The organism is Nocardioides antri, from assembly GCF_008373765.1.
Taxonomy (GTDB): domain Bacteria; phylum Actinomycetota; class Actinomycetes; order Propionibacteriales; family Nocardioidaceae; genus Nocardioides; species Nocardioides antri.
In genome coordinates this window covers 112588-170258 of record NZ_VUJW01000011.1, presented here as the reverse complement: position 1 = coordinate 170258, position 57671 = coordinate 112588, and the positions used below count along the sequence as shown (strand labels likewise).

47 protein-coding genes (2 of these 47 only partly in view) are annotated in these 57671 nt (G+C 71.9%); 32 read left to right on the top strand and 15 right to left on the bottom strand.

All coding sequences use genetic code 11. The annotated features are described in order from the left end of the window. On the top strand, positions 1-399 hold the 3' end of the coding sequence (locus F0U47_RS18080) for a CpaE/TadZ family protein (RefSeq protein ID WP_149751879.1). Its footprint begins 801 nt before the window's first position; the window shows 399 of its 1200 coding nt (coding positions 802-1200); the start codon falls outside the window, past its left edge; its stop codon occupies positions 397-399. Here F0U47_RS18080 and F0U47_RS18075 read toward each other — a convergent pair. Together F0U47_RS18075 and F0U47_RS18070 are read right to left on the bottom strand one after the other, a co-directional pair. Further along, a complete protein-coding gene (locus tag F0U47_RS18075; protein WP_149751878.1) occupies positions 389-1741 on the bottom strand; it encodes a hypothetical protein in 1353 nt (450 codons plus the stop codon). The genes F0U47_RS18080 and F0U47_RS18075 overlap by 11 nt on opposite strands. Then, positions 1738-2106, bottom strand: coding sequence for a hypothetical protein (locus F0U47_RS18070; protein ID WP_149751877.1), 369 nt, complete (start codon positions 2104-2106; stop codon positions 1738-1740). Before F0U47_RS18070 ends, F0U47_RS18075 begins: the two co-directional genes overlap by 4 nt. 135 nt (positions 2107-2241) lie before the next feature. Here F0U47_RS18070 and F0U47_RS18065 point away from each other — a divergent pair, with 135 nt between their 5' ends. Genes F0U47_RS18065 through F0U47_RS21350 form a run of 3 tightly spaced genes read left to right on the top strand, consistent with a single transcriptional unit; the run spans position 2242 to position 5574 of the window. Continuing rightward, positions 2242-3708 carry a WS/DGAT/MGAT family O-acyltransferase gene (locus F0U47_RS18065; RefSeq protein ID WP_149751876.1) on the top strand — a complete coding sequence of 489 codons (1467 nt, stop codon included), beginning with the start codon at positions 2242-2244 and terminating at the stop codon, positions 3706-3708. 46 nt (positions 3709-3754) lie between these two features. Continuing rightward, on the top strand, positions 3755-5383 hold the full coding sequence (gene pruA, locus F0U47_RS18060; RefSeq protein WP_149751875.1) for an L-glutamate gamma-semialdehyde dehydrogenase: 1629 nt from the start codon (positions 3755-3757) through the stop codon (positions 5381-5383). 26 nt (positions 5384-5409) lie between these two features. Beyond that, a complete protein-coding gene (locus F0U47_RS21350; RefSeq protein WP_188111414.1) occupies positions 5410-5574 on the top strand; it encodes a hypothetical protein in 165 nt (54 codons plus the stop codon). Here the strand turns inward: F0U47_RS21350 and F0U47_RS18055 are convergent. Beyond that, on the bottom strand, positions 5571-6056 hold the full coding sequence (locus F0U47_RS18055) for a DUF2505 domain-containing protein (RefSeq protein ID WP_149751874.1): 486 nt from the start codon (positions 6054-6056) through the stop codon (positions 5571-5573). The two genes, F0U47_RS21350 and F0U47_RS18055, sit on opposite strands and share 4 nt — an antisense overlap. A 1-nt stretch (position 6057) precedes the next feature. Beyond that, entirely contained in the window at positions 6058-6549 is a 492-nt protein-coding gene (locus F0U47_RS18050; RefSeq protein ID WP_188111413.1) for a DUF2505 domain-containing protein, read from the bottom strand. Positions 6550-6615: 66 nt separating this feature from the next. Between F0U47_RS18050 and F0U47_RS18045 the strand changes: the two genes are divergently transcribed. From F0U47_RS18045 to F0U47_RS18030, 4 genes are all read left to right on the top strand, one after another. Beyond that, entirely contained in the window at positions 6616-11559 is a 4944-nt protein-coding gene (locus F0U47_RS18045) for an NAD-glutamate dehydrogenase (RefSeq protein WP_246159687.1), read from the top strand. 72 nt (positions 11560-11631) lie between these two features. After that, positions 11632-13449 carry an ABC transporter ATP-binding protein gene (locus F0U47_RS18040; RefSeq protein ID WP_149751871.1) on the top strand — a complete coding sequence of 606 codons (1818 nt, stop codon included), beginning with the start codon at positions 11632-11634 and terminating at the stop codon, positions 13447-13449. Next, positions 13446-15266: an ABC transporter ATP-binding protein gene (locus tag F0U47_RS18035; protein ID WP_149751870.1), complete on the top strand. Its 1821-nt coding sequence runs from the start codon at positions 13446-13448 to the stop codon at positions 15264-15266. The genes F0U47_RS18040 and F0U47_RS18035 overlap by 4 nt, the downstream gene beginning before the upstream one ends. Positions 15267-15373: 107 nt before the next feature. Next, positions 15374-17446, top strand: a complete 2073-nt coding sequence (locus F0U47_RS18030) for a cation:proton antiporter (protein ID WP_149751869.1) — start codon at positions 15374-15376, stop codon at positions 17444-17446. A gap of 13 nt (positions 17447-17459) precedes the next feature. Here F0U47_RS18030 and F0U47_RS18025 read toward each other — a convergent pair whose 3' ends face one another. From F0U47_RS18025 to F0U47_RS18015, 3 genes are read right to left on the bottom strand one after another with little or no spacing between them, the layout of a single operon-like run. Next, entirely contained in the window at positions 17460-18878 is a 1419-nt protein-coding gene (locus F0U47_RS18025; protein WP_149751868.1) for an FHA domain-containing protein, read from the bottom strand. Position 18879: 1 nt separating this feature from the next. After that, the gene (locus tag F0U47_RS18020) at positions 18880-19356 is read right to left on the bottom strand and encodes a hypothetical protein (RefSeq protein WP_149751867.1); all 477 of its coding nucleotides are present in this window, start codon (positions 19354-19356) and stop codon (positions 18880-18882) included. Positions 19357-19402: 46 nt separating this feature from the next. After that, entirely contained in the window at positions 19403-20998 is a 1596-nt protein-coding gene (locus F0U47_RS18015) for an FAD/NAD(P)-binding protein (protein ID WP_223162823.1), read from the bottom strand. 238 nt (positions 20999-21236) lie between these two features. Here F0U47_RS18015 and F0U47_RS18010 point away from each other — a divergent pair, with 238 nt between their 5' ends. Together F0U47_RS18010 and F0U47_RS22065 are read left to right on the top strand one after the other, a co-directional pair. Beyond that, the gene (locus tag F0U47_RS18010; RefSeq protein ID WP_149751866.1) at positions 21237-22049 is read left to right on the top strand and encodes a protein kinase domain-containing protein; all 813 of its coding nucleotides are present in this window, start codon (positions 21237-21239) and stop codon (positions 22047-22049) included. Between the two features lie 88 nt (positions 22050-22137). Next, positions 22138-23739 (top strand): hypothetical protein, encoded by a 1602-nt coding sequence (locus F0U47_RS22065; RefSeq protein WP_149751865.1) that lies wholly within the window; start codon positions 22138-22140, stop codon positions 23737-23739. Between the two features lie 89 nt (positions 23740-23828). On the opposite strand, the gene F0U47_RS18000 is transcribed toward F0U47_RS22065, so the two are convergent. Both F0U47_RS18000 and F0U47_RS17995 read right to left on the bottom strand, forming a co-directional pair. After that, positions 23829-24731: a PP2C family serine/threonine-protein phosphatase gene (locus tag F0U47_RS18000; protein WP_188111412.1), complete on the bottom strand. Its 903-nt coding sequence runs from the start codon at positions 24729-24731 to the stop codon at positions 23829-23831. After that, entirely contained in the window at positions 24728-25426 is a 699-nt protein-coding gene (locus tag F0U47_RS17995; protein WP_149751863.1) for a vWA domain-containing protein, read from the bottom strand. The genes F0U47_RS18000 and F0U47_RS17995 overlap by 4 nt, the downstream gene beginning before the upstream one ends. 113 nt (positions 25427-25539) lie before the next feature. Here F0U47_RS17995 and F0U47_RS17990 point away from each other — a divergent pair, with 113 nt between their 5' ends. From F0U47_RS17990 to F0U47_RS17965, 6 genes are all read left to right on the top strand, one after another. Beyond that, positions 25540-26868: a protein kinase domain-containing protein gene (locus F0U47_RS17990; protein ID WP_149751862.1), complete on the top strand. Its 1329-nt coding sequence runs from the start codon at positions 25540-25542 to the stop codon at positions 26866-26868. A gap of 10 nt (positions 26869-26878) precedes the next feature. Beyond that, a complete protein-coding gene (locus tag F0U47_RS17985; protein ID WP_149751861.1) occupies positions 26879-28741 on the top strand; it encodes an FHA domain-containing protein in 1863 nt (620 codons plus the stop codon). Positions 28742-28903: 162 nt separating this feature from the next. Beyond that, the gene (locus tag F0U47_RS17980) at positions 28904-30613 is read left to right on the top strand and encodes a S8 family peptidase (RefSeq protein ID WP_149751860.1); all 1710 of its coding nucleotides are present in this window, start codon (positions 28904-28906) and stop codon (positions 30611-30613) included. A gap of 60 nt (positions 30614-30673) precedes the next feature. Continuing rightward, the gene (locus F0U47_RS17975) at positions 30674-31219 is read left to right on the top strand and encodes a hypothetical protein (RefSeq protein WP_149751859.1); all 546 of its coding nucleotides are present in this window, start codon (positions 30674-30676) and stop codon (positions 31217-31219) included. Between the two features lie 73 nt (positions 31220-31292). Then, the gene (locus F0U47_RS17970; RefSeq protein ID WP_149751858.1) at positions 31293-31961 is read left to right on the top strand and encodes a YcnI family copper-binding membrane protein; all 669 of its coding nucleotides are present in this window, start codon (positions 31293-31295) and stop codon (positions 31959-31961) included. 3 nt (positions 31962-31964) lie between these two features. After that, positions 31965-33596, top strand: a complete 1632-nt coding sequence (locus F0U47_RS17965; protein ID WP_149751857.1) for a copper resistance CopC/CopD family protein — start codon at positions 31965-31967, stop codon at positions 33594-33596. On the opposite strand, the gene F0U47_RS17960 is transcribed toward F0U47_RS17965, so the two are convergent. After that, positions 33589-34461, bottom strand: coding sequence for a DUF8832 domain-containing protein (locus F0U47_RS17960; protein WP_149751856.1), 873 nt, complete (start codon positions 34459-34461; stop codon positions 33589-33591). The genes F0U47_RS17965 and F0U47_RS17960 overlap by 8 nt on opposite strands. A gap of 164 nt (positions 34462-34625) precedes the next feature. Here F0U47_RS17960 and F0U47_RS17955 point away from each other — a divergent pair, with 164 nt between their 5' ends. From F0U47_RS17955 to F0U47_RS17925, 7 genes are all read left to right on the top strand, one after another. Beyond that, positions 34626-36368 (top strand): S8 family serine peptidase, encoded by a 1743-nt coding sequence (locus F0U47_RS17955; protein WP_149751855.1) that lies wholly within the window; start codon positions 34626-34628, stop codon positions 36366-36368. 66 nt (positions 36369-36434) lie between these two features. Then, entirely contained in the window at positions 36435-37013 is a 579-nt protein-coding gene (locus tag F0U47_RS17950; protein ID WP_149751854.1) for a TIGR03086 family metal-binding protein, read from the top strand. 11 nt (positions 37014-37024) lie between these two features. Next, positions 37025-38971 (top strand): TIGR03960 family B12-binding radical SAM protein, encoded by a 1947-nt coding sequence (locus F0U47_RS17945; protein ID WP_149751853.1) that lies wholly within the window; start codon positions 37025-37027, stop codon positions 38969-38971. Between the two features lie 30 nt (positions 38972-39001). Then, positions 39002-39841 carry a hypothetical protein gene (locus F0U47_RS17940; RefSeq protein WP_149751852.1) on the top strand — a complete coding sequence of 280 codons (840 nt, stop codon included), beginning with the start codon at positions 39002-39004 and terminating at the stop codon, positions 39839-39841. Continuing rightward, positions 39838-40545, top strand: coding sequence for a hypothetical protein (locus F0U47_RS17935; RefSeq protein WP_149751851.1), 708 nt, complete (start codon positions 39838-39840; stop codon positions 40543-40545). Before F0U47_RS17940 ends, F0U47_RS17935 begins: the two co-directional genes overlap by 4 nt. 193 nt (positions 40546-40738) lie before the next feature. Beyond that, positions 40739-41755 carry a mechanosensitive ion channel family protein gene (locus F0U47_RS17930; protein WP_149751850.1) on the top strand — a complete coding sequence of 339 codons (1017 nt, stop codon included), beginning with the start codon at positions 40739-40741 and terminating at the stop codon, positions 41753-41755. A 62-nt stretch (positions 41756-41817) separates the two neighbouring features. Next, entirely contained in the window at positions 41818-42072 is a 255-nt protein-coding gene (locus F0U47_RS17925) for a hypothetical protein (RefSeq protein ID WP_149751849.1), read from the top strand. Positions 42073-42114: 42 nt separating this feature from the next. On the opposite strand, the gene F0U47_RS17920 is transcribed toward F0U47_RS17925, so the two are convergent. Then, positions 42115-42336 (bottom strand): hypothetical protein, encoded by a 222-nt coding sequence (locus F0U47_RS17920; protein WP_149751848.1) that lies wholly within the window; start codon positions 42334-42336, stop codon positions 42115-42117. 95 nt (positions 42337-42431) lie between these two features. Here F0U47_RS17920 and F0U47_RS17915 point away from each other — a divergent pair, with 95 nt between their 5' ends. Then, a complete protein-coding gene (locus F0U47_RS17915) occupies positions 42432-44078 on the top strand; it encodes an alkaline phosphatase D family protein (protein ID WP_149751847.1) in 1647 nt (548 codons plus the stop codon). Between the two features lie 9 nt (positions 44079-44087). Here the strand turns inward: F0U47_RS17915 and F0U47_RS17910 are convergent, their stop codons facing one another. The 3 genes from F0U47_RS17910 to F0U47_RS17900 are packed head-to-tail and all read right to left on the bottom strand — an operon-like array spanning position 44088 to position 46304. Then, positions 44088-44933 (bottom strand): DUF4190 domain-containing protein, encoded by an 846-nt coding sequence (locus tag F0U47_RS17910; protein ID WP_149751846.1) that lies wholly within the window; start codon positions 44931-44933, stop codon positions 44088-44090. A gap of 20 nt (positions 44934-44953) precedes the next feature. Continuing rightward, on the bottom strand, positions 44954-45631 hold the full coding sequence (locus tag F0U47_RS17905; RefSeq protein ID WP_149751845.1) for a DUF4190 domain-containing protein: 678 nt from the start codon (positions 45629-45631) through the stop codon (positions 44954-44956). A gap of 7 nt (positions 45632-45638) precedes the next feature. Further along, on the bottom strand, positions 45639-46304 hold the full coding sequence (locus F0U47_RS17900) for a DUF4190 domain-containing protein (RefSeq protein WP_188111411.1): 666 nt from the start codon (positions 46302-46304) through the stop codon (positions 45639-45641). A gap of 104 nt (positions 46305-46408) precedes the next feature. Here F0U47_RS17900 and F0U47_RS17895 point away from each other — a divergent pair, with 104 nt between their 5' ends. From F0U47_RS17895 to proB, 8 genes are all read left to right on the top strand, one after another. Further along, the gene (locus tag F0U47_RS17895) at positions 46409-47614 is read left to right on the top strand and encodes a winged helix DNA-binding domain-containing protein (RefSeq protein ID WP_149751843.1); all 1206 of its coding nucleotides are present in this window, start codon (positions 46409-46411) and stop codon (positions 47612-47614) included. A 16-nt stretch (positions 47615-47630) separates the two neighbouring features. Then, complete coding sequence (locus F0U47_RS17890) at positions 47631-48344, top strand: TIGR03936 family radical SAM-associated protein (RefSeq protein WP_149751842.1); 714 nt, start codon at positions 47631-47633, stop codon at positions 48342-48344. 396 nt (positions 48345-48740) lie between these two features. Further along, positions 48741-51797: an Rne/Rng family ribonuclease gene (locus F0U47_RS17885; RefSeq protein WP_188111410.1), complete on the top strand. Its 3057-nt coding sequence runs from the start codon at positions 48741-48743 to the stop codon at positions 51795-51797. Between the two features lie 60 nt (positions 51798-51857). Beyond that, positions 51858-53423 (top strand): hypothetical protein, encoded by a 1566-nt coding sequence (locus F0U47_RS17880; protein WP_149751841.1) that lies wholly within the window; start codon positions 51858-51860, stop codon positions 53421-53423. Between the two features lie 124 nt (positions 53424-53547). Next, on the top strand, positions 53548-53850 hold the full coding sequence (rplU, locus tag F0U47_RS17875) for a 50S ribosomal protein L21 (RefSeq protein WP_149751840.1): 303 nt from the start codon (positions 53548-53550) through the stop codon (positions 53848-53850). A 43-nt stretch (positions 53851-53893) separates the two neighbouring features. Further along, a complete protein-coding gene (gene rpmA, locus F0U47_RS17870) occupies positions 53894-54151 on the top strand; it encodes a 50S ribosomal protein L27 (protein WP_149751839.1) in 258 nt (85 codons plus the stop codon). 90 nt (positions 54152-54241) lie between these two features. Next, complete coding sequence (obgE, locus tag F0U47_RS17865; RefSeq protein WP_188111409.1) at positions 54242-55792, top strand: GTPase ObgE; 1551 nt, start codon at positions 54242-54244, stop codon at positions 55790-55792. Further along, entirely contained in the window at positions 55785-56900 is a 1116-nt protein-coding gene (proB, locus tag F0U47_RS17860) for a glutamate 5-kinase (RefSeq protein WP_149751838.1), read from the top strand. Before obgE ends, proB begins: the two co-directional genes overlap by 8 nt. 3 nt (positions 56901-56903) lie before the next feature. On the opposite strand, the gene F0U47_RS17855 is transcribed toward proB, so the two are convergent. Continuing rightward, positions 56904-57671: the 3' portion of an FAD-dependent monooxygenase gene (locus tag F0U47_RS17855; RefSeq protein WP_149751837.1), read on the bottom strand. The gene runs 360 nt beyond the window's last position; 768 of the gene's 1128 nt are visible here — the last part of the coding sequence; the start codon falls outside the window, past its right edge; it ends in the stop codon at positions 56904-56906.

The following is a 57671-nucleotide window of genomic DNA, read 5'->3' as shown; positions in this document are numbered from 1 at the left end:
GCCACCGACGTCGGAGCCCGCCCGGAGCGCAACGCGATGACCCTCGAGGCGCTCACGGCAGCCGACGAGGTCCTGCTGGTCGGCGCGGCCGACCCGGTCGGCCTGGCCCGGGTCGCCCGCGCGATCGCCGAGGTTCACGAGGTGCTTCCGGCGCCCGTGCTCCGGTTGGTCGTCAACCGGATGCGACCCTCGCTCGGGTGGCGCGAGGCCGACGTCACCTCGATGCTGGCTGGGTTCGGCGGCAACCTCGGCGTCCACTTCCTGCCTGACGACCAGCCGGCGGTCGACCGGGCGCTCGTCGCCGGGCGCACGCTGGTCGAGGCGGGCGAGTCGCCGCTGACCCGGGCCGTCGCGTCGTTGGTCGACGCGATGGCGGGACGCGTGGCTGCTAGGCGGTGAACAGGAGGTACAACCCGCCCGCGGTGAACGCGACCATGGCGGCGAGCAGCGGCAGCTGACCGGTGATCTGGTGCCGCCGGGGGAGCAGCGCGATCGCCCGGTCGTGGGCGAGGACCGCCGCCGCGACGTGCCCGATCACGACCGCCATCACCTTGATCGTGGCGAGCACGCTCGGGTGGTAGGAGAACCAGTACGTCGGCTCGACCGCCGCGGTGAAGAAGATGTTCCACCCCTTGCCGAGCGGGTCGCTGGCCAGGGCGAGGGTCTGCGTGCCCACGTCGATGAGCAGCGTCAGGTAGTGGGCGACGATGTAACCCGCGACGATCGGCACGATCGAGTGCGCCAGCCGGCGCGGCAGCTCGGTGCGTCGCACGCCGGGCCCGACCGAGGTCAGCACGGCGCCGGTCGCGAAGATCAGGCCGGCGCCGACGCAGAACGCGAGCAGCCCGAGGTTGTCGAGCGTGAAGCCGGTGACCGACGCCTGCTGGATCGTGCGGAGCCAGTACGACGACCCGCTGAACGAGTCGAACGCCGTGCTGCCGAACAGCACGGCCACCACGGCGACGAGACCGGGCCGGGACGGGATGGTGGCGGCACCGGCCAGCGGGCTCCGCAGGGCCACGCCGCCCTCCTCGTTGCGACCCCAGATCGACAGCGAGCCCACGAGCGTGGAGTACACCTCGAACGGGTCGGCGTTCTCGTAGAACCGCGACCCGAAGACGGCGCCGCCGATGAGCATGGCGGCGACGTAGAGCGCGCACCAGAGCCGGACCGTGCCGAGGTCGGTCGGCGTGCGGCTGACCAGCTCCATCCACACGAAGGAGTAGAGCGCGATCGCCGCCGGCCAGTAGCCGAGCCAGGACGGGTAGTCGACGACGCCGCGCTCCGGGTCGCTGCCGGCGACCCGGGCCAGGGCCGCGTTGATCGTGCGCATCGGGCTGATCGCCCGCCAGACCGGGCCGAACAGGAGCGAGGCGAAGACCATGCCGACCCACAGCCAGACGTAGATGATCCCGAAGAACGGGTTGGTCAGCAGGTCCTCGCCGAGGACGGCGGTGAGCGCGGTGAAGACGAACCCGACCAGGCCGAGGGTCCGCAGCACGACGATCCATGGCGACGGGCGCTCGCGCACCGGCTCCTCGGGGTCTTCGAGGTCCTCGGCGACCTCCGGGTCCGCCTCGTCGTCGAGCCCGGTCGCATAGCGCGGCGTGCGCCAGGCGACCACCAGGACGGTGAACGAGACGACGAGGGCCGCGACGGCGCCGGAGACGGCGAGACCGAGCGAGATCGGCAGGTCCTCGGCGCCTCCGATGCCGTGGGCCTCGACCAGCGCGCCGATCAACGGACCTCGAGCTGGACGATCACCTGGTCCAGCTCGTGCGACTCGACCTCGACGACGCCGGGGCGGTCGATCTGGATCTCGAACGTCTCCGTGCCCTCCTCGTAGGAGAACTCCTGCTCGGGCGTCGAGTGCAGGTGGATCGTGCCGGGCTCGTCGGCGGTCACCACGAGGTCGATCGGCTCGCCCGCCCCGACCTCGACCCGATCGCCGTTCGGGGTCACCTCGCCGCCCTCGAACGTGATCTCGACCACGACGGGGTCCCCGCCGCCGTTGCCGTCGTCCGAGCCCTCGTCGGTGCTGCACGCAGAAAGCGCAGCTCCGGCGAGGAGAGTGACCGCGATCGCCCGCGCCGCCGTACGTCCCACCCCTGATCCTTCCGCCGTCGTCCACCGCAGCACACGCGGACAAATGCCAGCGTGGCCCCGGCGCTCTGTCAGAATCTCACGCAGCAAGTCATGGGGACTTGACGGGGGCTGGTTCCAGAAGGCGGTGGAATACCCGTGGTCGATCGGTTGCGAACTCGCGACCTCGCGCTCCTGACCGCAGAGACTCCTCAGACCCCGGCCCACAACGCGACGATCGAGATCTTCGATCCGGGCGACTCGGGGTTCGACTACAACCGGCTGGTCGAGCTGATCCGCGACCGCATCGCGTTCGTGCCGCGCTACCGGCAGCGCGTCCAGGTGGTCCCCGGCCACCTGGCGCCGCCGCTGTGGGTCGACGACGAGAACTTCGACCTCGGCTTCCACGTACGACGCTCGGCCCTGCCCCGTCCGGGTACGTCGAGCCAGCTGCTCGAGCTCGCCTCCCGGATCGTGTCGCGCCCGCTCGACCGCACCCGCCCGCTGTGGGAGGTCTACTTCGTCGAGGGTCTCGAGGGCGGCCGGGTCGCCCTGCTCTCCAAGACCCACCAGGCGCTCGTCGACGGTGTCCACACCGTCGACCTCGGCCAGCTGCTGCTCGACACCCAGCCGACCCCGCGCGAGCTCGAGCCCGACGACTGGGCGCCGCGTCGTGCCCCGGCGCCGGGCGCGCTCGTCGCCGGCGCGGTCCGCGACGCGCTCGTCGACGGCCAGACCGTCGCCAACACGGTGCGCGGGACGTCCCGGGCCGTGGTCCGCACCCTCGACGAGCGCACCCGCCGGGTCCGCAGCGTCGCCGAGGCGCTCACGGGCCGCCGGCCCAAGTCCCGGGGGGTGATCGGCGGCGAGCTGTCGCAGCAGCGCCGGGTGGTCACCGTCGAGACCTGCCTGGCCGACTACCGCAAGGTCCGGCAGGCGCACGGCGGCACGGTCAACGACGTCATCCTCGCGACCGTCACCGGCGGCCTCCGCTCGTGGCTGATGACCCGGGCCGAGTCGATGGGCGGGATCCGGCAGGTGCGCGCGGTGGTACCGGTCTCCGTGATCGACGAGGAGCTCGAGGCGACCTCGCTCGGCAGCCAGATCGCGGCGCACTTCGTCGACCTGCCGGTGGGGGAGGCGAGCCCGGTCGTGCGGCTGCACCAGGTCTCCTACTCGTTCCAGGCGCACAAGGAGACCGGTCGCAGCGTGGCGGCGAACCGGCTCGCCGGTGTCGCCGGGTTCGCGCCGACCACCTTCCACGCGATCGGGTCGCGGGTGGCCGCCGCCGAGCTGCGCCGCGGCTACCAGCTCTCGGTCACGAACGTGCCCGGCCCGCAGACCCCGCTCTACGCCGCCGGCGCCGAGATGCTGGCGAGCTACCCGGTCGCGCCGCTGGTGCCCGGACACCCGCTGGTCATCAGCGTCACCTCCTACAACGGCGGCGTGTTCTACGGCATCACCGCCGACCGCGACGTGGTGCCGGACGCCGACCTGCTCGGCATCTGCCTGCGCGAGGCCCTCGACGAGCTGCTCGAGGTCTCGTCGGCCGGCCGGCAGCGCGCTCCGCGCGGACGTCGTACGACGTCCTCGGCGAAGCCGAAGGGAAAGGGCACCAGCCGCTGACGGCCCCGGTTGGGCGAGTGCCCGATTGTCTGACAACATCGGGAGCATGGACGCGATCACGTTCCCCCCGGCTCCCGTCAACGAGCCCAACCTGACCTATGCGCCCGGCTCGCCGGAGCGCGACGCGCTGGCTGCGGAGATCGCCCGGCAGGAGGCGACCGAGCACCGGATGGACGCCTACATCGGCGGCGAGTGGGTGGCCGGTGGCGGACCGGAGATCAAGGTGGTCCAGCCGCACGACCACGCCCACGTGCTGGGCGTCCTGAAGAACGCGACCCAGCCCGACGCCCAGCGAGCGGTCGAGGCGGCCACGACGGCGGCGCCCGAGTGGCGGGCGATGCCGTTCGACGAGCGGTGCGCGATCCTGCTCAGAGCGGCCGAGCTGCTGGCCGGCCCGTGGCGGCAGCGGCTCAACGCCGCGACCGTGCTGGGCCAGTCGAAGACGGCGTTCCAGGCCGAGATCGACGCGGCGTGCGAGCTCATCGACTTCTGGCGGTTCAACGTCCACTACGCCAAGCAGATCCTGGCCGAGCAGCCGATCGCCAACAGCCCCGGCGTGTGGAACCGCACCGACCACCGGCCGCTCGAGGGCTTCGTCTACGCGATCACGCCGTTCAACTTCACCGCGATCGCCGGCAACCTGCCCACCGCGCCGGCGCTGATGGGCAACACCGTGATCTGGAAGCCCAGCCCGACCCAGCAGCACGCGGCGTCGCTGACGATGCAGCTGCTGATCGAGGCGGGCATGCCGCCGGGCGTCATCAACATGCTGCCCGGCGACGGCCTGGCGGTCTCGGAGGTCGCCCTCGCACACCCCGACCTCGCGGGCATCCACTTCACCGGCTCGACCCCGACGTTCCAGCGGCTGTGGCAGACGGTCGGCTCGAACCTGCCGTCGTACCGCACCTACCCGCGGCTGGTCGGCGAGACCGGCGGCAAGGACTTCGTCATCGCCCACCCGTCCGCCGACCCCGACGTGGTCACGACGGCCCTGATCCGCGGTGCGTTCGAGTACGGCGGGCAGAAGTGCTCCGCCGCGTCGCGGGCCTATGTGCCGCGGTCGCTGTGGGAGCGGATCGGCGACGACCTCATCGCCAAGACCGACGCGCTCTCGATGGGCGACCCCACCGACTTCTCGCACTTCCTCGGCGCGGTCATCGACGACCGGGCCTTCAAGAAGCACACCGCGGCGATCGAGCGGGCGAAGGCGACCCCGGGCCTCCAGGTCGTCGCGGGCGGCAAGACCGACGACTCGGAGGGCTGGTTCGTCCGGCCCACGATCGTTGTCGGTGAGGACCCGGCGGACGAGGTGTTCACGACGGAGTACTTCGGGCCGATCCTGGCGGTCCACGTCTACGACGACGCCGACTTCGAGAAGGTCGTCGTCCAGGCGGAGTCCGCGGCGCCGTACGCCCTCACCGGGGCGATCATCGCGCAGGACCGCGCTGCGATCCGGTGGGCCCGCATGACGCTGCGGTTCGCCGCCGGCAACTTCTACATCAACGACAAGCCCACCGGCGCGGTCGTCGGCCAGCAGCCGTTCGGCGGCGGCCGGGCCTCCGGCACCAACGACAAGGCCGGTGCCGCCTCCAACCTGCTGCGCTGGACCTCACCGCGGTCGATCAAGGAGACGCTCTCGCCGCCGAAGGACCACACCTACCCGCACATGGGCTGAGACCTGCTGGTGGGACACTGGGTCCCGTGACTCCCTGGCACGTCGGCTCCGACCACCCGGCGGAGCTGGCGCTGACGCTGATCCTGGCGTTCGGCCCGTTCCTCCTGCTGGGAGCGGTGATCGTCGTCCAGCGCCGCCGCGACGCCGCGGAGGAGGCGGAGGCCGACCGGCAGCCGGGTGACCCGGGCTAGCGCGACAGCCAGGCCACGCCGGTGCGCTGCTCGGCACGCATCGCGGAGCCGAAGATCTTGCCGATCAGCCCCTCGATCTTGCCGGAGACGAGCGGGATCTTGACGGTGATGTCGAGCGTGACGGTCTCGGTGGTGACGCCGTCCTTCTCGGTGAGGACCGCGGTGCCGACCAGCTCGCCGGGCTTGCCGGGGATGGTGACGTGGATGTCGCCGCGGTCCGGGCTGGTCCAGGTCTCCGACTGCACGATGTCGACCTCGCTGCCGACGAACTTCTTCGCGAAGCCGGGCACCCGGTCGGTCGGCTGGGAGTACTCCACGCGCACCTTCATCGGGTCGCCCTGCACGCCGTCGATCGACACCGAGTGCTTCGTGGCCCGCTGGTTGACGCAGACCTCGTCGCGGAACGCAGGATCGGCCAGCATCGCGGCGACGTCGGCCAGCGGTGCCTCGTAGGTCAGCTCGTGCACGATCCGGGTGGACACGTCAGTGGTTCCCTTCCAGCCAGGCGACTCCGACGGCCTGCTCGACCTCGAGTCCCTTGCCGATGTCGTCGGCCATCAGCTGCTCGAGCCTGCCGCCGATGAGGGGCACCTTGACGGTGAGCTCCAGATCGGTGACGTGACGGGTCGATGCCCCGTCCGAGACGAGGGACACCGTGCCGGTCGCCTTGGTCGGCTTGCCCGGCACGAGGATCTCGATCGTGCCCGCGGTGGGGGAGGTCCAGACCTCGGTGACGACGGCCCGTGTCGTGTCGCCGGTGATCTTCTTCGCGATCGCCGGCAGGCCCGCGGTGTCCTGCACCTGGTCGATCACGATCCGGTAGCCCGAGCTTTCAGGGCCCTCCGGGGTGACGGTCACGTCGGACGACACCACGCCCCGCGCCTCGGCGACCTTCTCGCGCCAGCGGGCGTCGGTGAGCATCGCGAAGACCGCATCCACCGGGGCGTCGTACGACGACGTGTGCTGGAACCTCACGTCGCACATCCTTGCGCATGGAGCCACCGCTGCACACGTGCACCGCCCGGGTCTAGTGTGAGATTCGTGTCAACGACGACGCATACCGACCGGGACCAGATCTTCGACCAGGCCGCTGAGGTGGCCCGCCACGGGAAGGGGACCTCGGCTCCACCGGACGACCAGCTCGTGCCCGTGCTCGCGGCCTACTACCGCCACGTCGGCACCGACGAGCTCGCGGACCGATCCGAGGTCGACGTCTACGGCGCCTACGCCTCCCACCACCACCTCGCCGCCGAGCGGCAGCCCGGCACGACGAAGGTGCGGGTCTACACGCCGACGGTGGCCGAGCACGGCTGGTCGGCAGGCGGGCACTCCGTGGTCGAGGTGGTCACCGACGACATGTCGTTCCTCGTCGACTCGCTGACGATGGAGCTGGCGCGCCAGCACCGCGACGCCCACCTCGTGCTGCACCCGACCCTCGACGTCGAGCGTGACGAGTCCGGCCAGCTGCTGGACCTGCACCCGGTCGCGGCGGGGTCGGCCACGCCGCGCGACGGCGCGATCCGCGAGTCGTGGATGCACGTCGAGATCGACCGGCTGGCGGAGGACTCCGGCGAGGCGGAGCGGCTGGCCGACGACGTACGACGCGTGCTCGGCGACGTGCGGGCGTCGGTCGAGGACTGGTCGGCCATGCAGGAGCGCGTGCGCGCGATCGTCGCGGAGCTCGACGAGTCGCCGCCGCCGCTGCCGGAGCACGAGGTGCAGGAGGGTCGCGAGCTGCTGGCGTGGCTGGCCGACGAGCACTTCACGTTCCTCGGCTACCGGGAGTACGAGCTCGAGCAGGTCCCTGACAGCACCGACGACGGCGGAAAGGTCGGCGGAGCCGACATCCTGCGGCCGGTGCCGGACAGCGGCCTCGGCATCCTGCGGGACGGGTCGAGGGCCGGCCACAAGTCGTCCTCGTTCAGCCGCCTCTCGGGCGCGGTGAAGGCGAAGGCACGGGAGAAGACGCTGCTGGTCCTCGCGAAGGCGAACTCGCGGGCGACGGTGCACCGGCCCGCCTACCTCGACTACGTCGGGGTCAAGGTCTACGGCGACAACGGCGAGGTCGTCGGCGAGCGCCGGTTCCTCGGCCTCCTCTCGAGCGCCGCCTACACGGAGTCGGTGCTGCGGGTGCCGCTGCTGCGGGACAAGGTGGACGCGGTGCTGGAGCTCACCGGCCTCGACCCGCGCAGCCACGACGGCAACGCGCTGCTCGACACCCTCGAGACCTACCCTCGCGACGAGCTGTTCCACACGCCCGTCAAGGAGCTGGCCGCGATCGCGGAGGGTGCGATGCAGGCGCGCGAGCGCCGCGCCGTACGCCTGTTCATCCGGAAGGACACCTACGACCGGTACCTCTCGGTCCTGATCTACCTGCCCCGCGACCGCTACAACACCAGCGTCCGGCAGAAGTTCGTGCGGATCCTGGCGCACGTCATCGGGGAGGGCCGGATCGACCCCGACTCGATCGAGTTCAACGTCAGCATCAGCCAGTCCACGACGGCGCGGGTCCACTTCGTCGTGCGGATGCCCGCCGGGGAGACGATCCCCGACGTCGACACGGGCGACCTCGAGCGTCGCCTGATCGACGCGTCCCGGTCGTGGCACGACGACTTCCTGCACGCCGTCTCCGCGGAGTACGGCGAGGAGGTCGGTGCGATCCTCGGCCGCCGCTACGTCGACGCGTTCCCGGAGGCCTACAAGGAGGACTTCCCTGCGCGGACCGCCGCGGTCGACCTCGGGCGCCTCGAGGCGATCCACGGCGACGCCGGCATCGACCAGGCGCTCTACTCCGAGCTCGACGCGCCGGAGGGCGAGGCGCGGCTCAAGCTGTTCCGCGTCGGCTCCCCCCTGTCGCTCTCCGAGGTGCTCCCGATGCTCTCGTCGATGGGCGTCGAGGTGGTCGACGAGCGGCCCTACGGGCTGATCGGGCTGGAGCGCGTGTCGCACATCTACGACTTCGGCCTGAGGTACGGCGCCCCGCTGCCCGACCAGGCACGGGAGCTCTTCTCCGACGCCCTCCGCGCGATCTGGGACGGCTACACCGAGATCGACGGGTTCAACGCGCTGGTGCTGCGGGCGTCGCTGACGTGGCGCCAGGCCATGCTGCTGCGCGCCTACGCGAAGTACATGCGGCAGGGGAACTCGCCGTTCGCCATCGACTCGCTCGAGGGTGCGCTGTCCGACAACGTCGAGCTCGCCCGCATGCTGGTGGAGCTGTTCGAGACCCGGTTCGACCCGGACCTCAGCGACGACGACCGCAGCCAGGGGCAGGCCGACCTCGAGGCCCGGATCACCAAGGCGCTCGACGACGTGGTCAGCCTCGACCACGACCGGATCCTGCGGTCCTACCTCACCCACATCCGGGCCACGCTGCGCACGAACTACTTCCAGCACGCCGGCGACAGCAGGCGGCCGAAGACCTACCTGTCGCTGAAGATGGAGCCGTCGGCGATCCCGGACCTGCCGGAGCCGCGGCCGAAGTACGAGATCTTCGTGTACTCGCCGCGGGTCGAGGGCGTGCACCTCCGGTTCGGCGCCGTCGCCCGCGGTGGCCTGCGCTGGTCCGACCGGCGCGACGACTTCCGCACCGAGATCCTCGGCCTGGTGAAGGCGCAGATGGTCAAGAACACCGTGATCGTGCCGGTCGGCGCGAAGGGCGGGTTCTACGCCAAGCAGCTGCCCGACGGCTCCGACCGCGACGCGTGGCTCGCCGAGGGCGTCGAGTGCTACAAGACGTTCATCCGCGGTCTGCTCGACGTCACCGACAACCTGGTCGGGGGCGAGACGGTCCCGCCCGAGCGGGTCGTGCGCTGTGACGGCAACGACTCCTACCTGGTGGTCGCCGCCGACAAGGGCACCGCGACGTTCTCCGACATCGCCAACGGGGTCTCGAAGGACTACGGCTTCTGGCTCGGCGACGCGTTCGCGTCCGGTGGCTCCGTCGGCTACGACCACAAGGCGATGGGCATCACGGCCCGCGGGGCGTGGGTGTCGGTGCGCCGCCACTTCCGTGAGCTCGGCGTCGACTGCCAGACCCAGGACATCAGCGTGGTCGGGATCGGCGACATGTCGGGCGACGTGTTCGGCAACGGGATGCTGTGCTCGGAGCACATCCGGCTGGTGGCCGCTTTCGACCACCGTGACATCTTCATCGACCCGGAGCCGGACGCGGCGACGTCGTACGCCGAGCGCAAGCGGTTGTTCGAGCTGCCCCGGTCGAGCTGGCAGGACTACGACAAGTCGCTGATCTCGGAGGGCGGCGGGGTGTTCCCCCGCTCGGCGAAGTCGATCAAGCTCAACCACCAGATCCGCTCGGCGCTCGGGATCCTCCGCAACGTCGACAAGATGACGCCGGCGGAGCTGATGAAGGCGATCCTGCTGGCGCCGGTCGACCTGCTGTGGAACGGCGGCATCGGGACCTACGTCAAGGCGAGCAGCGAGACCAGCGCGGACGCCGGCGACAAGGCCAACGACGCGATCCGGGTCAACGGCACCGAGCTGCGGGCGCGTGTCGTCGGCGAGGGCGGCAACCTGGGCTTCACCCAGCGCGGCCGGATCGAGTTCGCCCACAACGGCGGCAGGATCAACACCGACTTCATCGACAACTCCGCCGGCGTCGACACCTCCGACCGGGAGGTCAACCTCAAGATCCTCCTGGACCGGGTGGTGCTCGACGGCGACCTGACCGAGAAGCAGCGCAACAAGCTGTTGGCGTCGATGACCGACGAGGTCGCCGACCTGGTGCTGCGCGACAACTACGAGCAGAACCTCGCGCTCGCCAACGCGGCCAAGAACGCGCCGTCGCTCCTGCACGTGCACGAGCAGTGGATGCGCAAGCTGGAGAGCGAGGGCCGGCTCGACCGCGACCTCGAGGCGCTCCCGGCGAAGGCCGAGGTCAGGCGGCGGATCGAGCAGGGTGGCGCGCTCACCCAGCCGGAGCTCTCGGTGCTGATGGCCTACACGAAGATCGTGCTGGCCGAGGAGCTGTTGTCGTCCGACCTGCCGGAGGACCCCTACTGCGTCCTCGACCTGGTGTCCTACTTCCCACAGGCTGTGCGCGAGGGCTTCGGCGCGCAGATCGAGCAGCACCCGCTGCGTCGGGAGATCATCGTGACCCAGGTCGTCAACGACCTGGTCAACGGCGCCGGCATGACCTACTGGCCGCGGCTGGCGGGGGAGACCGGGGCGTCCGCCGCCGAGCTCACCCGCGCCAACTTCGTGGCGCGCGAGATCTACGGCTCGCTCCCGCTCCGGGACGAGCTGGCGACGTACGACAACAAGATCGACGCGGCCGTGCAGACCCGGATGCGGGTCGACATGCGGACCCTCGTCGAGCGGGCGTCCCGGTGGCTCGTCACCAACCGCCGGCCACCGCTCGACAGCCAGGCGACGGTCGACATGTTCGCCGAGCCGGTTCAGGCGACGATGCTCGTCCTGCCGGAGCTGCTGACCGGCCGCGAGCTGGCGGGCTACGACTCCCGCCGGTCGACGCTCGTCGGGCAGGGCGTGCCGGAGGACCTGGCAGCCCGCGTGGCGTCGTTCGACGTCGCCTACGCGCTCCTCAACGTGGTCGACATCGCGACCCGGGACGGGCTCTCGCCGCAGGACGTCGCGCGGGTGCACTTCGCGCTCGGCGAGCGGCTGGGACTGTCGGTGCTGCAGGAGCGGATCGTCGCGCTGCCGCGCGCCGACCAGTGGCAGACCATGGCCCGGGCGGCGCTGCGCGACGACCTGCACGCCGTGCACGCCCAGCTCACGGCCCAGGTGCTCGCTGTGTCCGAGGCGGACGACGAGGTCAGCGCGCGGGGCGTGCCGGACGAGCTGCGGGAGGAGGCAGTGCGCCGGGTCGTCGCCTGGGAGTCCTCCACCGGAGGCGTGGTCGCCCACGCCGTGGAAACGCTCGAGACGATCTGCGCCGACGAGGACACCGACCTCGCCCGGGTCTCGGTCGCGCTGCGGGTGGTGCGCGGGCTGCTCGCCTGAGAATCTTCCGGCGCGCCGCGCGGATAAACGATTCGCGGCCTGTCGGTCCCCGCACCTAGAGTCGGGGGACCGATGACGACCTCCACGCAACAGCGTCCTGGTCGGCCGGAGCGCGACCCGCTCGGGCCGGATCCGGACAACCCGCCGCCCGCAGGCGTCCACTCCTTGTGGCGCCTGCGGTCCTACCTCCGCCCGCACCGCGGAGCGCTGCTCGTCATGCTCTCGACCGCGCTGGCCGGCATCGGCGTGGCGATCGCGATCCCGCTGGTGATCCGGGCGCTCATCGACGGCCCGATCACCAACCGTGAGCTCGACCCGGTGCTGCCGCTCGGCCTGCTCGTGCTTGCCCTCGGCGTGCTCGAGGCGGTCCTGACCTGGTGGCGACGGTGGGTGCAGTCCAACGCCGTCCTCAACGTCGAGACCGCCATGCGGCGCGACCTCTACGCTCACCTCCAGGCGCTGCCGATGAGCTTCCACAGCCGCTGGCAGTCCGGGCAGCTGCTCTCGCGCGCCACCACCGACCTCTCGTCGATCCGGCGGTTCTTCGGGTTCGGCATGCTGTTCCTGTTCATCAACATCCTCCAGGTCACCGCGGTCACGGCGGTGCTGCTGGCGATGTACTGGCCGCTCGGCCTTGTGGTGGCCTGCACCGCAGCGCCGATCGTGTGGCTCTCGATGCGTTTCGAGAAGGAGTACGTCGTCGTGTCGCGGCGGGTGCAGGACGAGCAGGGCGACCTGGCGACCCGGGCCGAGGAGGCCGCGGTCGCGATCCGGGTGATCAAGTCCTTCGGCCGGAGCCGCTACATCAGCGACCAGTACGAAGCGGCTGCCCGCCAGCTGCACACGACCTCGATGGACAAGGTCCGGCTCTCGGCGCGGTTCTGGACCTTCCTCGAGGTGATCCCCAACTGTGCGGTCGTCGTCGTCCTGCTGTTCGGCGCGATCGGCGTGGGGCGCGGCGCGCTCACCCCGGGTGAGCTGGTCGCGTTCATCACCCTGATGCTCTCCCTGGTGTGGCCGGTCTCGTCGCTCGGCATCATCCTCGCGATGGCGCAGGAGGCGATGACGTCGGCCGCTCGGATCCTCGAGATCTTCGACACCGAGTCCGACATCGTGAGCGGCACCCGCACCATCGACCGGCCCCGCGGCCACCTCCGTTTCGAGCACGTCGACTTCGCCTACCCCGGCGCGCTCGACGAGCCGGTGCTGCGCGACGTCAACCTCGACATCAGGCCCGGCGAGACGGTCGCCGTGGTCGGTGCGACCGGCTCGGGCAAGACCAGCCTGACCGCGCTCGTCCCGCGGCTGTTCGACGTGACCGGAGGTGCGGTCACGATCGACGGCGTCGACGTGCGCGACCTCGAGCTGGCCCACCTGCGCCAGCTGGTGGCGACCGCGTTCGACGACCCCACCCTGTTCTCGATGAGCGCCCGGGAGAACCTCACCCTCGGCCGGGCCGACGCCAGCGACGCCGACATCGAGGAGGCGCTCGACGTGGCGCAGGCCGGCTTCGCGCGCGAGCTCCCGTGGGGCCTCGAGACCCGGATCGGTGAGCAGGGGATGGCCCTGTCCGGCGGCCAGCGCCAGCGCCTGGCGCTCGCGCGCGCCGTACTCTCGCGGCCCCCCGTGCTCGTGCTCGACGACACGCTGTCGGCGCTCGACGTCCACACCGAGGCCCTGGTCGAGGAGGCGCTGCGCCGGGTGCTGGTCGACACGACCGGGCTGATCGTCGCCCACCGCGCCTCCACCGTGCTGCTTGCCGACCGGGTCGCCCTGCTGCAGGGCGGCACCATCACCCACGTCGGCGAGCACCGCGAGCTGCTGGCCACGGTGCCCGCCTACCGCGAGCTGCTCGCCGCCGACCCGTCGCTCGAGGAGGCCGCCTCATGACCGCCACCGAGTGGCGCGGCATCGCCAAGGGCGACGAGGACGAGCGGATCGAGCGGATCGAGCGGAAGTTCGTCGGCGGCTCGGGCACGCTCCTCCGCGAGCTGCTGCGGCCCTACAAGTGGGCGATCTGGGGCCTGGTCGCGATCGTGCTGGTGGAGAACGCCGCCCGGCTCTCGATCCCCTACCTCGTCAAGGAGGGCATCGACACCGGCATCCCGCCGATCCGCGCCGACAACGACCTCCAGCCGCTGCTCGTCATCGTCGGGATCGTGCTCTGCGCGACGCTGACCCAGGCGGTCGCGCGCAACCTCTTCCTGGTCCGCTCCGGCAAGGTCGGCCAGGACGTGCTGTTCGAGGTCCGGCGCCGGGTGTTCCGCCACTTCCAGGCGCTGAGCCCCGCGTTCCACGACGAGTACACGTCCGGCCGCGTCATCTCGCGGCAGACGTCCGACGTCGACGCGATCTACGAGATGCTCGAGACCGGCTTCGACGGCCTGGTCACGGCTGCGCTGACCCTGGTCGGCACGGCCGGCCTCCTGCTCTTCCTCGACGTCGAGCTCGGTCTGGTCGCGCTGTGCTGCGGCCCGTTCCTGTTCTGGCTCACCAACTGGTTCCGCAAGTCCTCTGCCAACAGCTACCGGGTGACGCGCGAGAAGGTCGCGCTCGTCATCGTCCACTTCGTCGAGTCGATGGGCGGCATCCGCGCCGTCCAGGCGTTCCGTCGCGAGCCCCGCAACCAGGAGATCTTCGACGACGTCAACGAGCAGTACCGTGCCGCCAACCTCGTCGCCTTCCGGCTGGTCGCGTGGTTCATGCCCGGCATCCGGCTGATCGGCAACGTCACCATCGCGGTCGTCCTGCTGTACGGCGGCTACCTGGCCTACCACGGCGAGGTGACCGTCGGCGTGCTGGCGGCGTTCCTGCTCTACCTGCGCCAGTTCTTCGAGCCGATGATGGAGATCTCGCAGTTCTACAACACCTTCCAGTCGGCGTCGGCGGCGCTCGACAAGCTCGCCGGAGTCCTGCGGGAGGAGCCGGGTGTCCCCGAGCCGACCCGGCCCGAGGCGCTGCCGGCGGCCCGCGGGGAGCTCCACTTCGACAGCGTCGACTTCGGCTACGTCGACGACCGGCTGGTCCTCCACGACCTCGACCTGCGGGTCCCCGCCGGCCAGACGCTCGCCGTCGTCGGCACCACCGGCGCCGGCAAGACCACGGTGGCGAAGCTCGCCACCCGGTTCTACGACCCGACCGCCGGCCAGGTCCGGCTCGACGGCGTCGACCTGCGCGACCTGACCTCCGAGGTGCTCCGCCGCGCCGTGGTCATGGTCACCCAGGAGAACTACCTGTTCTCGGGCACGATCGCCGACAACATCCGGTTCGGCCGCCCCGACGCCTCCATGGAGCAGGTCGAGGCCGCGACCCGGGCGCTCGGCGCCCACGACTTCATCACCGCGCTTCCCGACGGCTACGAGACGGTGGTCGCCAACCAGGGCGGCCGGCTCAGCGCCGGCCAGCGGCAGCTGGTCGCGTTCGCCCGCGCCTTCCTCGCCGACCCGGCGGTGCTGATCCTCGACGAGGCCACGTCCTCGCTCGACGTGCCGTCCGAGCGACTGGTCCAGCAGGCGCTCCGCACGGTCCTTGCGGGCCGCACCGCGGTGATCATCGCCCACCGCCTCTCCACCGTCGAGATCGCGGACCGCGTGATCGTGATGGAGCACGGCAGGATCGTCGAGGACGGTGCGCCGGAGGAGCTGGTCGCCGGTGGTCACGGCCGGTTCTCCGACCTCCACCAGGCGTGGCTCGACTCGCTGGCCTGAGCTCCGCGGCCGACGTGTCATCCGCGGGGCTGAATCCGGGTGATTGCGCCGCGCTCCAGGGGTAGGTGCCCCTAGGCTGACGCCGGCACGATTTCCCAGGAGGATCCATGTCCCACGTCATCTTGCTGGCCGCCGCGGTCCCGGGGCCGGTGGTCGACTTCTCGGTGATCCTCGCGCTGCTGGCGCTGATCATCGTCGTGGCCAAGGCCGCGGGAATGCTGGTCGCGAAGGTCGGGATCCCGCCGGTCGTCGGCGAGATCGCGGCGGGCGTGCTGCTCGGTCCGAGCCTGCTCGGCATGGAGCTGAGCGGAGAGATCTTCCCGGTCGACCAGCGCGGCTTCCTCGACATCCTGGCGCGGATCGGCCTGGTGCTCTTCATGTTCGTCGTCGGCCTCGAGCTCGATATCTCCCTGGTGAAGGGCCGCGGGAAGGTCGCGGGATCGGTGTCGGTCTGCTCGATCGTGCTGCCGTTCGCCCTCGGCATCGGCCTGGCGAAGATCTTCGTCGAGACGGAGGCGACCTCCGGCCTCAAGCCGGACGGCGTCGGCTTCTGGCCGTTCGCGCTCTTCATGGGCGCGGCGATGTCGATCACCGCGTTCCCCGTCCTGGCCCGGATCCTGACCGACCGGCGGATGCACCGCACCGAGACCGGTGGCCTGGCGCTGGCGTGCGCCGCCACCGACGACATCATCGCCTGGACCCTGCTGGCCGTGGTGCTGGCTGTCTCGGGCATCGACGGCGGCCACGGGCACCTGCCCTCGTGGGGGATCTACCTCGCGATCCCGTTCGTCCTGGTGGCGATCTTCCTCGTCCGGCCCGCGCTCACCCAGCTCACGGCGGCCTACAAGAGGGCCGGGGAGCTCACGCCGACGATCCTGTCCGTCGTCCTGATCGGCATGCTGTTGTTCTCGGCGACGACCGAGGTCATCGGCATTCACTACATCTTCGGCGCGTTCCTCTTCGGCGCGATCATCCCGCACGAGAACGCCGCCGCGCTGCGCCACGAGATCCTGGTCCGCCTCGAGCAGATCTCCGTGCTGCTCCTGCTGCCGGTCTTCTTCCTGCTGTCCGGGCTCAAGGTCAACATCCAGGGACTCGGCAGTGAGCACATCCTCCCGCTGGTGGGGATCCTCGCGGTGGCGATCGTCGGCAAGTACGTCGGCGCCTACGTCGGCGCCAAGCTCCAGAAGGTCCCGCACTGGCAGGCCAGCTCGCTCGGCCTCCTCATGAACACCCGCGGCCTGACCGAGCTGATCATCCTCAACGTCGGCCTCGAGAAGGGCCTGCTGAGCCCCGAACTGTTCACCCTGATGGTGATCATGGCGCTGGTGACCACCGTGATGACGGGGCCCCTGCTCGCGTTCACCTACCCGCAGCGCCGGGTCGCGCGGGACATCGCCGAGGCCGAGCGCGCTGCGCTCGGCGACGAGGCGGTGGACCGGATCCTCGTGCTGAGCCGCCCGGGTGCCGCCAACGAGGTGCCGCTCGAGATCGCCGTCACCATGCTGGCCGGCGCCCGGCCGGCCGAGATCGTCGTGGCCGACCTCCAGCCCCAGGGACGCCTGCTCGACCTGGGCAGCGGGCTCTCGGGCGAGCTCGCCGACATGGCGGCCGCGATGGAGAGCCAGCAGGTCCTGGTCCGGAGGGGTGAGGAGCTGGGCGTCCCGGTGCGGGTGATCGCCCACCCCAGCGCCGACGTCGAGCAGGACCTCGTCGAGCTGGTGCAGGTGCTTGCTCCGCAAGGGCTCGTCGCGTGGTCGGACGACCCCTCTCTCGAGGCCGTCCTCGCCGTGGTCGACTGCCCGTCCGCGATCGTCGCCGAGGGCACCGACCCGTTCCCGCCCCAGGTCCCGGTCGCCGTCGCGTGGACCTCCGACAGCAACGGCGACGCTGCTGTCGTGCTGGGTGCGCGGCTGGCCCTGGCCCGGCAGGTGCCGCTCCAGCTCCCCACCGCCGGCGGTCGCCGGCTGGTCGCCATCCGGACCGCGCTCGAGGAGCGGGGCGTCCGGGTCGCCGACCCGGTCGCGCCCGATCCCGACTCGGGGCTCACGGCCCCGGTCATCGACATCGCCGGCCGCGGCGCCGGTGCGACGGCGACCATCGCCGCCCAGAGCGAGCCGGACGCCGTACCCGTCGACTTTGCCGCGGTGGAGCTCGGTGCGGAGGTCGGCGCCGAGTAGAAGGGCCCTTGGGTCAGCTGCTGCTACCGGCGTGGGTGTTGAACGCCAGGGTGCGGTGGCCGATCCGGATCCGGGTGCCCTGCACCAGGACGTGCTCGGCGCCCGCGGGCAGTCGTTGCCAGTCCGGCGTCTTCGGCACGTGCACGAACGTCCCGTTGGTGGAGTTGTTGTCGACCAGCACGACGTCCCAGCCACGCAGCTCGAGCCGGGCGTGCACCCGCGAGACCTGGTTGGACTGGTCGATGATCGGCAGGCCGCGGAAGGTGCCGGCCTGGACCCGCTCGTCGGCGTCGGGGTCGCGCCCGAGGAGGTACGGCGTGTCGAGCTGGAAGACCGATCCGTCGTCGAGCACGACCACCCCGAGGGGCGGGCGGACGCCGTTCACCAACACCGGCGTCTGCTGCACCATGTTGATCCCGCAGACCGCGCAGAACAGCTGCCGCGGGTCGTTGAAGTGGCGGTTCTTGCAGTAGACCCCGCGCACCTCCTCCTTCGCCGGGCCGCTCGCCTGGATCACGCTCGGGTCATCGACGATCGGCAGCGGCTCGAAGTCGTCGTCGTCGATCTCGTCGATGAGCACCGACTGGAACTCGATGCGCTCGTCCGGCTGGGCAGGCGGCAGCGGCCGACCGGCCGGGGCCGGCGGGTGCGGGTGGTCGTGGCCGGCGTGGTCGTGGACGTGGTCGTCGGCGGCGACCGGCTCCGGCGCAGGCGGAGGAGGGGGCGGTGCCGGTGCCTCCGGTGCGCCGGGCGCCGGGGTTGCCTCGGGCGCCTGGGGCCAGACCGGCGACGCCGGCATGTGGGTCAGCTCGTCGGTCGGCTCGTCGGGCGAGGGGGCGGGCGCAGGGGCGGGCGTGGCGGGCGCGGCGGCCTCCTCCGCGACCGGCTCCTCCGTGGTCGCCCCGCCCGCGGTGTCCGCCATCACCGGTGCGGCCGTCAGCGGCTCACCGGTGGGGGCGCCGGCCGGCACGACGAGCGCCCCGGCCTGGATGACACCGCCGTCGAGACGGTACGACGAGCCGGGGTCGGCCTGGCTCGCGCCGGGCAGGGTGACCGACACCTCGTCGATCGGCCACGGGATCAGCCGCTCGACCCAGGCGAGCGAGTCGGCGCCGGAGATCCGCTCCTCGCCGACGGTCACGACGACATCGCCGTCGACGAACACCGCCAGCCCGGTCGAGTGCGGCGCCAGCGCGGCGAAGCCGGGCGACTGCTCGACGGCCGTGGAGAGCATGAGCGCGTAGCCGCGGACCAGCTGGCGGCCCTGGCCGCCGTTGGCCGCCACCATCTGCGCGTGGTCGACGTAGGGACGCACGACCTCGGGGTCGGTCGAGCCGACGAGGAGGACGACCGGCCCGATCCGGGCGAGGGTGCCCTCGCCGGGCCCCGGAACGACGGTCGCGCGGGTCCAGTCCTCCGCTGACTGCTTCACGTCACACGATCCTTCCGCCTTGGAAGCGCCACCGGATGAACGGCACGCGCATCGGCCCGTTGGTCCAAATCCAGATCACGAACCAGATCACCGAGAAGTCGATGAAGAAGGCCCACCAGAAGAACGACGGCAGGTCACCATCATCCAACCCCTGGGGAAGCCCGGGCACCAGTCCCAGCTCGAGGAGAAGCCACACCAGGGCGCCCTCGTTGATCGCCGTGATGAGGCCGAACATCGTCGGCCAGTCCTTCTCCCACCGGAACTGCTGGATGAGGTGGTAGAGCAGCTCCCACAGGATCCCGAGCACCAGCACGGTGGCCAGGATGATGTAGGTGATCCGGTAGTAGGTCCCGTCGAACCCCGGCAGCCCGGGGGCGCCGTCGGGCAGGACCGGCGTGATCAGGAACGTGATGATGCCGCCGAAGACGACGAGCATGAAGATCCGGGTCTGCAGACGGCCGTTGAGGGTGGGCAACATCAGCGGGCTCCTCGGCAGGTCGGCGGGACGGTCGAGTCGGCGTGGGTCACGGCTTGCTCCCGAACAGCCACTTCCACCACTGGATGGTCGAGCGGACCGGCCCGATCCGCTTGCAGAACTTCCGCTTGCGGAGGTCGAGGTAGATCTCCTGGGCGGCGACCTGCAAGCCCAGGAAGGTGTCGACCCCGGGGAAGTAACCGCCGAGCGTGGTGGCGCCGGAGGCATACATCGCACCGTTGCCGGACCGGGTGCCGATGAGCTCGAAGTTGCGGTCGACGTTGAGCCGGCCGACCGGGTTGCGGCTAGCGCCGCCGTGCTCCAGCAGGTCCTTGAGCAGCCGGTGCTCGGCGATGTCCGCCTCGAGGCCGGTGCAGTCGATGACGAAGTCCACCTCGACCGGCACGGTGCCCTGCGCCGTGCGCACCTGGTTGAGGATGCGCTCGCCGTGGGGCTGCATGTCGTCGACGGTGCCGACGAGCACCTGGTACCAGCCCTCCTTGCGACCCTGGTTCATCTGCTTCTGCCAGAGCTTGCGCCACGGGGTGTTGGTGCCGCCCATCCGCTTGTAGATCTCGGCGCGCTGCTCGCCCTCGAGCCCGCGGACCTGCTTCTTGAGCTGACCGCCCCACACGGACTTCGGGTAGTTGAAGCCCTGGTAGGCCCAGCCGTTCTCGCCGCGGCGGCGCATGAACAGCCGGGTCTTCCCGCCGCCGGGGCGCGGGTCCTCCTCGTTGCCGTAGCCGTCGTTGGTGCCGTGGTAGTAGGTCCGGAACAGGTGGACGATGTTGGTCTGCGCGCCCTTGAGGAGGCGGTCGTCCATCAGCCGCTGGAGCACCCGCGAGGCCACGATGCCGCCGCCGCGCACCATCACGGTGCTGGGCTGCTGCAGCAGGCGCTCGTAGACGTGCTCGTGGGACTCGTAGGCGTTGACGATGTGGCGGTAGTCGTTGTGCTCGGTGCGGTAGCGCTGGAGCTCCGGGAGGAACTTGAGGCCGGGATAGCCGACGGCGATGTGGACGTACTGGGAGCGGAAGGCCACTCGCTTCGTCGCTGACGCGCCCTCGGGGGGCGTCAGGATCGTGAAGTAGCCCCCGCCGTACCGCCGGCGGACGATGCGCACCAGGCCCTTGACGAGCATCTCGTCGTAGCCGATCCGGTTCTTCTCGCGCTCCATCGTCTCGAAGGCCTGGCCGGCCTTCGGCGTGTAGTAGTCGGCGAAGATCGGCTCGCTGAACAGCTGCCACAGCAGCTTGGGGTTGAAGGTCCGCATCGCCTCGGCGAAGCCGTACGACGGGAAGCCCCAGATGTTGTCCGGCCGCGACGCGGAGTCGGAGCGGAGCCGCTCACCGCGAGGGATCTGGGACACGCGGGTGAGGTACTCGTAGGTCTGCCACGGGTGGTCGAGGGTGCCGAGGACGCGCATCTGGGACGTCGGCACGCCCGCGATCCGCAGGTAGTCGACGGTCACGAAGCTGCCGATCCCGGAGCCGACGGTGACGAACGGGACGTCCACGATCGGGATGCCGGCGCTCGCGACGAGCTCGTCGGTCCAGAAGTCCGTCTGGAGCATCTGGTCGGTCAGGTCGCCAGCGGGCATCGGCTGGGCCGGCAGGTACGTGTTGGGATCCGTGGTCGGTACCACCGAAGCTGCTGTGGGCTCGATCAACGTGCCTCCTTCGTCGTGGGAAGGTTCCGCCCCAGGTGCGTCCGGAACGCTACACCGGCTACCCGTCGCTGCGCGTCCGAATCGTCAACCGCGTCAGGTTCACCGCGAAATGTGTTCGCGAGGATGATTCGGGGACGGAGGCTGCCGTTTTGATGGGCCGGATCCGTGGCACATGCCATGCTGTTGACCAGGACCACGACCATCGGAGGATCGCGTGCAAGGCATCGCGGACTATGAGTTCATCCGGCCGCTGGGGGAGTCGAACTACGGCACGAACTACCTGGCGAACGCACCGGCGCGCCTGGGCATCGCCGCCGACCAGGTCGTCGTCAAGGTGATCGCCGGGCCGACGTCCGACGACGCCTTCCGACGGGCGACGCGCGAGCTGAAGCACTTCAGCGTCGCCGACTCCGACCGGCTCGTCGCCGTCTACGACGCCGGCCGCCACGGCGGGGCGTTCTACTACGCGATGGAGTACCTCCCGCTCGGCTCGCTGGAGCAGCCCAACGTCGCCCTCGACCCGGGACGCGCGGTCGCCGCCGTACGCGACGCCGCGTTCGCCGCCCATGCGCTCCACGAGCGCGGGATCGCGCACCGGGACATCAAGCCCGCCAACATCCTGATCGCCGAGGACGGCGGCCGGCTGTCCGACCTCGGGCTCTCGCAGCTGCTGTCTCCCGGCATGGTGATGACCGGCCTCGGTCAGATCGGGCTCGAGTTCACCGACCCCTCGATCATGCTCGGCGCCGCGGCGTCGCGCGCCAGCGACATCTGGTCGCTCGGTGCCTGCCTCCACTACGCGCTCACCGGGCGCGGGGTGTACGGCGACCTGCGCAGCACCGAGCCGCTGCTCCTGGTCCGGTCCATCCTGGCCTCGCAGCCGACGCTGGCGACGGACCTGCCGCCGGACGCCGCGGAGCTGATCGGCGCCTGTCTCGCCACCGACGTGACCGCCCGGCCGCGGACCGCCCACGAGGTCGCCGAGCGCGCTTCCGGCATCGCCTCCGGGCTCGGCGCCAGCGTCTGACACCCAAAGCGGAGGACTGACCACGCGCGGCCCGCCGCGATCGTAGGATTCCCCTGCCGCCCGGCGACGTCACCACCGAGGGAGATTCATGGAACTGCACGAGAGCCTGTACGCCTTGGGGCGGAGCCAGGGCCGGGAGCTGTTCAACGACGCCGACAGCTTCCGAGGTGCACTCGACGACTACCTCGACGAGGACAGCGCCTCGACGGGCGACATCAACCTCCTCGTGGACGCGGTCCGCCTCGGTGCCTACCAGGCCATGATGAGCATGCTCGAGAGCGGCGCGGACGCCGACCGTGCGGTCAGCGAGGCCGGCAGCCGGCTCGCCCGCGACCGGGGCAGTGCCGACGTCGGCGGCGCGAAGTGGGCGCTCGCGGTCCTCGGCTACGCCAGCGGCAAGGTCTCCGACGCCCAGGTCCGCAGGTACCGCACGCAGCACGCCTCCGCCCCGCTGCCGCCGCCCGCCGGCCCGCCGACCGTGTTCCCGCCGACCGGCACCCCGGCGAGCTCACCGACCCCGCCGATCTCGTCGCCGCCCCACCCGATCGCGAGCCAGCCGCCGCCGACCTCGCCGGTGTGGCCCAGCTCCGGCCCGACCCCGGGCGTCCCCGGCTCGGCTCCCGCCCCGATCGCCGGCGGGTCGTACGCCGCCCCGCCCCCGTCGTACGGCGGTTACGGCCACACGGCGCCGAAGAAGAAGCGCAAGGTCTGGCCGTACATCCTGATCGGCGCGGTGGTGCTGGCCCTGGTTCTCGGTGGCGGCATCTTCGCCCTCACCCAGCTCGGTGACGGCGACGACACCGACGAGCCCGACAAGGCCAAGACCAGCGACACCCCGGAGGGCCCGGACGTCAGCTTCGAGGCGATCAACGAGCGCTACACCAGCCTGGCGGCCATGGTCACGTCGGGCATGGACGAGTGCGTCGCGGCCGACCCGCAGTCCGGTCAGGACGAGAGGATCGAGTGCACCTTCCCGAACGGCAAGCTCGTGCTGACGACCTACACCTCCATCGCCGAGCTGAAGGCCGCGCGGCAGCGCCGGCTCAACTACGCCGAGGGCACGATCGTGTCCGACGTCGAGTCCGGTGCCTACTACCGGTTCGACCCGACCACCGCGGACGAGGAGAGCGCGGCGCCGCCGATCCTCTACTGGGACAGCCAGGCGGGGGTGCAGTCGGCCGAGCTCACCGGCTCGGCCGGCGTCACGGCCGACCAGCTCGACCCCGCCTTCCAGGCGGTGTCGGCGACGGTGACGCCGCCCGACGGCGCGACCGACATCGCGGTGACCGACTTCAATGAGCTCTTCGGCATCACCAACTGCAACCGGATCCCCACCGAGGTCGACGGCGAGACCGAGGAGAGCGAGTGCCGCCGGTCCGGCCGCCGCACCTGGGTCGGGAAGTTCGCCAAGGTCAACGACCTCCGGCGCTACCGGGCCAACGCCAAGACCCTCACGGAGCAGGACGAGGACCTCGTCGTCGACTACTGGTACAACGACGACAACGGCAACGGTGAGCAGGACGAGGACGAGCCCGAGCAGGGCAAGATCTACGGCTACATCGAGGAGCAGGACGGCGGCGAGAACTACGGCGTCCTCTACATCGACGACCTGGACTGCCGCTGCTACCTGCAGATGTACGACAAGGGCCAGGGCGACCCCGTCAAGCTCTACAACGTGATCTTCCCCTGATCTGCGTGAGCGTGTCGCGGACGATGCCGGGCACGCAGTCGAGGTGAGCGAAGCGACAGGTCGTTCGGCGGCTTGTGACGGGGCGCTGGCTAGGGCCGGTCGAGGGTGTCGGCGAGCGTCGGCACCTCGTCGGTCCGGTCCGGGTCGAACGGGCGCTCGTGGGCGCCGGCACCGAGGTCGCTGCGCGCGATGATCACCATCGAGGTGTCGTCGCCGCCGATCTGGGCGGGCTCCTCGAGCCACTGCGGCAGCTGCTCGCGCATCCACTCGAGGCCGCGGTTCCGGCCGAACTCGACGAGCTGCTCGCCGGTCTGCCGCCACCACCCCTCGGCGTCGACGCGGGAGGTGCCGAACCCGTCGGTGCACAGGAACGCCAGGGCGACGTCCTCGACCCGGGTGTCGATCACGGCGGTCCGGAGCGCGCGCAGGGGCTGCGGCTCGCACAGCGAGCTGGTGTGGAGGCCGTCCAGGTCGGGGTCCTCGGGCAGGGGGCGCATCGCCTCGCCCTGGTCGGACACGAGCACCGCGTCGCCGTCGCCGATCTGCAGGACGACGAGCAGGTCGCCGGAGACCGCCGCCGCGAGCAGCGTCGTGCCGTAGGGGCGGAGCGGGTCGTGGACGGCGGCGGCCTCCCGCTCGTCGTGGACGTCGTAGGGGTTGGCCTCGATGTGGTGGCGGACCTTGGTGACCCAGCTGTCGACGATGGCCGCCGCCGCCGTGGTCACGGTGTCGCCGGCCTCCTCCGGGTCGCTCAGCGTGCCGACCACCCGGCGCAGCTCCTCGACCGCGCTCACCACGGCGAGCCCGGAGCCGATGTCGCTGCGGAAGTGGGCCTTGTGGCCGTGGCCGTCCGCGACGGCCGCCACCGCCTGGGAGCCGTCGGACCAGGTCAGCACGGCGTCCTGCAGCGGAAGGTCGTCACGCACGTGCACCGAGCCGATCCGGGAGGCGGAGAGGACGGTCCAGACCCGGGGATGCTGCTCGAGGCTCACCCGAGGGTGCTCCAGATCGGGTCGCCGATCGGGCTCGGCGGCGCAGCCGTGAGACCCCCACCGCCGACAACCGGTCGCGAGGCGACCTTGCTGGCGGCCTTGGAGGCCCAGACGATGTACTCCACCAGCTGCTCGGGGTTGTCCGCGCGCAGCAGGGGCACGTCCTCGTCGCCGATGAACCGGCGCAGCGAGTGCATGTCGGCGTCGCGGCCGACGCCCAGCGCGAGCCGGACGGCCGTGGCGCCCCAGCGGTTGTTGAGGAGGGCCTGGAGGCCCTCGGCGAACGTCGTGCCGCTGCTCTGGGTGGGGCGGCCGTCGGACACCAGGATGATCGCGGGCGGGTAGGCGCTGGAGCTCTCGTCGAGGTGGGCGAGCGCGTCGGTCAGCGTGAGGAGGGCACTGCCGAGCTCGGTGAACCCGCGCGGCACGGCCTCGAGCCGCTCCCAGTGGATCTGGTCCACCGGCGTCGGCTCCTCGATCACCCAGCGCGGCTCGTTGGCGAACGCCAGGACCCGGATCAGCATCTCGGCGTGCGGGTTGGCGCGGGCCTCGTCCTTGAGGTGCGGCAGGACCTCGGAGATCGCGTTGTTCAGCGCCTGGATGCGGCCGCCACGCATCATCGACCCGGAGACGTCCAGGACGAAGATGAAGTGGAGGGGCTTCCGCGCCAAAGCGCCGCCCAAGCGGTCACTCATGCCGTCTCCTGTTGCCGGGTTTGGACGCCGCCGTCGTTGATCAGGCTATAGATTGTCACACACTGACAACGGTTCCCGGCGGGGAACGCGAGGCACGGAGGTCGGCAACACCCATGGTGCTGGCAGAGGGCGTCGAGGTTGACCTCGGCCCACTGGGCCGGGCCCGTGTCACCTCGCTCCTGGGCCAGGGTGGCCAGGGCTACGTCTTCGAGGTACGCCGCGACACCGGTGAGCCGCTCGCGCTGAAGTGGTACAAGCCCGAGAGCGCCACGACCGAGCAGTACCAGGAGATGCAGCAGCTCGTCGAGATCGGTTCTCCGCACCGACGGTTCCTGTGGCCGTTGAGCATGGCGCGGGTGCACAGCCAGCCGAGCTTCGGCTACGTCATGCACCTGCGGGACCCCCGGTTCCTCGAGCTCAGCTACCTCCTGCTCAACGCCGACCGCGACGGCAACCCGCTCGACGTCTCGTTCTCCTCGATCATCGAGCTCTGCCGTCAGCTGAGCTACAGCTTCCTTCGCCTGCACGCCCGCGGGCTGTGCTACCGCGACATCTCCTTCGGCAACGTCTTCTTCGATCCGGCCGGCGGCGACGTCCTGATCTGCGACAACGACAACGTCGGCATCGACAACGGCACGGGACGGGTGCTCGGGACGCCGTACTTCATGGCGCCGGAGGTCGTGCGCGACACGACCTACCGCACCCTGCCCAACACCGACACCGACCGGCACTCCCTGGCAGTGCTCCTGTTCTACGCGCTCTTCCTCGGCCACCCGCTCGAGGGCAAGCGCACCGACGCCGGCGTGCGGGACGCGCACTGGCTGATGACCCACTTCGGCACCGATCCGCTGTTCTGCATGCACCCGACCGACGAGAGCAACCGGCCGGCCGACATCGTCCAGCAGTACTGGCGGATCTACCCGCAGTTCCTGCGCGACCTCTTCGTGCAGGCGTTCGTCGACGGCATCGAGCGGCCGGGGGCGCGGGTCACCGAGGGCCAGTGGATCAAGGCGATGGACCGGCTCCGCGACGGTCTCCTCGCGTGCCCGACCTGCGGCACCACCAACTTCTGGAGCAGTGGCGAGCCGGACCCGGTGTGCTGGCAGGACGGTACGACGGTGCGGCCGCCGTACCTGCTCCAGGTCGGTCGCCGTACGGTCGCGGTCGGCCCGCAGGCCGCGATCAGGTCCGACCACCTCGCGTCCGGCGTCGACCACCCGGTCGTCCTCGGCGACCTCCGGCAGCACCCCCAGGCCCCGGAGCGGTGGGGCCTGCACAACGCCTCCGACTTCGCCTGGCCGGTCGCCTACCCCGGCGGGCAGAGCTTCGTGCTCGACCCCGACCGGACCATCGAGCTCGTCGCTGGAGCTCGGATCCAGATCCGGAACGCCACCGTCCAGGTGCGGCGACCGGCCTCGGCCACCCCGGCCGCCTCTGCCTAGGCTGGTGGGCATGTCACCGCTGGTGGTCGAGGTGGACGGTCGGGTCCTCCGCCTCGAGGGGAGCTCCGTGATCCGGATCGGTCGGGCGATCGAGGCCGAGGTCGTCCTCACCGCCGGCTCCGTCTCCCGGCAGCACGCCGAGCTCCGCCCGGTCGGCGGCACCTGGGTGCTGGTCGACACCGGCAGCCAGTTCGGGACCTTCGTCGACGGAGTGCGGGTCCGCGAGCACCCGATCACCGGCCCTACCCGGATCCGGTGCGGCCCGGTCGCGCCCGGGGCGGAGCTCACGATCACCCCGGAGGCCCAGGCGCCGGCCGGCCAGCAGGCGGCGAGTGCTCCCGCGCCGCCACCGCCGCCCCCGCCGCCCGCGCCGGCGGAGTCCTTCGAGGAGCCGACGATGCCGCCGCCCCCGGGTGAGCGGCCGGTCGCGCAGTCGCGCTTCGCCCCGCCTGCCGAGCGGCGGGTGGAGGTCCCGGACCCGGCCGCCGCCGGCGCCGGGCCGTCCGGCACCCAGGTCGCCCGCCCCTCCACGCCGCCCCCACCTCCGGTGGTCCCGCCCGGCCTCGACCAGACCCAGGTGCTGGCGGCACAGCCCTCGGTGCCGACCGCCGCCGGCGGCCCGCCTCCGGTCCGGTCCGGTCCCGACCTGCTCCTCGTCGCGGAGGGACAGGAGCACCGGTTCCGTCACCCCGCCCAGATCACGATCGGCCGGCTGCCCGACTGCACGGTCGTGCTCAAGGACCCCTCGGCGTCCCGCCTGCACGGCAGGGTCACCGCGACGCCGGGCGGCTGGACCTACGCGAACGAGTCCAACGAGGGCACCTTCCTCAACGGCCGTCGGGTCACGACGAAGCACTTCGACGAGCGCACCGTGCTGCGCCTCGGCCACCCGGTCGCCGGGCCGGAGGTGACCCTGGTCCCGATCCTCTCGGCCGTGGAGGAGGAGAGGCGGATCGCACGCCGCCGGCTGACCCGGATCCTGCTGCTCGCGGGCACCGCTGCCGGGGTCCTCCTCCTCATCGTGGGCATCGCCGCGACGGCAGTGCTGCTGAGCCGCGACGACGACCAGCCCAGCTCCGGCGGAGCGCCCAGCGCCACCGCGACGACCACCCCGTCCGAGACGGGGGACTCCGGCGCGACGCCCGACGAGCTCACCGAGCCCGAGCTCGACGCCGCCAAGGCGGCGACGGTTCAGGTGCTCGGCGAGAGCCACTACCTCGATGACCCGGACGAGGAGCTCGCCTACGGCGGATCGGGCTCGATCATCCGCTCCGACGGGTTGATCCTCACCAACGCCCATGTCGCCGCGCCCGAGTCGCCGGGCATCGTCGAGACCTACGGCCCGGAGGCGGCGATCGCCGACCCGGAGTTCCTGCTGATCTCCACCACGGACGGCGCTACCGACACGACCTCGCCGCCGGAGTACCGCGCGCGCGTCGTCGCCGCCGACGGCTACCTCGACGCGGCGGTCCTCCAGATCTACGCGAAGGCCGACGGGTCCTCGCTCGACGGCGACCTGTCGCTCCCGGCCGTCCCGGTCGGGGACTCCGGTGACGTCCGCGCGGGCGACGACGTCACCGTCCTGGGGTTCCCTGCCGTCGCCGGGCCCGGCGACTCGATCACCGTGACCACCGGCGTCATCTCGACCGTGCTCAGCAACCCCGACCTGGGCCCGCGCTCTGAGTTCGACACCGAGGCCCGGATCGCGCCCGGCAACTCCGGCGGGATGGCCGTCGACAACGACGGCCTCCTCATCGGCCTCCCGACCGCGCTCCAGTTCGACCCCAGCGGCTCGCCCGTCACGAGTGGCCGGATCCGCGCGATCGACGTGGTCAAGGACCTGATCGACGAGGCCGAGCAGGCGGTCGGCTGAGCAAGCGGGCGGTGACAGGCCCCTGGATCCGCCTGAGGTATGAAAAATCGGGGGAATCCTGGCTGTTTCGGCCTGTGCGGGGGCCCACAGTGCCAGCATCGGACGAACCGCAGACCAGCCTGGGCAGCTCGGGTACCCGGAATCCCTTGGGGAGTTACTCACATGCCCAACTCGAAGCGCGCACGCTCCCGTGCGCTGCGGCTCGCAGCCGGCGCCCTCGTCGCCGGCGGGCTCGCCGCCCTCAGCCACGACCCCGCCGTCGGCGCGCCCGACGTCCGACACGACCTCGGCCGCGCGACGTCGGCCGACGGGTCGGTCAGCCGGGTCATCCAGGGGCAATACATCGTCGTCATGAAGGACAACGCGAGCGTCGCGGCGACGCGCGACGCCCGTCGCGACGCCGTCCAGCACGGCGGCGACATCCTGTTCGACTACAGCGCTGCCCTCGACGGCTTCGCGGCCCGACTGCCCGACCGTGCGCTGCAGGCGCTCGAAAACAACCCGCGTGTCGCATATGTCGAGGCCGATCGGACAGTCACCGCCTTGGGCGACCAGTACGACCCGCCGTGGGGGCTCGACCGGATCGACCAGCGCGCCCGCCCGCTCAACCGGTCCTACCACTACGACCGCACCGGCGCGGGTGTGAACGCCTACATCATCGACAGCGGCATCCGGCGGACGCACGCGCAGTTCGGCACCCGGGCGAGCCACGGGTTCAGCTCGATCCCCGACGGGAACGGCTCGCTCGACTGCAACGGCCACGGGACCCACGTCGCCGGGACCGTCGGCGCAGCCAAGTACGGCGTCGCCAAGGCCGTCCGCCTGGTGGCCGTGCGGGTCCTCGACTGCGAGGGCAGCGGGTCCTTCGCCGGCGTCATCGCGGGCATCGACTGGGTCACCGGCGACCATGACCCGGGCGAGCCCGCAGTCGCGAACATGAGCCTGGGTGGCGGCTTCTCGAGCGCAGTCAACGACGCCGTGGCCAACTCGATCGCGGACGGCGTCAGCTATGTCGTCGCCGCCGGCAACAGCAACGTCGACGCGTGCACCGCCTCGCCCGCCAGCGCGCCCGACGCGCTCACGGTGGGTGCGACGACCTACAACGACGCGCGGGCGTCGTACTCCAACTGGGGGACCTGCCTCGACCTGTTCGCCCCGGGTTCGCAGGTGCTGTCGACCTACGCGGTCTCGAACAGCTCCGTCCACATCGAGAACGGCACCTCGATGGCGAGCCCGCACGTCGCGGGCGTCGTGGCGACGTACCTGCAGCAGTTCCCGAACGCGAGCCCGGCCACGACCGCCAACGCGATCCGCAACAGTGCGACCCCGAACCGGGTGACTGGCATCGGTACGGGGTCGCCCAACAAGCTGCTCTACTCCAAGTTCAGCAGCACGATCACCTCGCCGCCGCCGCCGGCGTCCACGAACAAGGTCGCGCAGCCCGGGTTCGAGTCCGGGCCGGGCATCTGGCAGGGTCAGGAGTGGACGATCGACTGTGACGCCGGCCCGCCGCCGCCGCGGTCGGGCCTGTGCCACGCCGTGCTGGGCGACGAGGGCTTCTCCTCGACCGAACAGCTGAGCCAGCGTGGCATCGTCGTGCCGGCCGGGTCGCCGGTGCTGCAGTTCTACACCCGGATCACGACGGACGAGTTCGGCACCACCCCCTTCGACAGGCTGCAGGTGCGAGTGGTCGCGGGGGGCACGTCGACCACTGTCATGACGCTCTCGAACGCGAACGCGTCGGCGGGCTACGTCCTGCGCTCGGCGTCGATGGCCGCGTTCGCGGGTCAGACGGTCGAGCTGCGGTTCGTCGGAGTCGAGGACTGGGCGGTGGCGACGGCGTTCCTCATCGACGACGTCTCGGTCAGCTGATCACGTCCCGGACCACCGGCCGGCACCTGCCGCCGGCCGGTGGTCCGGCATGATGAGCGGGTGCTGATCCTGCGCGAGGTGCCCCGGTCCGGGGTGCGCCTGTCCGCAGGGCTGTCAGCGGCGGAGACGACGACCGCGCTCGCGATCGCGCACACCACGGCCGGTGGCGAGCTGCCGTCGGCGGGGTGGCTGCTGGCGATCGCCGCGACGGCGTACGCCGCCGGCCTGGTCGTGCTCCGCGGCCGGGCGCCGGTCCGGCTCGTGCTGCCCGCGCTGGTCGGGCTGCAGGTGGTCATGCACGCATGGCTGGTCCAGCTCACGAGCGGCGGCGGCCTCCACCCCCACGGTGCCGGCGCGGACGCGCTGCTCGGCCTGTCGTGGCCGATGCTCCTGGCGCACCTGGCTGCGGGCGCTGTCGCGGCCGTCGTGTGGATCGCGCGCCGCCGTGCGGTCGACGTGCTCCTCGGCTGGTCGGACACCCCCTCGCTGCCGACGCCGCACCGCACCCGGGTCGCCGCGTGGCGAGTCGCGGTCGCGCTCGTCGGACGCGACGTCGTGGCGGGGCCGACCCGCGGGCCACCCGCGCGGTCGCTCGCGACCGCCTGACCGAACCCTGTCCGGATCGGTGGGTGGGTCGCGCCCGCCCGCACGCACCCGATCCTGACGACAAGGAACATCCATGCACATCCGACGTACAGTCCTGCCCGCTGCAGGCGCACTCACTGCCATCGCGCTGATGGCCGCGCCGGCAGCCGCCCATGTGAGCGTCACGCCGAGCGCGACCGGCGCCGGCGCCTACACGGTGCTGACCTTCAGCGTCCCGCACGGCTGCGACGGCTCGCCGACGACGCGCGTCGCCATCGACCTGCCGGCGGGGATCTACGCGGTCACCCCGACCCGCAACCCCTACTGGAACGTGGAGAAGGTGATGGACCGGCTGGAGGAGCCGATCACCGACGGGCACGGCAACAAGGTCACGGAGCGGGTCGCGCAGGTCGTCTACACCGCCCGCACCCCGCTGCCCGACGGCCAGCGCGACACGTTCGAGCTGTCTCTCCAGCTGCCCGACGCGGAGGGCGAGACGCTCGCCTTCCCGGTCGTGCAGGGCTGTGAGCGGGGGGTGACCGGCTGGACCGAGGTCGCGGCCGACGGCCAGGACGCCGAGGCCCTCGAGCACCCGGCGCCGCTGGTGACGATCACCGCGGCCGACGAGCCTGCAGGTCGGGTCGAGGCGACCGACGAGGAGGAGGTCGAGGAGGGCGGCGGCCTCGCGCTCGCCGGCCTCGGCGCCGGGATCCTCGGCGTCGTTCTGGGTGGTCTCGCGCTCGCCCGGAGCCGGAGGGCCTGACCGATGAGGCGTGCGCTGACGACGCTGCTGCTCGCCGGGCTCCTCGTGGGCTCGGCGGCCGCACCGGCGTCCGCGCACGCCTCGCTGGTCTCGTCCGACCCCGCCGAGGGCGAGGTCCTCCAGGAGGCGCCGGAGGTCGTCACCCTCACCTACGACGAGCCGGTGTCCGTGGTGGACGACGGCATCCAGGCCTACGACGCCACGGGAGAGCCGCTCGACGTCGACGCCACTGCGCGGGACGAGGTCGTGACGGCCGAGCTGCCCGACGACCTCGCCGACGGCACCTACGTCGTCGCCTGGCGGGTGGTCTCCACGGACGGCCACCCGATCGCCGGGTCGCTGACCTTCCACCTCGGGGCGCCGAGCGAGTCGGTCTCCCCGCCGCGGGACGCACCGGCGACTGACGACACCGCCATGCGCGCGGTCGCGAGTGTCGTGCAGGGGCTGTCGTACGTCGCCCTCCTGCTCGCCGCCGGCCTCACGATCTTCCTGTCCTGGACGTCGCGTGGCATCCGCCTCCACGAGTCCGTACGCCGACGCCTGCTCCGGCTCCTCCGCGTCTCGGCCGCGGCCGCGGTCACGGTGGCCGCGATCGCCGTACCCGTGTCCGGCGCCTACCAGCGCGGAGCCGGCATCGGCGGCGTGCTCGAGCCGGGCTCGTTCGACCCGGCCCTGGTGGGTGACGACCTCACGGTGCTCGTGCTCCAGGTCGTCGGGCTCGGCCTGGCGGCCGCGCTCGCCGGCCGCCCGACCCCGTCCCTGGCGGGCGACCTCGGCGCGGGCCTCGCGGTCTGGTCGCCGGCGCTGGTGGGCCATACCCGCGCCTACGAGCCGGTCTCCCTCCTCGTCCTCACCGACGCCCTCCACCTCAGCGCCGGCGCGGTCTGGCTGGGCGGCCTGGTCGGTCTCGTCCTCACGATCCCGTCACTCGCGGGCCGCGAGCGCGACGGGGCACTGCTGCTCAGCCGGTTCTCGACCGTCGCCGCCGGGCTGCTCGCGGTCCTGGCCGTCGCGGGGGCCCTCCTGGGTTGGCGCATCCTCGGCTCCTGGAGCGGGCTCGTCGACACGACCTACGGCCGGCTGCTGCTGGTCAAGGTCGGCATCGCGCTCGTCGTCGTCGCCGTCGCCGCGTGGAACCGCCTCCGGCTGCTGCCGGGCGTCAGCGAGGGCGCCCACGAGGCGCGCCGCCGGGGGACGTACGCCGTCCGCCGCGCGGTCACCGTCGAGGCGGTCCTCCTGGTGGGTCTGCTCGGCGTGACCGGCTTCCTGGTCGAGCAGCCGCCGCGCGAGGACCCGGCAACCACGGCCGCCGCGACAGCCACCGCCGTCGGGCGCGCCGTCGCGGGGGACCTCCAGGTCCTCGCGGTGCTGGACGCGGGCACGGGACGACAGCGGCAGCTGACGGTGCAGGTCCAGGACCTGGCAGGTGAGCCGGTCGACCTCCACGCCCGTCCCGAGGTCTCCCTCAGGTCCGGAGACCTGGACCTCGGCACCGTCCCGGTGACGCCGACGGGGGCCGGGACCTACCTCGCCGACGTCACGTTCCCGTCCGCGGGGGCGTGGGAGGTCCAGGTGAGCCTCCGCGTCGACGAGTTCGAGAACCCGGTCACGACGCTGACCGTCGACGTCAGCTGACCGGGACGGTGACGGGCACCGTGTGGAGGAAGCCGTCGACCCGCACCTGCACGAAGAAGCGGTAGTCGCCGGCCTCCTCGAACGCGGTGTGGAAGGTCAGCACCGTGCCGTCCTGCGTGGTCTCGGGCGCGCCGTAGGGGTGCACGTGCACGAAGCCGCCGCTGCCGACCACGAAGCCGGTCACGTGCGCGGAGGTGCCGAGATAGCTGCCCAGCGTCAGCGGGTTCCCGTCGACGTCGGTGACGGCCAGCCGGAGCCGTCCGTCCCGGCCGACCTCGCCGGGGCCCACCGCGGCCACGCGGACCACCCCGTCGTCGCTCGTCTGCTCACCGGCCGGCGGCACGCCGGCGGACCGCCACCGCCCGGGCACCGTCACGGTCGTGCCGAGCAGCACCGGCCGCTCGGTGGCGGCGGGCCGGAACTCCGTGATCACCCGGTAGTCGCCCGGCTCCCCGAGGTCGGCGCGGGCCGTCCAGGTGCCGTCGTCGAGGACCGGGTGCAGGTGCCGGAAGACCGCGAGGTCGGTGCGTACGACGTACAGGTGCAGCAGCTTCGTCTGCTCCTCGACGTAGTCGGTGACCGGCCGCCCGTCGCGACCCAGCACCCGGAACCGGACGTCTCCCGGCGCTCCTGCCCGGCCCGGCAGGCGCACGGCGTCGAGCCGGTAGCCGCCGGCAGTCGCGCGGGTGCCGTCGCCGATGGGCCCGGCGTCGGTCTCGCCCGGCGCGTGGGTGTGGCCTTCGCCCTCTGCCGGCGGGTTGACCACGACCCGGTCGGGGTCGGCCGGTGGGCCCTCGGTGCCGGTGCAGCCGGTCGCCAGGCACAGGACGGCAGCGACGGCGGCGGTCAGGCGGCAGGTGCTCATGGCGCGGCCGAGTGTAGAGACCGCGCCCTGGTGCAGTTACCTGCAGTGCAAGAAGTTGAGCGTAGGCGGGTGTGCTCCGGCGTCACTACGGTCCGCGAGGGTGCCCGATCGGGCACCCGAGGCAGCAGCCCCACAGGGCTGCACGGAACACCAAGGTGACACACATGTCCACAGCAACAGCCCGCGTCATCACGCGGGCGATCGTCGCAGCAGCGGTGGCGGTCGCGACCGGAGGTGCCCTCGTCGGGGGCGCCGCCTCGTCCGGAGCAGCGCCCGGGTCCCCGGCTGCGCTGACCGACCAGCCCCTCGTGGCTCAGAACGACGACCTCGCGCCGGTCATCGGGAAGTCCGCGCCGGGGGCGATCGACGGTCGCTACATCGTCGTGCTGAACCCGCAGGCGTCACGTACGGCAGCCGGTCACGCCCGGGCCAGCGCCGTCGACAACGGCGGCAAGGTCGTCCACCAGTACAAGGCGGCCCTCAACGGCTTCGCCGCGAGGCTGCCCGACCGCGCCGTCGAGGCGCTGCGCGCCAACCCCGCCGTCGCCTACATCGAGGTCGACCGCGAGGTCTCGATCGACGCCGACCAGACCGGTGCCACCTGGGGCCTCGACCGGGTCGACCAGCGCGACCTGCCGCTGAACCAGACCTACCACTACGACGCCACCGGTTCGGGGGTGAAGGCCTACGTCATCGACACCGGCGTCCTCACGACCCACAACCAGTTCACGGGCCGCACCGCGGCCGGCTACTCGGCCATCAGCGACGGCCGGGGCACCACCGACTGCAACGGCCACGGCACCCACGTCGCCGGCACGGTCGGCGGGACGACGTACGGCGTCGCCAAGGGCGTCACGATCATCCCCGTGCGCGTGCTCAACTGCCAGGGCAGCGGCACCGACTCCGGCGTCATCGCCGGCATCGACTGGGTCACCTCCAACCACACCAGCGGCCCGGCAGTCGCCAACATGAGCCTCGGCGGCGGCGTCTCCAGCGCCCTCGACACCGCGGTCAACAACTCGATCAACGACGGCGTCTTCTACGCGGTCGCGGCCGGCAACGACTACGGCGCCGACGCGTGCAACGGCTCGCCGTCGCGTGTCGCGGCCGCGGTGACGGTCGGCTCGACCACGAGCAGCGACGCCCGGTCGGACTTCTCCAACATCGGTTCCTGCCTCGACATCTTCGCTCCCGGCTCGGGCATCACCTCGGCATGGCACACCTCGACGACCGCGACCAACACGATCAGCGGCACGTCGATGGCGACCCCGCACGTCGCCGGCGCCGCGGCGCTCTACCTCCAGGGCCACACCTCGGCGTCGCCGGCGACGGTCGCGTCGTGGCTGACCACGAACGCGACCACGGGCAAGGTCACCAACCCCGGCACGGGCTCGCCGAACCGGCTGCTCTACACGCTCGAGGGCGGCACGACCCCGCCCCCGCCGCCCCCGCCGTCGGGCAACCTGCTGCTCAACCCCGGGTTCGAGTCGGGCAACACCGGCTGGACCGCGTCCTCCGGCGTGATCACGAGCTCCACCAGCCGCCCGGCCCGGACCGGCTCGTGGAAGGCGTGGCTCAACGGCTACGGCTCGAGCACCACCGAGACGCTCAGCCAGAGCGTCACGCTGCCGGCGACCGGCACGAAGACTCTGGCGTTCTACGTCCGGATCGACTCGGCGGAGACCACCGGCTCGGTCGCCTACGACACCCTCAAGGTCCAGATCGTGTCCGGGGGCGTGACGACCACGCTGGCGACGTACTCCAACCTCAACGAGAACACGTCGTACGTGCAGAAGTCCTTCAGCCTCGCGTCCTACGCCGGGAAGACGGTGACGGTGAAGTTCACCGGCACCGAGGACTCCAGCCTGCAGACGTCGTTCGTCATCGACGACACGTCGGTGAGCTGATCGCCTGACCCGCACCGGCCGGCGCCGACCCTGGCGCCGGCCGGTCCGTGGGCGCACCATGGGTCGATGGACACCGAGGACATGCACCGCCGCACGGTCGACTGGTGGACCATGTGCGTCGACGCCGTGGGACCCGACCAGTGGGCGGACCCGACGCCGTGCGCGGACTGGGACGTGCGGGCACTCGTCAACCACGTCGCGGGGGAGGACCTGTGGACCGTCCCGTTGATGGAGGGCCGCACGCTCGACGAGGTCGGCGACCGGTTCGACGGTGACGTGCTCGGCGCCGACCCGGTCGCGACGGCGCGCACTGCCGCCGACGCGGCAGTACTCGCGGTGGGCGACCTGCTGCCGCGTCGCGAAACCGTGCACCTGTCGTACGGCGAGGAGCGGGCGGACGAGTACGTCTGGCAGCTCGCCGCGGACCACCTCGTCCACGGCTGGGACCTCGCCGTCGCGATCGGCGCCGAAGCGCGGATCTCGCCGGAGCTGGTGGCCGCCCTGTCCGAGTGGTTCGCCTCCCGCGAGGAGATGTACCGCCACGCCGGGGCTGTCGGCCCGCAGGCCCCGCTCACCGGGGATCCGCAGCACGACCTGCTGGCCCGCTTCGGCCGCGATGAGGCGTGGACGCCATCCGCGCCGTAAAATCGGGTCCCATGCCTGCGTCCCTCTTCCCCCGCCTCGAACCGCACCTGTTGTCGGTCTCGAAGCCGATCCAGTACGTCGGCGGCGAGCTCAACTCGGTGAGCAAGGAGTGGGACTCGGTCGAGGTGCGCTGGGCGCTCATGTATCCCGACGCCTACGAGGTCGGCCTGCCCAACCAAGGCGTCCAGATCCTCTACGAGGTCCTCAACGAGCGGCCCTGGATCCTCGCCGAGCGCACCTACTCGGTGTGGCCCGACATGGAGGCCGTGATGCGGTCCGAGGGGATCCCGCAGTTCACGGTCGACAGCCACCGCCCGGTAGGGGCGTTCGACGTGTTCGGCGTCAGCTTCTCGACCGAGCTCGGCTACACGAACCTCCTCAACGCGCTCGACCTGGCGGGGATCCCGATCCACGCCGTCGACCGCACCGACGAGCACCCGATCGTGATCGCCGGCGGGCACGCCGCGTTCAACCCGGAGCCGATCGCCGACTTCCTCGACGCCGCCGTGCTCGGCGACGGAGAGGAGGTCGTGCTCGCGATCTCGGAGGTCGTGCGGGAGTGGAAGGGCGAGGGGTCGCCCGGTGGGCGGCTCGAGCTGCTCCGGCGACTGGCCGTCAGTGGCAGTGTCTACGTGCCGCAGTTCTACGACGTGTCGTACGACGCCCCCGAGGACGGAGCGCGGATCGCGGCCGTCGTCCCCAACCGCCCGTGGGCTCCCGACCGGGTGCGCAAGCACACCCTGATGGACCTCGACTCCTGGCCCTACCCGGCCAACCCGCTGGTGCCGCTCGCCGAGACCGTGCACGAGCGGTTCAGCGTCGAGATCTTCCGCGGCTGCACACGTGGCTGCCGGTTCTGCCAGGCCGGGATGATCACCCGGCCGGTGCGCGAGCGGTCGATCGAGACGATCGGCGCGATGGTCGACAACGGCGTGAAGAAGACCGGCTTCGAGGAGGTCGGCCTGCTCTCGCTGAGCTCTGCCGACCACACCGAGATCGGCGACGTGGCCAAGGGCCTCGCCGACCGCTACGAGGGGTCGAACGTCTCGCTGTCGCTGCCGTCGACACGGGTCGACGCCTTCAACATCACCCTCGCCAACGAGTTCTCCCGCAACGGCCGGCGCTCCGGCCTGACCTTCGCGCCCGAGGGCGGCAGCGAGCGGATGCGGAAGGTGATCAACAAGATGGTCACCGAGGAGGACCTGATCCGCACCGTGGCGACGGCGTACTCCCACGGCTGGCGGCAGGTGAAGCTCTACTTCATGTGCGGTCTCCCCACCGAGACCGACGAGGACGTCCTGCAGATCGCCGAGCTGGCGAAGAAGGTGATCGCCAAGGGCCGCGAGGTCTCCGGCCGCAACGACATCCGCTGCACGGTGTCGATCGGCGGGTTCGTGCCCAAGCCGCACACGCCGTTCCAGTGGGCCGCGCAGCTCGACGTCGAGACCACGGACCGCCGCCTCCGTCAGCTGCGCGAGACGGTGCGCGCCGACAAGCGCTACGGACGCGCGATCGGCTTCCGCTACCACGACGGGCAGCCCGGCATCATCGAGGGACTGCTGTCCCGCGGCGACCGCCGGGTCGGCCGGATCATCGAGACCGTGTGGCGTGACGGTGGCCGCTTCGACGGGTGGAGCGAGCACTTCTCCTACGACCGCTGGGTGGCTGCCGCCGAGGCCGCGCTCGAGGGCACCGGTGTCGACCTCGACTGGTACACCACCCGCGACCGCGACTACGACGAGATCCTCCCGTGGGACCACCTCGACTCCGGCCTCGACAAGGACTGGCTGTGGGCGGACTGGGAGGACGCACTCGCCGTCGCCTCGGGGGAGTCGGACGTCGAGGTCGAGGACTGCCGCTGGACCCCCTGCTACGACTGCGGCGTGTGCCCGGAGATGAACACCGAGATCCAGATCGGCCCCACCGGCCAGAAGCTGCTGCCGCTCACCCCGGTGTAGCCCGCTGGTGGTGTGCCAGGATTCACCGCTGTGCGTCACGTGCTGGACCTCGGGTCCCGGAAGTTCTGGAGGTTCACCGGCCGGGAGGCCGACCTCGACGGCCGCGAGAGGTGGCTGCAGGCACCGATGAGCGGCTCGCCGCGGGTCACCGACGAGTGGGTGCAGGCTGAGGCGGTGCGGCACGGGGGCGTCCCGGTGCGGGCCGACGCGCACGCCGGTCTGTTGCCCTCCATGGCGATGCTCGACGGGCCCGGGTTCGACGCCGGGCGGCTGCGGCCGGAGATCCGCGACTTCTACGAGCACACGGCGGCCTGGCAGATGGAGGCGTGGACCGGCTGGTCGCCGCTGTTCTGGCCCGCCGGGGAGCTGGTCGCCCGCCTCTTCGGTCGCCGGGTCGAGCAGCTGGCCCTCCCGATGCGGCCCCTCGACGTGGCCCACGGCATGGACAGCGAGGTCACGCTGATCCGTGACCGGCACGGCGCCCAGGTCGCGGCCGCGTGGGTGCGCACGCTGCGCGGCAGCGGGCGGCGCGTGTTCAGCGGCAGCTACTCGGCGCGCACCCTGCCCGGGGCCAGCCGCCCGAGCGTGCACGTCGCGTTTCCTCTCGAGTCGGGCAACGTCCAGGTGTTCCTGCGTCCCACGGTCGACGACGACGGTGCGCTCGTCCTGGAGTCGTCACCCGGCCGCTTCGGACAGGACGGCGCGTACGTCGTCGTGCGCGACCGCCGGGACTACGCCGCCCGGGCGCCGCTGCACGAGCGGTTTCGCGTCTACCTGGACCAGCACGGCGTGCTCCGCACGGACCACGAGCTGCGCCTCTGGAACGCGCCGGCAGTGCGCCTCCACTACAAGCTCGAGCGCGCGTCGTGACCGTCCACACCTTCCACCTCGCCGAGGTCCCGCGCTCCGTGAGCGCCCGAGCCCTGATGAGTCCGCCGTCCGCCACCGCCGCGCCCGGGCTCGACCATGGCGAGTGCATGGCCCTCATGCGGCTCGGGGCGCCCACCCTGTCGCCGGACCGCATGCAGCTGCGTCGCCTGGCCGTCTTCGCGCAGTGGCGTGACGAAGATGCCGTCGACCGCTTCCTGACGGCGGACCCCCTCGGCCGCCACCTCTCCCAGGGCTGGCACGTGCGCCTGGAGTACCTGCGCCGGTGGTCGACGCTGGCTGCGCTGCCCGGCCTGCCGGCGCGCGCCGGCGCGTGGGAGCAGGACGAGCCGGTCGTCGCGTTCACGCTCGCGCGAATGCGCTTGAGGGAGGTTCCCCGGTTCCTGCGGTGGGGCAAGCCGGTCGAACGACTGGTCCGCGATCATCCGGGCACCACGCTCGCGCTCGCGGCCTTCCGGCCGCCGCGCACGATCGCGACGTTCTCGGTCTGGCGCACCGTGCGCGAGATGGAGGAGATGGTGCGCGGCCGCTCCGCCGTGCCAGGTGCGGACCGGCACGCCTCCGCGATGGCCGAACGAGGACGGCGCGACTTCCACCACGAGTTCGCCACCTACCGCTTCCGTCCGCTCTCCGAGCACGGCGTCTGGAGGGGGCGGACGCGCATCGTGCCGACGGGCGCCTCCTGACGGTGCGGGGACTTGGGAGTCAGCAGTGCCGTGAGGGTCCTCACGCGGAGGCCGCCCGTGTTCACCGTGGGGCATCGGGTACGGACGAGAGCTGAAGCGCTGACCGAACACCCAACCGAAGGGATCCATGCTCGACCTGCTGGCCGCACGACCGACGTTGGTACTTCTGGGCACGTTCGCAGGTGCTGTTGCAGTGGGATGGCTCTCCGGCCGGGCGCTGGCGCTCGCCGCCCGCGTGGCCCGGCGGCCGTTCCTCCTCCGAGCGCATGAACGGTGCCACCTCGCCTGGCTGGCGACCCTGGTCTCGGCGAGCGAGCTCGCCGCGGTGGGTTCCGCGGGGCTGCCGCTCGACGTGCAACGTCCGGTCCGGCACGCACTGGTGATCGCGACCATCGGTGCGGTGTCCTGGCTGGTGGCCAGTGTGGCGTTCCTCGTCGAGGACGGCGTCCTGCGGCGGGTCAAGGTGGACGTCCGCGACAACCGTCGCGCCCGGCGGGTCCGCACGCAGCTGGGGATCATCCGGCGGCTGACCGCCGTGCTCGTCACGATCATCGGGCTGGCCGCCGCCCTGATGACGTTCGACACGATGCGGACGTACGGCGCCTCGGTGCTGGCCTCGGCCGGCCTGGTCGGCATCGTGGCCGGCCTGGCGGCCCAGACGACGCTCAGCAACATGTTCGCCGGCCTGCAGCTGGTCTTCACCGACGCGCTGAGGTACGACGACATCGTGGTCGTCGAGCAGCAGTGGGGGCGCATCGAGGAGCTGACCCTGACCTATGTCGTGGTGCACCTCTGGGACGAGCGGCGACTCGTGCTGCCCGCGACCTACTTCACGACCACGCCGTTCGAGAACTGGACCAGGTCCGAGTCGCGGGTGCTGGCCGCCCTGGAGCTGCACCTGGACCCGTCGGCGCCGGTCGGTGAGCTCCGCACGAAGACCCGGGAGCTGGTCGAGGCGAACCCGCTCTGGGACCGCCGGGAATGGGTCCTCCAGGTCACCGACAACACCGAGCTGACGATGGTCGTGCGGATCACCGCGTCCGCTGCGGACGCGTCGTCCGCGTGGGACCTCAAGTGCGACCTGCGCGAGCAGCTTCTCGACTGGGTCCAAGCGCACCATCCGCAGGCCCTGCCTCGGATGCGGACGCAGACGACCGGCACCGACGGCCGGGTCGGCGGATACCGGGATGCCCTGCGACAGGCGGGGTAGTCCTCGGAGAGGAGGACCCCGGCGCCGACCGGTTGTCCGGCGTCCCTGGCAAGGAGGATCGCATGTCCCTCTGGTCACGTTTCCGGGCGCTTCTCGGCGACGCCCCGGCCACCGAGCCCGAGCCGCGCGACGACGCGGCTGCCGTCCAGTCCGGCCTCCCGGAGGACACCGGCGGGAAGCCCGACGAGACCGGCGTCGACCCGCACAGCACGACGGGCACCAGCCCCAATGACACCTTCGTCGGGCGCGCCGGCGGGGACGACGCGGGGTACCTCGAGACAGGTGCGGAGAAGCGGGCGGAGGACGAGCGCGACTGACACGCCGGGCGCGAGGGCCGGCGTGTCAGTCGGAGCGTCGGGTCAGCTCGACCGGCCCAGCACCTCGGCCGCCGAGACGGCGGCGTGCCGGTTCTCGATCTCGTCGGCCAGGCGGCGGATCTCGTCGTCGCTCATCTCGACGCCGACCTCGTCGGCGCCGCGGCGGAGCTCGTCGGCAACGGTGCCCTCGGGCGCTCCGTCCTGCCACGAGGTCACCCGGTCGACAACGGCCTGGATCGCTTCCATCCTCTCGTCTGCAGTCATGGCCGGGCGGTACCCGATGGTCCGACCTCGATCCGGTCACGGACTCTTCACGCACGCGTCGACGTCCGGACGCCCCACCACGATTGGCTCCCGTCATGCGTTCCACTCGGAGAAGCATGTTGCGGGCCGGTGTCCTCACCGGGGCCGCCACCGTTGCCGTCACGGGGCCGATCGGCTTCCTCGACACCCGCGCCACCGCGGCTGCGGCGCCGCTGCGCCGGGACCCGTTCACGCTCGGCGTCGCCTCGGGTGACCCGCTGCCGGACGGCTTCGTCATCTGGACCCGGCTCGCGCCGTCGCCGCTCGAGCCGGACGGCCTCGGCGGGATGCCGTCGCGCAGCTACGAGGTGCTGTGGCAGGTCGCGACCGACGAGCGGTTCACCGACGTCGTGCGCTCCGGCACCGCCACGGCCTCACCCGCGTGGGCGCACGCGGTCCACGTCGAGGTGACCGGCCTGAAGCCCGGCCGCGAGTACTACTACCGGTTCCGCCAGAGCGCCTGGACCAGCGGCGTCGGCCGCAGCGTCACGGCACCCGCCCCGGGCGCCGTCGTACCGTCGATGACGATGGCGTTCGCCTCGTGCTCGAACCTCCCGGCCGGCTACTTCACCGCGTACGGCGCGCTGGCGGACGAGCGACCGGACCTGGTCCTGCACCTCGGGGACTACCAGTACGAGGGCGCCGGCGACGGCATCGGCCGCCACCACGCCGGACCGGAGACGGTGACGCTGGCCAACTACCGGCAGCGGCACGCCCAGTACAAGACCGATCCTGACCTCCAGGCCGCGCACGCCGCCGCGCCGTGGCTGGTGGTGTGGGACGACCACGAGGTCGACAACAACTACGCCGACGACCTCGCCGACCGGGCGGTCGAGCAGCCCGGGTTCCTCGAGCGGCGGGCAGCGGCGTATCGCGCCTACTACGAGAACCTCCCGCTGCGTCGCACGTCGGTGCTGAGCGGGCCGGACCTGCAGCTCTTCCGCCGGGTGCACTGGGGCAGCCTCGCGACGTTCCACATGCTCGACACCCGGCAGTACCGCTCGGACCAGGCGTGCGGCGACGGCTACAAGGACTGCCCGGAAGCGGCCGACCCGTCGCGGTCGCTGCTCGGCAGCGAGCAGGAGCAGTGGCTGGCGTCGGGGTTCGCCGCCTCAGAAGCCGGGTGGGACCTGCTCGGCCAGCAGGTCTTCTTCGGCCGGCGCGACCGCGACCCGGAAGCGGCGACCACCGTGTCGATGGACGCCTGGGACGGCTACCCGGCGACCCGGCAGCGCGTCGTCCGGTCGTGGACGGACGCCGGCGTCCGCAACCCCGTGGTCCTCACCGGCGACGTCCACGCGCACTGGGCGTCCGACGTGTACGCCGACGTCGCCGACCCGACCTCACCGGTGGTCGGCTCCGAGCTGATCACGTCGTCGATCTCCTCCGGCGGGGACGGCTACGACGAGCCGACCGGCACGCACCCGTGGGCGGCGTGGAACCCCAACCTGCGGTTCTGGACCAACCTGCGCGGCTACGTCAGCACCACGATCACCCCGGACGCGCTCACCGCGCGCTTCCGCTGCGTCCCGAAGGTCAGCGAGCCGGGCGCGGCCGCGTTCACCCGGGCGACGTTCGTGATCGAGGACGGCGTGCGCGGCCTGCAGGCCGAGGGCACCAGCCTGCGGTCGCGTCGCACCAACGACGCCCCGGACCGGGAGCGGATCGTCCGCGACACCATTCGCGAGGAGACGAAGGGCTGAGGCCGTCCGTCACTCCCGGGAGCCGCGGAGACTTCCGGTGAACTTGCCGGCGTCCGGCCGGGCCAGGCTGCAGAGGATGGTGCGATCGCCGAAACGCCAGGTCATCTTGGAGGGGAAGTGCATGACGAAGTCGAGCTTCGACCGGCGGTAGGCAATGCCGACGTAGTCCTTGAAGGCGGTGTAGCAGTCGAGCGAACGGCGGTCGAGCGCCTTCTGGCCCGGGTAGTCGTCACTCTCCAGCGTGATGATGTGGTAGACCTCGGCCTGGTGCTCCTGGGCGCACGGCACGACCGTCACGGTTGCGGACGCCTCGCCATCCGAGCCGTCGGTCGGGATGTCGTCGAGCCTGGGCTCGTTGAAGCAGTCCCCGACCCGGAGCTTGTCGAGCGTGACCGTCCCGGCCTCCGTGACGCGACCGTCCTCGTCGCGCTCCGTCGTGTCGACGCCGTTGACCACGACCACCACGACGTAGGCGATGTTCGCGATCACGAGCAGCCCCGAGATGACCAGCGCGGCGATCGCCCTGCCCCTGCCGTGGTCGCCGCCGTCGGCGGCGCGCACGAGGACGGCGATCGCGAGGCCGATCGCCACGAGGAACGCGAACGGGATGCAGAACAGCAGCGAGAGGGTGAGCGCCCAACCGGCCATCTTGCGCGAGGTGCTCGCGTTGAACCGCTCGACGGGCGCCGGCATCCGCGTCGTCGTCGGCGGCCGACCAACGGCCTGCTGGGTCGCCAGCCAGTCCTCGAGCGACATCCCGCCGGACCTGGGCGTCGCCCGCCCCTGCGACGACTCGGGCGTGGGGTCCATCCCGGGACCGGGCGGGGTCAGGCCCTCCGGCGGCTTGTCACTCATCCTTCACGCCCAGCCCCTCGTCAGTCGGCGATCGACTCGTCGAGGTCAGCGCCGTCCGTGCGTTGCAGGTAGCAGACGAACGGGTCGCCGGGGTCCGGGTCGTCCGACTCGACGACGACCCCGAGCTCGTAGTCGCCCGAGTCGAGCGCGCTCCGGTAGTCCTCGTCGAGGCTGTCGGCGCAGACCGGGTCCGGCTCGTCGGCGTCGAACACATCGGCCTCGCTCGAGGTGAGGTTGTCGGCGACGACGATCTCCGCGTCGTGGGGCTCGTCGCAGTCCTTGTCCCAGATCGTCGCGTCGGGTCCGTCCCCGACCTCGTCGATGTCCACGCACTGGCCGACGTCGGCGTTGTCGATGAGCACCGTGCTGGTCCCGAACCACACGAAGGAGACGATGCTGCCCGCGAAGACGAGGGTCCCGATGGCACCGATCACGACGGCCGACACCGCCGCCCACCGGCCGCTGCGGACGCCGTCCTTGGTGCGGCTCAGCCCGACGATGCCGAGGATGAGGCCGACCACGCTGGTGCAGCAGAGCAGGCTGAGCACGAAGCCGGCGATCGAGACGCCGTCGGTGCCATGTCCAGTGGCAGAGGCACCCGGCGGGGAGTAGGGACTGCCGCCGTAGGGCGCGGAGCCGTAGGGCTGGTACGGCGGCTGCTCGCCGGGCTCGGGCGCGCCGCCGTAGGGGTGGCTCACGGTCGGGTCAGAGGATCGGCTCGTCGAGCTTGTCGTCCGGCTCGACGTAGCAGACCAGGTGGTCGCCGACGGAGACGTCGTTCGGGTCCTCCGTGACGGCCTGCAGGTCTCCGAGGTAGTCCGTCAGCTTGGCGCGGTCGTCCTCGCTGATGGCCTCCGCGCAGTACCCGACCATGAGCGACTCGACCTGCTCGATGTTCTCGTCGGTCACCTCGGCGACCGCGACGATCTCGGCGTCGTGCTCCTCGGAGCACTCGGCCTCGCGCAGGAACACCTCGTCGCCCTCCTCGTCGACGTTCACGCACTGGCCGACCTCGGCGTTCTCGGGCGTGACGATGGAGTCGAGGAAGTTGACCCCCGCAACGCCGGCGATGCCGACACCGACCCACACGAGCAGCCCGAGCAGGCCGAGGATGATGCCCGTGATCGCCATGCCGCGGCCCTTGCGCTGCCCGCCCTTGGTGCGGCCGAGCCCCACGAACCCGAGGATCAGGCTGACCGGGGCGCAGCAGATCAGGCCGGTCACCAGCGCGGCGATGGAGACGCCGTCGGTCTTGGGCTGCTCGAAGCCGCCGGACCCCGGGGCGTTGAACGACGAGCCGCCGCCACCGCCGCCGTACGGGTTCTGGGGCTGCTGCTGGCCGTAGGGGTCGTTGCCGTAAGGGGTGCTCACGGGCAGCAGCGTAGGGCGTCCGGCGACTCTCCTGCGGGAGATCCTCCATTACGGCGTCTGTCGGCCGTGTCGGCCCTGTCGGTACCGTCGGCGACGATGGCGCCATGCGCCACATCGACGACCGCGAGCGGCGGGCTCGCCTCGCTCGACGGCACGGCCTCGCCCGCGGTCACCCCGACGTGGTCACCGCCACCCGGGCGATGACCGTCCTCCACGCGACCGAGGCCGCGACGGTCCACCTGGCGCTGTGGGCGCGGGTCCCGGGCGTCACGGTGGCCGACGTCGACGCCGCGCTCTACGACGACCGCGCCCTCGTGAAGCAGCTCGCGATGCGGCGCACGCTCTTCGTCCTCCCACGCGACCTGCTGCCGGCGGCGTGGGGGAGTGCTGCCGCCCGGGTCGCCGTTCAGCAGCGCAAGCAGCTCGCGAAGCGGGTCGCCGAGGCCGGGCTCGCCGCCGACCCGGACCAGTGGGTTGCGGCGGCGTCCGCCGACGTGCTCGCCGCGATGGCCGACGGCGTCCCGCGCACGACCCGCCAGCTGCGGGACCTCGTGCCTGCGCTCGACGGACGGTTCTCGATCGGCGGTCCGGAGAAGAAGTGGGGTGGCGACTTCCCGATCGGCGCGTGGGTGATGACCCTGCTCGGCGCCGAGGGCCGGGTGGTCCGCGGCCCCAACGCCGGTCACTGGCGCCTCAACAAGCCGACCTGGGTGCGCAGCGACCTGTGGCTGGACGAGGTGGTCGGTCCATGGCCGGAGGACAAGGGCTACGCCGAGCTGGTGGGCCGCTGGCTCGCCACCTTCGGCCCCGGCACCGAGGCCGACATCGTGTGGTGGCTCGGGGCCACCAAGACCATCGTCCGTCGCGCCCTGGCCGACGTCGGCGCGGTCGAGGTGACGCTCGACCCTTCGACAGGCCCCGGAGGGCCAGGCGGCGGCACCGGCTGGGTGCTGCCCGACGACGTCGAGCCGGTGGGGCCGGTGGAGCCGTGGGCCGCCCTGCTGCCCACCCTGGACCCGACGGTGATGGGCTGGAAGGAGCGGCGCTTCTACCTCGACCCGGCCGACACGCCGTACCTCTTCGACACCAACGGCAACGCCGGCACCACCGCCTGGTGGGACGGGCGTATCGTCGGCTGCTGGGTGCAGGACGACGATGCCGTGGTCCACCTGGTGCTGCGCGACGACGTCGGTGCCGAGGCCACCGCGGCGCTCCAGGCCGAGGCCGACCAGCTCAGCGCCTGGCTCGACGGGGTGCGGATCGGCACCGTCTACGCCTCTCCACGGATGAAGGGCGCGCGGCTCGGTTGACCTACGATTCCGCTCCGTGAGTCGTCAGCAGCCCGAGCAGCAGGCGCCGCCCGTCCAGCGGCTGCGGATCCGCTACGCCAAGCGCGGCCGCCTGCGGTTCACGAGCCACCGCGACGTGAGCCGGGCCGTCGAGCGGGCGGTCTTCCGGGCGCAGATCCCGATGGCCTACTCCTCGGGCTTCCACCCGCACCCGCGGATCTCCTACGCCGGAGCATCGCCGACCGGCGCCGCCAGCGAGGCGGAGTACCTCGAGCTGGGCCTGGCCGAGCGCCGCGACCCCGAGGACGTACGACGAGCGCTCGACGACGCGCTGCCCGACGGGCTCGACATCGCCGCGATCGTGGAGTCTCCGGGCGGCTCGCTCTCCGACCTCCTCGTGGCCAGCTCGTGGCTGGTCGAGCTCCGCGGGGCCGACCCGGCCGAGGTCAGCGGAGCGGTCGCGAACTTCCTCGCCACCGAGTCGGTGCCGGTGGAGCGGATGACGAAGAAGGGCCTGCGCACCTTCGACTGCCGCGCCGCGGTGGTGTCGCTCGAGGTCACCGACGCAGCCGGTGAGCCGGCAGTGGCGCTCGTGCTGCGGCACACCGTGCCCGCCGTACGCCCCGACGACGTGCTCTCCGGGCTCGCCGAGGTCGCCGGCTTCACGCCGCCCGCGACCGCGCTGCTGACGCGGCTCGCTCAGGGCCCGCTGGACGAGGACGCGGGCTCCGTCGGGGACCCCCTGGCCTGAGCCAGGACCCGCCGGACGGCGCTCCGCGATGCCGACCGTTCTCCCGCGCTGTGCGATACTCGCCACAGATCGGCCCTGACGGTGACCCTCGGAGGAGGAACCCGACGGTCCGGTCCGACGACGTTCTCGCCGGTCCCCGCTGCACGCAGACGGGGTCGGCACGGTGGAGGTCAGGCCTCGCCAGACCGCGACGCAGGTAGCCGGATCGGTGACAGGGATCCAGCGCCCGGGACAGCAACCCGGACCACGCGACCGCGGCAGGCAGGTCCCGGCCGCCAGTGACGCTCCGCGGAGGGTGTCGTCCCACTGAAGGCTTGCGCCGTCGGTCCCGGAAACGGGCCGGGCGGCGATGGACACACCCGGCCGTCGCGAGGCGGGCGGGTGGAGGAGCAGCGCATGGCTGACACCCCGGTCGACACGACCACCACCGAGACCACACCCGCCGAGGCCACCGCGCCGGAGGGCAGCGGCGACGCCACGCCGGCGGAGAAGCCGGCCGCGAAGAAGGCACCGGCGAAGAAGGCCGCGGCCAAGAAGGCGCCGGCGAAGAAGGCGGCGGCCAAGAAGGCACCCGCGAAGAAGGCCGCCGCCAAGAAGGCAGCGCCGAAGGACGCGAAGCCCGACGTCGAGCCGACTGCCGACGCGCCGGGGGACGCGGCCGCCGGCGAGAGCGACAGCGCCGGTCCCGCCGTCCTCTTCCAGACGCCCGAGGTGACCCCGCCGAAGAAGAAGGCGCAGCCGAGGAAGAAGGCGGCAGCGCCGAAGGCCGACCAGGCCGAGGACGAGAAGTCCGACCAGACCGAGAAGACCGAGAAGGCCGACAGCGCCGACAGCACGGACGACAAGCCCGACCAGGCGAAGCGCAGGTCCACCGGCAGGTCGAGCAGCGGGACCGGTGGCAAGCCGGGCAACAAGTCCGGCGCGAAGGACGACCAGACCGAGGACGACCGGGCCAAGGGCGACACCTCGGAGGAGGCGACCGCCGAGCCGACCGAGGCCGACGAAGCGGTTGACGAGGCCACCGAGGGCGCTGAGGACGGCGAGGGCGGCACCTCCCAGGCCGCGCGCCGCCGGCGTCGTCGTGGCGGCCGTCGTCGTCGTAAGCCCTCCGGTCAGGGCGGTGGCGCCAACGGTGACGACGACGAGTCCGACGACGAGGCGGAGGACACCGAGGACAAGACCGCCGGCGACGCCGCGGACAGCGCCGAGACGACGGACGCGACCGACGCCGAGGAGGACGGTGGCGAGCAGTCCGAGGGCGGCTCGTCGTCCTCGTCCCGCCGGCGCCGGCGCCGGCGCCGCGAGGGCGAGTCCGGCAACGGCAGCGACGAGCCGAACACCGTCACCAGGGTCCGCAAGCAGCGGTCGCCGGAGGACGAGATCACCGCGGTCGCTGGCTCGACCCGGCTCGAGGCGAAGAAGCAGCGCCGGCGCGAGGGCCGCGAGGCCGGCCGCCGCCGTGCGCCGATCGTGAGCGAGGCGGAGTTCCTCGCCCGGCGCGAGTCGGTCGAGCGCGTCATGGTGGTCCGCCAGCGCAAGGACCTCACCCAGATCGCCGTGCTCGAGGACAAGGTCCTCGTCGAGCACTACGTCGCCCGCGAGTCGCAGACCTCGCTCATCGGCAACGTCTACCTCGGTCGCGTCCAGAACGTCCTCCCCTCGATGGAGGCCGCGTTCGTCGACATCGGCAAGGGCCGCAACGCGGTGCTCTACGCCGGCGAGGTCAACTGGTCCGCCCTCGGCCACAAGGAGGGCGCGCCGCGCAAGATCGAGTCGGTGCTCCAGTCGGGCCAGACCGTCCTGGTCCAGGTCACCAAGGACCCGATCGGCCACAAGGGCGCCCGGCTCACCAGCCAGGTCAGCCTCGCCGGACGCTTCCTGGTCTACGTGCCCGACGGCACCACCTCCGGAATCTCCCGCAAGCTCCCCGACACCGAGCGGGGTCGCCTCAAGGCGCTGCTGAAGGAGATCGTCCCGGAGACCGCCGGGGTCATCGTCCGCACGGCGGCCGAGGGGGCCTCCGAGGACGAGCTGACCCGCGATGTCGAGCGGCTCAAGGCTCGCTGGGAGGACATCGAGAAGAAGATCGCCAAGGGCAACGCCCCGCAGCTGCTGTACGGCGAGCCGGACCTCACCCTCAAGGTGGTGCGCGACCTCTTCACCGAGGACTTCGCCAAGCTCGTCGTCCAGGGCGAGGACGCCTGGGAGACCGTGCACGACTACGTCGAGCACATGGCCCCTGACCTGTCCGACCGGCTGGAGCACTACCGGGCCACCGGGAACGGTGGGGCTGACAAGCCGGACGTCTTCGCGGCTTATCGCATCGACGAGCAGATCGCCAAGGGACTCGACCGCAAGGTGTGGCTGCCGTCCGGCGGCTCGCTGGTCATCGACCGCACCGAGGCGATGACGGTCGTCGACGTCAACACCGGCAAGTTCACCGGCTCCGGGGGCAACCTCGAGGAGACGGTCACCAAGAACAACCTGGAGGCGGCCGAGGAGATCGTCCGCCAGCTCCGGCTCCGCGACATCGGCGGCATCATCGTCGTCGACTTCATCGACATGGTGCTCGAGTCCAACCGGGACCTGGTGCTGCGCCGGCTCGTCGAGTGCCTGGGTCGCGACCGAACCCGCCACCAGGTGGCGGAGGTGACGTCGCTCGGACTGGTCCAGATGACGCGCAAGCGGATCGGCACCGGCCTGCTCGAGGCGTTCAGCGAGACCTGCGACCACTGCCAGGGACGCGGCGTCATCGTTCACGACCTGCCGGTCGAGCCTCGCCGGGGCGGCGGTGACGACGAGTCCCGCAAGGGCGGACGTCGACGCCGGGGCAAGGGCGGCCAGACCGAGGAGCCCGCAGCGAAGGCCGTCCCGTCGCCGAAGGACATCGCCGCCATGGCGAAGCCGCCGGCGCCGGACGCCGAGGAGGACACGGCCGAGGACGTCGCCGACGAGGCGGCCGCCGACGTCGCGTCCGATGCCACGCCCGCTGTCAGCTCTGATGTCGCGGCCGAGGACGCCGTGGTCGAGGCTGTGATCGAGCCGATCGCCGAGGACACCCCGGCCGCGGACGCCGCCGCGACCGAGGAAGCAACGGACGACGTGCCCGAGGCTCCGGTCACCACGGTGGTGACCCGGACCCGACGCCGCGCGGCCAGCCGCCCGGCGGGTCCGCCGGCGACTGCTGCCGTCCCGGCCGAGCCGGTGACCGTCGAGCCCGCGACCGACGAGGCGCCCGTCGTACCCGACGCAGAGCAGGTCGAGGAGCAGGCCGAGCCGCAGCCCGCGGTCGACCAGCAGCCGCCCGTGGTCGGCGACATCGGCGCGCCTGTCGCCAACGGCGCGGTCGAGCCCAACCCGGTGACGGTCGACCCCGGTGTCGACGCACACACTGAGGAGCCGCACGTCGAGCACGTCCCGATCAAGAAGAAGGGCGGCGCTCGCAAGCGCTGAGCCAGGCAAAATCTGGCTGTTCGCCAGTGGAGGACGCTGGGACCGGTTTACGGTCGGGCCATGCTCCCTGCCCGACGGGCGTGCTCGGGCGCCATCGCCGTCCTCGTCCTGCTCGCGGGCGTTCTGGCGCCCACCTCGAGCGCGGCGAGACCCGGCGCGGCGGCGGAGGACGTCCCGGTCTGGCGGATCACCGAGGTGGCCGTCCCGACCAGCGCGCCGGCGGGAGCAGTCAAGTGGGCCACCGCAGCCTGCCCGAGCGGTCAGTCGATCATCGGCGGGGACATCCGTGACATCTCGGACGTGCAAACGGTCGTGCCGCAGGCGGCCGTACCGTTCGTGAACACCGAGTCGTTCTTCGCCGCGGTCGGGGTGGGCGGGACCACCACCCAGACGTTCACCGTCGTCGCCTACTGCGTTCCTACCGCACTGCTGGCGGGGCGGACGGTCGTGGAGAGGGTCTACTCGCTGCCTGCGGGCGTGACCGACACCGGTGGGGGCGCGACCTGCGCAGCGGGTTCCCGCGCCATCGGCGGGGGCGCGTGGCTCGCAGACCCCAGTGCCAACGAGAACGGCTACCTCCGGTCGAACGGGCCCCATCCGCTCGGCAGGGGCTGGTACGCCACCGCCAGGCTCCAGGGGACGTCCCTGCGGGTCTCGGTGGTGTGCATGCCGGACGGCTCGGTCCCTCCCGTCAGCATCGCGACCAGGACCGCGGAGGCAGGGAACGACGTCTTCTCGTACTACTTCGGACAGGGGAGCGCCTCCTGTCCCAACGGAACTCGAGTTCTCGCCGGCGGTGCCTACATCGCCCGTCCCGACCAGTTCCCCGACCCGGAGGACCCGTCCCAGGGCCGCGTCGCGCAGTCGGTGTCGCGCAACGGCTACTGGCACACCGTGATCGGCATGAACCCCGGCTACTGGTCGACCACGGTGGTGCTCTGCGTCCCGGACGCCGATCCACCGACGGTGACGATGACCAAGCCGGTCGCGTCGCCGTTCGCCGCTCGGGTTGCCCTCGACCCGGGGATCGACGTGGCCTGGACGGGCTCCGACGGCGCCGGCCAGGTGGTGGGCTACCAGACCAGGGTGCGGAGAGCGTCGGCGACCGCCGCCTTCGGTGCCTGGCAGTATCCTGACGCGTGGTCCGACCTCGCTGCTGTCGGTCTGGTCCACAACGGCACCGAGCTCGGCTCGACCTACTGCTACAGCGCCCGCGGCAGGGACGATGCCGGCAACTGGTCCGCTTGGGCGGTGCAGCGGTGTGCCGTGCGCCCGCTGGACGACCGTTCCCTCATCATCTCGGACGGGTGGACCAGGGGCGCGCTGGCCGACTACTGGAACGGCACCGCTACGAGGACCGCGCAGCAGGGGGCGGTCCTGTCCCGGCCGGGGGCGCGGTTCAACCAGCTGGCGCTGATCGCGACCAAGTGCCCCACCTGCGGTCGGGTCGCCGTCGCGGTCGACGGCGTGCTGATCGGCACCGTCAACCTGGCCAACGCCACGACAGTCCACCAGCGGGTGATCAGCCTGCCGCGGACTCCCGGTCGCGAAGGTACGGTGACGATCGAGGTGCTCTCCACCGGCAAGCCGGTCATCATCGACGGGCTCGCCGTCAGCGCGAGCTGAGGGCGCGGTTTTGGCGGGACGAAGCGGCACCCGTAGTATGGAACGTCGGCGCGCCGTGGCGTGCCGCTCTGCTGCGTGAGGTCCCGCAGCCCCAGACGACGAGGTTCAGACGAAGGAGACCGCGGTGTACGCGATCGTGCGCGCAGGCGCGAAGCAGCAGAAGGTCGCTGTCGGCGACGTCATCGAGATCGACAAGGTCTCCACGGCCGTCGGCGACACCCTCACGCTGCCCGTGGTCATGGCGGTCGACGGCGAGACCGTCACCACCACCGGTCTCGACAAGGCTGCAGTGACCGTCGAGGTGCTCGGCAAGGCCGTGGGCCCGAAGATCGTCATCCAGAAGTACAAGAACAAGACCGGTTACAAGAAGCGGCAGGGTCACCGCCAGAAGTACACCCAGGTCAAGGTCACCGACATCAAGCTCTGAGTCCCGACCACGCGGTCAGCTCACACCTCGAAGGACTGAACAGATGGCACACAAGAAGGGCGCGGCGTCCACCAAGAACGGCCGCGACTCCAACGCTCAGCGACTCGGCGTGAAGCGCTTCGGCGGCCAGGTCGTCAACGCCGGCGAGATCATCGTCCGCCAGCGGGGCACCCACTTCCACCCGGGCTCCAACGTGGGCCGCGGTGGCGACGACACGCTCTTCGCGCTCGCCTCGGGCGCGGTGGAGTTCGGCCGCAAGCGCGGCCGCAAGGTCGTCAACATCGTGCCGGCGGCTGAGTGACGCTCAGCTCCTAGGGCTACGAGAGGGCGTCCCGGTCGGGGCGCCCTCTTCTCATTTATGCAGCCCCCTTCCTACTGAAAGACTGATCCCATGGCCGTGCCCACGTTCGTCGACCAGGTGACGCTGCACGTCACCGCGGGTCGGGGTGGCAACGGCGTCGCGTCCGTGCACCGCGAGAAGTTCAAGCCGCTCGGTGGCCCCGACGGCGGCAACGGCGGGCCCGGCGGGTCGATCATCCTCCGGGTCGACCCGGACGTCACCACGCTCCTCGACTACCACCACAGCCCGAAGCGGCGCGCCGAGCACGGCGGCCACGGCGCCGGCGGCCGGCGCAACGGCACCCATGGCGCGGACCTGGTCCTGCCCGTGCCCGACGGCACCGTCGTCAGCCACCTCGACGGCGAGGTCATCGCCGACCTGGTCGGCGCCGGCACCGAGCTGGTTATCGCGGAGGGCGGCCGCGGCGGGCTCGGCAACGCCGCACTGGCGTCGGCCACCCGGAAGGCCCCCGGCTTCGCCCTGCTCGGTGAGCCCGGCGAGGAGCTCGACGTCGTGCTCGAGCTCAAGGTCGTCGCGGACGTCGGCCTGGTCGGCTTCCCGAGCGCCGGCAAGTCCAGCCTGATCGCTTCGATCTCCCGAGCCCGGCCCAAGATCGCCGACTACCCGTTCACCACGCTGGTCCCGAACCTCGGTGTGGTCAGCGCGGGCGACACGACCTTCACCGTCGCCGACGTGCCCGGCCTGATCGAGGGCGCCGCCGAGGGCCGCGGCCTCGGCCACGACTTCCTGCGACACATCGAGCGCTGCGCGGCGTTGGTCCACGTCCTCGACACCGCGACCCTCGAGCCCGGCCGCAACCCGGTCGACGACCTCGACGTCATCGAGGCGGAGCTGGCGCGCTACGGCGGCCTCGAGGACCGGCCCCGGCTGGTTGCCCTCAACAAGGTCGACGTGCCCGACGGCCGGGAGATCTCCGCGATGGTGCGCGACGAGCTGCGGGCGCGCGGGCTGCGGGTCTTCGAGATCTCGGCCGCATCGGGGGAGGGCACCCGCGAGCTGGTCTACGCGATGGCCGAGATCGTCCTCGCGGCGCGGGCCGAGAAGGCTGCCGAGGTCGTCGAGCGGATCGTCCTGAGGCCCAAGGGCGTCGACGGCGAGGAGTTCACGATCCGCAAGACCGGCGCCGGCTGGCGGGTGCGCGGCACCAAGCCCGAGCGCTGGGTCCGCCAGACCGACTTCAGCAACGACGAGGCGGTCGGCTTCCTCGCCGACCGGCTCAACCGGCTGGGCGTCGAGGCCAAGCTGCTCGAGATGGGCGCCGAGGAGGGTGACGCCGTGCTGATCGGCCACCCCGACAACTCGGTCGTCTTCGACTTCAAGCCGGGCATCGACGCCGGTGCCGAGAACCTCTCCCGGCGCGGCCAGGACGAGCGGTTCCAGGAGGACCGGCGCGCGGCCCAGCGGCGCCGCGAGATCCAGGAGGCCATGGCCGAGCGCGCCGAGACCGAGACCCGCGCCGACGTCGCGCGGCGCCTCGACCGGCCCGCCGAGTACGGGCCGCTGGCCTACGAGATCGGCTCCGGCGACGACCCGGACCTGGACGACGAGGAAGCGTGGCTGGAGGAGGACCCCGGTGAGTGACCGGTCGGTCGTGACCGCTGCCCGCCGGGTCGTGGTCAAGATCGGCTCCTCGTCGCTCACCACCGCCGAAGGCGGCATCGATCCCCGACGGGTCAGCGCGCTCGTCGACGTGCTCGCCTCCGTGCGGGCCTCCGGCGCCGAGGTCGTCCTCGTCTCCTCGGGTGCGATCGCGGCCGGCCTCGCGCCGCTCGGCCTGCGGAGGCGACCGCGCGGCCTCGCGGCCCAGCAGGCCGCGGCATCGGTCGGACAGGGCCTGCTGGTCCACCGCTACACCGAGGAGCTGGCGCGGCACGGCCTCACCGCCGGGCAGGTGCTGCTCACCCTCGACGACGTCACGCGCCGCTCGCACTACCGCAACGCGCACCAGACCTTCTCGAAGCTGCTCGAGCTCGGCGTGATCCCGATCGTCAACGAGAACGACACGGTGGCCACGACCGAGATCCGGTTCGGCGACAACGACCGGCTCGCGGCGCTGGTCGCGCACCTCGTGCACGCGGACCTGCTCCTGCTGCTCTCCGACGTCGACGGCCTGTACGACGGCCCGCCGCACCGCCCCGGCACGAACCTGATCCCGGAGGTGCGGTCCGAGGCCGACCTCGAGGGCGTCCGGATCGGGGCCGCCGGCGCAGCCGGGGTCGGCACCGGCGGCATGGCGACCAAGCTGGACGCCGCGAGCATCGCGACCGGCTCGGGGATCACCGTCGTGCTCACCTCCGCCGAGCACGCCTCCGCCGCCCTCGCCGGCGAGCAGGTCGGCACGCTCTTCCACGCCAGCGGCCGGCGCCGGCCCACCCGGCAGCTGTGGCTGCGCCACGCCACCGAGGCCAAGGGCGCGGTCGCGCTCGACGCCGGCGCGGTGCGGGCGGTCGTCGAGCGGCACGCCTCGCTCCTCGCCGCCGGCATCACCGGCGTCTCCGGCGGGTTCGTCGCCGGCGACCCGGTCGACCTGGTCGGACCCGACGGTGCCGTCGTCGCCCGCGGCCTGGTCAACTTCGACGCCGAGGAGCTCCCCAGCCTGCTCGGCCGCTCGACCAAGGAGCTCAAGCGCGAGCTCGGCGCGGCGTACGAGCGCGAGGTCGTCCACCGCGACGACTTGGTCTTGCTGTAGCCCCTACCAGGGGAACGCGCCGGTGCCTCCGACCTTCGCCATGCTGCGCAGGAGCATCGAGTCGGGGACGAACCGGGAGACCCGGTGCAGGCCTGCGGGCGCGTTGATCGCCCGACCAGCGGCCCGGGACAGGCCGACGACCCGCTTCGCGGGGCCGCGGCGCGCCGACTCGAAGGCCGGGAACGCGGCAGCGGGGGACTCGGCCGTCCGCAGCAGGCGCGCGAGCACGGCGGCGTCGATCAGGGCCTGGCAGCCGCCCTGACCGAGATGCGGGCGCATCGCATGGGCGGCGTCGCCGATGACGACGACCCGGCCGTCGGCCCACCGCCGGGGGACCGCGCGGTCCATCACGTCGTTGCGGGTGACGGCCGACGGGTCGGTCGCCTCGAGGACGCGCCGGACCGGGTCCGGCCAGCCGGCGAAGGCAGTCCGGAGGTGGGCGAGATCGTCGTCCGTGGAGCCGCCGGCGGGCTCGCGGACAGTGGCGTACCAGTAGCTCTCGTCGCCACCGAGCGGGACCACGCCAAACTCCTGGTGCGGCCCCCAGACCTGCCCAGGCTCGACGTCTCCGACGTCGGCGATGCCGCGCCAGGCCGGGTAGCCGGCGTACCGCTCCGGAAGCCCCGGGTGCAGCGCCCGGGCGACCTCCGAGCGGTAGCCGTCGGCGCCGACCAGCGCGGACGCCTCGACCGGGTCGGCATCGGTGACCACCCGGACGACGCCGTCGTCGTCCTGCGTGTAGCCGCGAACCGCGAGCCCGCACACGACGCT

Bases quoted from the DNA above. Each gene is read 5' to 3' on its own strand.
- pruA (WP_149751875.1), top strand. From the start codon at position 3,755: ATGGACGCGATCACGTTCCCCCCGGCTCCCGTCAACGAGCCCAACCTG.
- F0U47_RS18040 (WP_149751871.1), top strand. From the start codon at position 11,632: ATGACGACCTCCACGCAACAGCGTCCTGGTCGGCCGGAGCGCGACCCG.
- F0U47_RS18035 (WP_149751870.1), top strand. From the start codon at position 13,446: ATGACCGCCACCGAGTGGCGCGGCATCGCCAAGGGCGACGAGGACGAG.
- F0U47_RS18030 (WP_149751869.1), top strand. From the start codon at position 15,374: ATGTCCCACGTCATCTTGCTGGCCGCCGCGGTCCCGGGGCCGGTGGTC.
- F0U47_RS18020 (WP_149751867.1), bottom strand. From the start codon at position 19,356: ATGTTGCCCACCCTCAACGGCCGTCTGCAGACCCGGATCTTCATGCTC.
- F0U47_RS22065 (WP_149751865.1), top strand. From the start codon at position 22,138: ATGGAACTGCACGAGAGCCTGTACGCCTTGGGGCGGAGCCAGGGCCGG.
- F0U47_RS17995 (WP_149751863.1), bottom strand. From the start codon at position 25,426: ATGAGTGACCGCTTGGGCGGCGCTTTGGCGCGGAAGCCCCTCCACTTC.
- F0U47_RS17990 (WP_149751862.1), top strand. From the start codon at position 25,540: ATGGTGCTGGCAGAGGGCGTCGAGGTTGACCTCGGCCCACTGGGCCGG.
- F0U47_RS17985 (WP_149751861.1), top strand. From the start codon at position 26,879: ATGTCACCGCTGGTGGTCGAGGTGGACGGTCGGGTCCTCCGCCTCGAG.
- F0U47_RS17980 (WP_149751860.1), top strand. From the start codon at position 28,904: ATGCCCAACTCGAAGCGCGCACGCTCCCGTGCGCTGCGGCTCGCAGCC.
- F0U47_RS17970 (WP_149751858.1), top strand. From the start codon at position 31,293: ATGCACATCCGACGTACAGTCCTGCCCGCTGCAGGCGCACTCACTGCC.
- F0U47_RS17965 (WP_149751857.1), top strand. From the start codon at position 31,965: ATGAGGCGTGCGCTGACGACGCTGCTGCTCGCCGGGCTCCTCGTGGGC.
- F0U47_RS17960 (WP_149751856.1), bottom strand. From the start codon at position 34,461: ATGAGCACCTGCCGCCTGACCGCCGCCGTCGCTGCCGTCCTGTGCCTG.
- F0U47_RS17955 (WP_149751855.1), top strand. From the start codon at position 34,626: ATGTCCACAGCAACAGCCCGCGTCATCACGCGGGCGATCGTCGCAGCA.
- F0U47_RS17950 (WP_149751854.1), top strand. From the start codon at position 36,435: ATGGACACCGAGGACATGCACCGCCGCACGGTCGACTGGTGGACCATG.
- F0U47_RS17945 (WP_149751853.1), top strand. From the start codon at position 37,025: ATGCCTGCGTCCCTCTTCCCCCGCCTCGAACCGCACCTGTTGTCGGTC.
- F0U47_RS17925 (WP_149751849.1), top strand. From the start codon at position 41,818: ATGTCCCTCTGGTCACGTTTCCGGGCGCTTCTCGGCGACGCCCCGGCC.
- F0U47_RS17920 (WP_149751848.1), bottom strand. From the start codon at position 42,336: ATGACTGCAGACGAGAGGATGGAAGCGATCCAGGCCGTTGTCGACCGG.
- F0U47_RS17915 (WP_149751847.1), top strand. From the start codon at position 42,432: ATGCGTTCCACTCGGAGAAGCATGTTGCGGGCCGGTGTCCTCACCGGG.
- F0U47_RS17910 (WP_149751846.1), bottom strand. From the start codon at position 44,933: ATGAGTGACAAGCCGCCGGAGGGCCTGACCCCGCCCGGTCCCGGGATG.
- F0U47_RS17895 (WP_149751843.1), top strand. From the start codon at position 46,409: ATGCGCCACATCGACGACCGCGAGCGGCGGGCTCGCCTCGCTCGACGG.
- F0U47_RS17885 (WP_188111410.1), top strand. From the start codon at position 48,741: ATGGCTGACACCCCGGTCGACACGACCACCACCGAGACCACACCCGCC.
- F0U47_RS17880 (WP_149751841.1), top strand. From the start codon at position 51,858: ATGCTCCCTGCCCGACGGGCGTGCTCGGGCGCCATCGCCGTCCTCGTC.
- rpmA (WP_149751839.1), top strand. From the start codon at position 53,894: ATGGCACACAAGAAGGGCGCGGCGTCCACCAAGAACGGCCGCGACTCC.
- obgE (WP_188111409.1), top strand. From the start codon at position 54,242: ATGGCCGTGCCCACGTTCGTCGACCAGGTGACGCTGCACGTCACCGCG.